This is a genomic window from Streptomyces sp. NPDC016562, assembly GCF_043076955.1.
In the GTDB taxonomy this organism is placed as follows: Bacteria; Actinomycetota; Actinomycetes; order Streptomycetales; family Streptomycetaceae; genus Streptomyces.
In genome coordinates, this window is sequence record NZ_JBIBRZ010000007.1 from 251,175 (window position 1) to 307,398 (window position 56,224).

The 56,224-nt window shown below is 72.6% G+C and carries 54 protein-coding genes (2 of these 54 only partly in view); 32 read left to right on the forward strand and 22 right to left on the reverse strand.

Annotated elements, in window-relative coordinates; genetic code table 11:
- The 4 genes from tpiA to pgi form a co-directional block, all read left to right on the forward strand.
- Positions 1-405, forward strand: the 3' portion of a protein-coding gene (tpiA, locus tag ACF059_RS26620; RefSeq protein WP_392061671.1) for a triose-phosphate isomerase. The gene continues 384 nt to the left of window position 1, outside the view; 405 of the gene's 789 nt are visible here — the last part of the coding sequence; the start codon falls outside the window, past its left edge; its stop codon occupies positions 403-405.
- Between the two features lie 130 nt (positions 406-535).
- Positions 536-766: a preprotein translocase subunit SecG gene (gene secG, locus ACF059_RS26625; protein ID WP_360890673.1), complete on the forward strand. Its 231-nt coding sequence runs from the start codon at positions 536-538 to the stop codon at positions 764-766.
- A gap of 182 nt (positions 767-948) precedes the next feature.
- A complete protein-coding gene (locus tag ACF059_RS26630) occupies positions 949-1,284 on the forward strand; it encodes an RNA polymerase-binding protein RbpA (protein WP_010352468.1) in 336 nt (111 codons plus the stop codon).
- A 151-nt stretch (positions 1,285-1,435) separates the two neighbouring features.
- Positions 1,436-3,091 carry a glucose-6-phosphate isomerase gene (gene pgi / locus ACF059_RS26635; RefSeq protein ID WP_392061929.1) on the forward strand — a complete coding sequence of 552 codons (1,656 nt, stop codon included), beginning with the start codon at positions 1,436-1,438 and terminating at the stop codon, positions 3,089-3,091.
- Between the two features lie 64 nt (positions 3,092-3,155).
- Here the strand turns inward: pgi and pgl are convergent, their stop codons facing one another.
- The 5 genes from pgl to tkt all read right to left on the reverse strand — a co-directional run bounded on the left by pgl (position 3,156) and on the right by tkt (position 9,867).
- Positions 3,156-3,938 (reverse strand): 6-phosphogluconolactonase, encoded by a 783-nt coding sequence (pgl, locus tag ACF059_RS26640; protein ID WP_361941826.1) that lies wholly within the window; start codon positions 3,936-3,938, stop codon positions 3,156-3,158.
- A gap of 100 nt (positions 3,939-4,038) precedes the next feature.
- Entirely contained in the window at positions 4,039-5,097 is a 1,059-nt protein-coding gene (gene opcA, locus ACF059_RS26645; RefSeq protein ID WP_392061674.1) for a glucose-6-phosphate dehydrogenase assembly protein OpcA, read from the reverse strand.
- On the reverse strand, positions 5,094-6,620 hold the full coding sequence (gene zwf / locus ACF059_RS26650; protein WP_366866931.1) for a glucose-6-phosphate dehydrogenase: 1,527 nt from the start codon (positions 6,618-6,620) through the stop codon (positions 5,094-5,096). The genes opcA and zwf overlap by 4 nt, the downstream gene beginning before the upstream one ends.
- 5 nt (positions 6,621-6,625) lie before the next feature.
- Positions 6,626-7,744 carry a transaldolase gene (tal, locus tag ACF059_RS26655; protein WP_392061677.1) on the reverse strand — a complete coding sequence of 373 codons (1,119 nt, stop codon included), beginning with the start codon at positions 7,742-7,744 and terminating at the stop codon, positions 6,626-6,628.
- 35 nt (positions 7,745-7,779) lie between these two features.
- Complete coding sequence (gene tkt / locus ACF059_RS26660; protein ID WP_392061680.1) at positions 7,780-9,867, reverse strand: transketolase; 2,088 nt, start codon at positions 9,865-9,867, stop codon at positions 7,780-7,782.
- 327 nt (positions 9,868-10,194) lie between these two features.
- On the opposite strand from tkt, the gene ACF059_RS26665 reads away from it, so the two are divergent.
- The 3 genes from ACF059_RS26665 (at position 10,195) to ACF059_RS26675 (ending at position 12,730) form a co-directional block, all read left to right on the forward strand.
- On the forward strand, positions 10,195-11,142 hold the full coding sequence (locus ACF059_RS26665; protein ID WP_392061932.1) for a heme o synthase: 948 nt from the start codon (positions 10,195-10,197) through the stop codon (positions 11,140-11,142).
- 15 nt (positions 11,143-11,157) lie between these two features.
- The gene (locus ACF059_RS26670) at positions 11,158-11,535 is read left to right on the forward strand and encodes a hypothetical protein (RefSeq protein WP_392061683.1); all 378 of its coding nucleotides are present in this window, start codon (positions 11,158-11,160) and stop codon (positions 11,533-11,535) included.
- A 106-nt stretch (positions 11,536-11,641) separates the two neighbouring features.
- Positions 11,642-12,730, forward strand: a complete 1,089-nt coding sequence (locus tag ACF059_RS26675; protein WP_392061686.1) for an amidohydrolase family protein — start codon at positions 11,642-11,644, stop codon at positions 12,728-12,730.
- Positions 12,731-12,755: 25 nt separating this feature from the next.
- Here the strand turns inward: ACF059_RS26675 and ACF059_RS26680 are convergent, their stop codons facing one another.
- The 4 genes from ACF059_RS26680 to ACF059_RS26695 all read right to left on the reverse strand — a co-directional run bounded on the left by ACF059_RS26680 (position 12,756) and on the right by ACF059_RS26695 (position 16,699).
- Positions 12,756-13,745 carry a heme A synthase gene (locus ACF059_RS26680; RefSeq protein WP_392061689.1) on the reverse strand — a complete coding sequence of 330 codons (990 nt, stop codon included), beginning with the start codon at positions 13,743-13,745 and terminating at the stop codon, positions 12,756-12,758.
- A 76-nt stretch (positions 13,746-13,821) separates the two neighbouring features.
- A complete protein-coding gene (locus ACF059_RS26685; RefSeq protein WP_392061692.1) occupies positions 13,822-14,940 on the reverse strand; it encodes a hypothetical protein in 1,119 nt (372 codons plus the stop codon).
- 68 nt (positions 14,941-15,008) lie between these two features.
- Positions 15,009-15,776: an ABC transporter permease gene (locus ACF059_RS26690; protein ID WP_392061694.1), complete on the reverse strand. Its 768-nt coding sequence runs from the start codon at positions 15,774-15,776 to the stop codon at positions 15,009-15,011.
- A complete protein-coding gene (locus ACF059_RS26695; protein ID WP_361941851.1) occupies positions 15,773-16,699 on the reverse strand; it encodes an ABC transporter ATP-binding protein in 927 nt (308 codons plus the stop codon). Before ACF059_RS26695 ends, ACF059_RS26690 begins: the two co-directional genes overlap by 4 nt.
- 423 nt (positions 16,700-17,122) lie before the next feature.
- Here ACF059_RS26695 and ACF059_RS26700 point away from each other — a divergent pair, with 423 nt between their 5' ends.
- From ACF059_RS26700 to ACF059_RS26745, 10 genes are all read left to right on the forward strand, one after another.
- Positions 17,123-17,884: a MarR family transcriptional regulator gene (locus tag ACF059_RS26700; protein WP_360890258.1), complete on the forward strand. Its 762-nt coding sequence runs from the start codon at positions 17,123-17,125 to the stop codon at positions 17,882-17,884.
- Complete coding sequence (sufB, locus tag ACF059_RS26705; RefSeq protein WP_360890255.1) at positions 17,881-19,296, forward strand: Fe-S cluster assembly protein SufB; 1,416 nt, start codon at positions 17,881-17,883, stop codon at positions 19,294-19,296. The genes ACF059_RS26700 and sufB overlap by 4 nt, the downstream gene beginning before the upstream one ends.
- Before the next feature lie 69 nt (positions 19,297-19,365).
- The gene (gene sufD / locus ACF059_RS26710) at positions 19,366-20,544 is read left to right on the forward strand and encodes a Fe-S cluster assembly protein SufD (RefSeq protein WP_392061698.1); all 1,179 of its coding nucleotides are present in this window, start codon (positions 19,366-19,368) and stop codon (positions 20,542-20,544) included.
- Positions 20,544-20,861: a bifunctional 3-phenylpropionate/cinnamic acid dioxygenase ferredoxin subunit gene (locus ACF059_RS26715; RefSeq protein ID WP_030027083.1), complete on the forward strand. Its 318-nt coding sequence runs from the start codon at positions 20,544-20,546 to the stop codon at positions 20,859-20,861. The genes sufD and ACF059_RS26715 overlap by 1 nt, the downstream gene beginning before the upstream one ends.
- Before the next feature lie 7 nt (positions 20,862-20,868).
- Complete coding sequence (gene sufC, locus ACF059_RS26720) at positions 20,869-21,636, forward strand: Fe-S cluster assembly ATPase SufC (RefSeq protein ID WP_007263436.1); 768 nt, start codon at positions 20,869-20,871, stop codon at positions 21,634-21,636.
- Entirely contained in the window at positions 21,633-22,889 is a 1,257-nt protein-coding gene (locus ACF059_RS26725) for a cysteine desulfurase (RefSeq protein ID WP_360890248.1), read from the forward strand. The genes sufC and ACF059_RS26725 overlap by 4 nt, the downstream gene beginning before the upstream one ends.
- 22 nt (positions 22,890-22,911) lie before the next feature.
- A complete protein-coding gene (gene sufU, locus ACF059_RS26730; RefSeq protein WP_360890245.1) occupies positions 22,912-23,373 on the forward strand; it encodes a Fe-S cluster assembly sulfur transfer protein SufU in 462 nt (153 codons plus the stop codon).
- Positions 23,370-23,714 carry a metal-sulfur cluster assembly factor gene (locus ACF059_RS26735; RefSeq protein WP_030388904.1) on the forward strand — a complete coding sequence of 115 codons (345 nt, stop codon included), beginning with the start codon at positions 23,370-23,372 and terminating at the stop codon, positions 23,712-23,714. Before sufU ends, ACF059_RS26735 begins: the two co-directional genes overlap by 4 nt.
- Positions 23,715-23,803: 89 nt before the next feature.
- Positions 23,804-24,124, forward strand: a complete 321-nt coding sequence (locus ACF059_RS26740) for a DMT family transporter (RefSeq protein WP_392061703.1) — start codon at positions 23,804-23,806, stop codon at positions 24,122-24,124.
- Positions 24,124-24,675 (forward strand): TetR/AcrR family transcriptional regulator, encoded by a 552-nt coding sequence (locus ACF059_RS26745; protein ID WP_392061705.1) that lies wholly within the window; start codon positions 24,124-24,126, stop codon positions 24,673-24,675. The genes ACF059_RS26740 and ACF059_RS26745 overlap by 1 nt, the downstream gene beginning before the upstream one ends.
- A 42-nt stretch (positions 24,676-24,717) precedes the next feature.
- On the opposite strand, the gene ACF059_RS26750 is transcribed toward ACF059_RS26745, so the two are convergent.
- Positions 24,718-25,602, reverse strand: coding sequence for a winged helix-turn-helix transcriptional regulator (locus tag ACF059_RS26750; RefSeq protein WP_392061708.1), 885 nt, complete (start codon positions 25,600-25,602; stop codon positions 24,718-24,720).
- A 94-nt stretch (positions 25,603-25,696) separates the two neighbouring features.
- Between ACF059_RS26750 and ACF059_RS26755 the strand changes: the two genes are divergently transcribed.
- Entirely contained in the window at positions 25,697-26,968 is a 1,272-nt protein-coding gene (locus ACF059_RS26755) for an MFS transporter (RefSeq protein ID WP_392061935.1), read from the forward strand.
- A gap of 9 nt (positions 26,969-26,977) precedes the next feature.
- Complete coding sequence (gene dapD, locus ACF059_RS26760; RefSeq protein WP_366866946.1) at positions 26,978-27,958, forward strand: 2,3,4,5-tetrahydropyridine-2,6-dicarboxylate N-succinyltransferase; 981 nt, start codon at positions 26,978-26,980, stop codon at positions 27,956-27,958.
- Positions 27,959-28,050: 92 nt separating this feature from the next.
- Here dapD and ACF059_RS26765 read toward each other — a convergent pair whose 3' ends face one another.
- Together ACF059_RS26765 and ACF059_RS26770 are read right to left on the reverse strand one after the other, a co-directional pair.
- Positions 28,051-28,305, reverse strand: a complete 255-nt coding sequence (locus ACF059_RS26765) for a hypothetical protein (RefSeq protein ID WP_392061711.1) — start codon at positions 28,303-28,305, stop codon at positions 28,051-28,053.
- Positions 28,306-28,550: 245 nt separating this feature from the next.
- Positions 28,551-30,392: an endonuclease/exonuclease/phosphatase family protein gene (locus ACF059_RS26770; RefSeq protein WP_392061715.1), complete on the reverse strand. Its 1,842-nt coding sequence runs from the start codon at positions 30,390-30,392 to the stop codon at positions 28,551-28,553.
- Positions 30,393-30,867: 475 nt separating this feature from the next.
- Here ACF059_RS26770 and ACF059_RS26775 point away from each other — a divergent pair, with 475 nt between their 5' ends.
- On the forward strand, positions 30,868-32,385 hold the full coding sequence (locus ACF059_RS26775) for a hypothetical protein (protein WP_392061718.1): 1,518 nt from the start codon (positions 30,868-30,870) through the stop codon (positions 32,383-32,385).
- Between the two features lie 273 nt (positions 32,386-32,658).
- Positions 32,659-34,098 carry an alkaline phosphatase PhoX gene (locus ACF059_RS26780; RefSeq protein ID WP_392061720.1) on the forward strand — a complete coding sequence of 480 codons (1,440 nt, stop codon included), beginning with the start codon at positions 32,659-32,661 and terminating at the stop codon, positions 34,096-34,098.
- A 28-nt stretch (positions 34,099-34,126) separates the two neighbouring features.
- Here the strand turns inward: ACF059_RS26780 and ACF059_RS26785 are convergent, their stop codons facing one another.
- The 4 genes from ACF059_RS26785 to ACF059_RS26800 form a co-directional block, all read right to left on the reverse strand.
- The gene (locus tag ACF059_RS26785; protein WP_392061724.1) at positions 34,127-34,306 is read right to left on the reverse strand and encodes a hypothetical protein; all 180 of its coding nucleotides are present in this window, start codon (positions 34,304-34,306) and stop codon (positions 34,127-34,129) included.
- 101 nt (positions 34,307-34,407) lie between these two features.
- Positions 34,408-35,670: a TerD family protein gene (locus ACF059_RS26790; protein ID WP_392061938.1), complete on the reverse strand. Its 1,263-nt coding sequence runs from the start codon at positions 35,668-35,670 to the stop codon at positions 34,408-34,410.
- A gap of 62 nt (positions 35,671-35,732) precedes the next feature.
- Positions 35,733-35,954 carry a hypothetical protein gene (locus ACF059_RS26795; protein WP_361941892.1) on the reverse strand — a complete coding sequence of 74 codons (222 nt, stop codon included), beginning with the start codon at positions 35,952-35,954 and terminating at the stop codon, positions 35,733-35,735.
- Between the two features lie 102 nt (positions 35,955-36,056).
- Positions 36,057-37,580, reverse strand: a complete 1,524-nt coding sequence (locus tag ACF059_RS26800) for an aldehyde dehydrogenase (NADP(+)) (RefSeq protein WP_392061727.1) — start codon at positions 37,578-37,580, stop codon at positions 36,057-36,059.
- 138 nt (positions 37,581-37,718) lie between these two features.
- Here ACF059_RS26800 and ACF059_RS26805 point away from each other — a divergent pair, with 138 nt between their 5' ends.
- From ACF059_RS26805 to ACF059_RS26850, 10 genes are all read left to right on the forward strand, one after another.
- Positions 37,719-38,501: an IclR family transcriptional regulator gene (locus ACF059_RS26805; protein WP_392061730.1), complete on the forward strand. Its 783-nt coding sequence runs from the start codon at positions 37,719-37,721 to the stop codon at positions 38,499-38,501.
- A 109-nt stretch (positions 38,502-38,610) separates the two neighbouring features.
- Positions 38,611-39,648: a hypothetical protein gene (locus ACF059_RS26810; RefSeq protein WP_392061733.1), complete on the forward strand. Its 1,038-nt coding sequence runs from the start codon at positions 38,611-38,613 to the stop codon at positions 39,646-39,648.
- Complete coding sequence (locus tag ACF059_RS26815; RefSeq protein WP_392061736.1) at positions 39,648-40,934, forward strand: sensor histidine kinase; 1,287 nt, start codon at positions 39,648-39,650, stop codon at positions 40,932-40,934. The genes ACF059_RS26810 and ACF059_RS26815 overlap by 1 nt, the downstream gene beginning before the upstream one ends.
- Complete coding sequence (locus tag ACF059_RS26820) at positions 40,931-41,641, forward strand: response regulator (protein ID WP_392061739.1); 711 nt, start codon at positions 40,931-40,933, stop codon at positions 41,639-41,641. The genes ACF059_RS26815 and ACF059_RS26820 overlap by 4 nt, the downstream gene beginning before the upstream one ends.
- Positions 41,642-41,703: 62 nt before the next feature.
- Positions 41,704-43,152 carry a peptidoglycan D,D-transpeptidase FtsI family protein gene (locus ACF059_RS26825; RefSeq protein WP_392061742.1) on the forward strand — a complete coding sequence of 483 codons (1,449 nt, stop codon included), beginning with the start codon at positions 41,704-41,706 and terminating at the stop codon, positions 43,150-43,152.
- A gap of 64 nt (positions 43,153-43,216) precedes the next feature.
- The gene (locus tag ACF059_RS26830; RefSeq protein ID WP_392061745.1) at positions 43,217-43,747 is read left to right on the forward strand and encodes a GNAT family N-acetyltransferase; all 531 of its coding nucleotides are present in this window, start codon (positions 43,217-43,219) and stop codon (positions 43,745-43,747) included.
- Between the two features lie 64 nt (positions 43,748-43,811).
- On the forward strand, positions 43,812-44,519 hold the full coding sequence (locus tag ACF059_RS26835) for a DsbA family oxidoreductase (protein ID WP_392061748.1): 708 nt from the start codon (positions 43,812-43,814) through the stop codon (positions 44,517-44,519).
- 69 nt (positions 44,520-44,588) lie between these two features.
- Positions 44,589-45,650: an aminotransferase class V-fold PLP-dependent enzyme gene (locus ACF059_RS26840; RefSeq protein WP_392061751.1), complete on the forward strand. Its 1,062-nt coding sequence runs from the start codon at positions 44,589-44,591 to the stop codon at positions 45,648-45,650.
- 93 nt (positions 45,651-45,743) lie between these two features.
- Complete coding sequence (locus tag ACF059_RS26845; protein ID WP_392061754.1) at positions 45,744-46,829, forward strand: amidohydrolase family protein; 1,086 nt, start codon at positions 45,744-45,746, stop codon at positions 46,827-46,829.
- A 284-nt stretch (positions 46,830-47,113) separates the two neighbouring features.
- Positions 47,114-48,037, forward strand: a complete 924-nt coding sequence (locus ACF059_RS26850) for an SCO1860 family LAETG-anchored protein (RefSeq protein ID WP_392061757.1) — start codon at positions 47,114-47,116, stop codon at positions 48,035-48,037.
- Positions 48,038-48,148: 111 nt separating this feature from the next.
- On the opposite strand, the gene ACF059_RS26855 is transcribed toward ACF059_RS26850, so the two are convergent.
- Together ACF059_RS26855 and cobC are read right to left on the reverse strand one after the other, a co-directional pair.
- Positions 48,149-49,366, reverse strand: coding sequence for a CapA family protein (locus ACF059_RS26855; RefSeq protein ID WP_392061760.1), 1,218 nt, complete (start codon positions 49,364-49,366; stop codon positions 48,149-48,151).
- A 110-nt stretch (positions 49,367-49,476) separates the two neighbouring features.
- Complete coding sequence (cobC, locus tag ACF059_RS26860) at positions 49,477-50,901, reverse strand: Rv2231c family pyridoxal phosphate-dependent protein CobC (protein WP_392061763.1); 1,425 nt, start codon at positions 50,899-50,901, stop codon at positions 49,477-49,479.
- Between the two features lie 143 nt (positions 50,902-51,044).
- On the opposite strand from cobC, the gene ACF059_RS26865 reads away from it, so the two are divergent.
- Positions 51,045-51,770: a ZIP family metal transporter gene (locus ACF059_RS26865; protein ID WP_361944276.1), complete on the forward strand. Its 726-nt coding sequence runs from the start codon at positions 51,045-51,047 to the stop codon at positions 51,768-51,770.
- Between the two features lie 11 nt (positions 51,771-51,781).
- Here the strand turns inward: ACF059_RS26865 and ACF059_RS26870 are convergent, their stop codons facing one another.
- The 4 genes from ACF059_RS26870 to ACF059_RS26885 form a co-directional block, all read right to left on the reverse strand.
- Positions 51,782-53,233, reverse strand: a complete 1,452-nt coding sequence (locus tag ACF059_RS26870) for a cobyrinate a,c-diamide synthase (protein WP_392061766.1) — start codon at positions 53,231-53,233, stop codon at positions 51,782-51,784.
- A complete protein-coding gene (cobO, locus tag ACF059_RS26875) occupies positions 53,227-53,826 on the reverse strand; it encodes a cob(I)yrinic acid a,c-diamide adenosyltransferase (protein WP_053678569.1) in 600 nt (199 codons plus the stop codon). The genes ACF059_RS26870 and cobO overlap by 7 nt, the downstream gene beginning before the upstream one ends.
- Complete coding sequence (locus ACF059_RS26880; RefSeq protein WP_392061769.1) at positions 53,826-55,979, reverse strand: putative cobaltochelatase; 2,154 nt, start codon at positions 55,977-55,979, stop codon at positions 53,826-53,828. Before ACF059_RS26880 ends, cobO begins: the two co-directional genes overlap by 1 nt.
- A gap of 208 nt (positions 55,980-56,187) precedes the next feature.
- A protein-coding gene (locus tag ACF059_RS26885; protein WP_392061772.1) for a cobyric acid synthase crosses the window boundary here: on the reverse strand, positions 56,188-56,224 show its 3' portion. The gene runs 1,487 nt beyond the window's last position; the window shows 37 of its 1,524 coding nt (coding positions 1,488-1,524); the start codon falls outside the window, past its right edge; its stop codon occupies positions 56,188-56,190.

Sequence of the window (56,224 nt, forward strand, 5' to 3'; positions counted from 1 at the left end):
CACGGGCTCACCCCGATCCTGTGCGTCGGCGAGGGCCTGGACGTCCGCAAGGCCGGCCAGCAGGTCCCGTACACGCTGAACCAGCTCGACGGCGGCCTCAAGGACATCCCGGCCGAGCAGGTCGAGTCCATCGTCGTCGCGTACGAGCCCGTATGGGCCATCGGGACCGGCGAGGTCGCCACCCCCGAGGACGCCCAGGAGGTCTGCGGGGCGATCCGCGGCCGCCTCGCGGAGCTGTACTCGCAGGAGGTGGCCGACAAGGTCCGCATCCAGTACGGCGGCTCGGTGAAGTCGGGGAACATCGCGGCGATCATGGCCCAGCCGGACGTCGACGGCGCCCTGATCGGCGGCGCGGCGCTGGACGTGGACGAGTTCGTCAAGATCGTCCGCTTCCGCGACCAGTGAGTATGCGGTAGGGCGGATCCGTCGTACCCTTGCGGGGGCCAGAGGCTGGATTACCAGCCGCTGGCCCCCGCGCACATCCAGCAAAGCCGGTTTGCCTGAGAAAGCCAGAAAGTAGGAATCAGCCGTGATTATGGGGTTCTCGATCGCCCTGATCGTCTTCAGCGCCCTGCTGATGCTGCTCGTGCTGATGCACAAGGGCAAGGGCGGCGGCCTTTCCGACATGTTCGGCGGCGGTATGCAGTCGTCGGTCGGCGGCTCCTCCGTGGCGGAGCGGAACCTGGACCGCATCACCGTGGTCGTGGGTCTGCTGTGGTTCGCGTGCATCGTCGCGCTCGGCCTGGCGATGAAGTCGAGCAGCTGACCGTTCTCGCCATTCCGGCAGTCCGGTCGGCACTGCCCGGCCTATCATGTGGGTCGGCGTCCATGGCGTGGAATCAGTAACTCCGCTCACTGGACGTGCGTTGGGCCTTACGTAGACTTGGGCGCTCCGCGGCGGAATTTCCACTCACACTCCGCGGCACCATCACGCAGGGAGTTACGACCGTGGCAAGTGGCAACGCGATCCGTGGTAGCCGGGTCGGAGCGGGGCCGATGGGTGAGGCAGAGCGCGGCGAGTCCGCACCCCGCCTGCGCATCTCCTTCTGGTGCTCGAACGGGCACGAGACGCAGCCGAGCTTCGCCAGCGACGCGCAGGTGCCGGACACCTGGGACTGCCCGCGCTGCGGGTTCCCGGCCGGTCAGGACCGGGACAACCCGCCCGCGCCGCCGCGCACCGAACCGTACAAGACGCACCTGGCGTACGTGCGCGAACGGCGCTCGGACGCCGACGGCGAGGCGATCCTCGCCGAGGCGCTCGCCAAGCTGCGCGGCGAGATCTGACACCGCCCGACATGTGTGACGTGAGGCCCGGCCCCGCAGGAAGCTTCTCCTGCGGGGCCGGGCCTCTTTGTGTGCGTTGCGCCGCTTGTGATCCCTTAAGTTGGAGAACGGCGGGGCACGACAGGACGGAAGAAGTGAGTTGATGTCCGAGATGAATGCGGAGATCCGTACGAAGCTCAACCGGACGCCGGAGTGGCTGGCACTCGGCAAGCACCGGGAGGAGTTCGGGCGGACGCATCTGCGCGAGCTGTTCGAGGAGAACCCGGGCCGCGGCACCGGCTACACCCTGCAGGCGGGCGACCTGCACATCGACTACTCGAAGCACCTCGTGACCGACGAGACGCTGACGCTGCTGCGCGAACTGGCGGCGGCCACGGGCGTGGCCGAGCTGCGCGACGCCATGTTCCGCGGCGAGAAGATCAACACGACCGAGGACCGGGCGGTCCTGCACACCGCCCTGCGCGCCCCGGGGAACGCCGTGATCGAGGTGGACGGCGAGGACGTCGTCCCCGGCGTGCACGCCGTCCTCGACAAGATGGCGGCCTTCTCCGACCGGATCCGGTCGGGGGAGTGGACCGGCTTCACCGGCAAGCCCATCAAGAACGTCGTCAACATCGGCATCGGCGGCTCCGACCTGGGCCCGGCCATGGCGTACGAGGCCCTGCGCGCCTTCACCGACCGCGGCCTGACCGTGCGGTTCGTGTCCAACGTGGACGGCGCGGACCTGCACGAGGCCGTGCGGGACCTCGACGCGGCGGAGACGCTGTTCATCATCGCCTCCAAGACCTTCACCACCATCGAGACCATCACCAACGCCACTTCGGCGCGCGGCTGGCTGCTCGCGGCGCTGGGCGGCGATCAGGAGGCCGTAGCACGGCACTTCGTGGCCCTGTCGACCAACGCCGAGAAGGTCACCGACTTCGGCATCGATCCGGCCAACATGTTCGAGTTCTGGGACTGGGTCGGCGGACGCTACTCCTTCGACTCGGCCATCGGGCTCTCCCTGATGATCGCGATCGGCCCGGACGCCTTCCGGGAGCTGCTCGACGGCTTCCACACCATGGACGAGCACTTCCGCACGGCGCCGGCGCACGAGAACGCCCCGCTGCTGCTCGGCCTGTTGGGGATCTGGTACGGCGCCTTCTTCGACGCGCAGGCGCACGCGGTGCTCCCCTACAGCCACTACCTCTCCCGCTTCACCGCGTACTTGCAGCAGCTGGACATGGAGTCCAACGGCAAGTCCGTGGACCGGGACGGCCATCCGGTCGAATGGCAGACCGGCCCGGTGGTCTGGGGCACGCCCGGCACCAACGGTCAGCACGCCTACTACCAGCTGCTCCACCAGGGCACGAAGCTGATCCCCGCGGACTTCATCGGCTTCGCCCGGCCGGTCGCGGACCTGCCGGAGGCGCCCGCCGCCCAGCACGACCTGCTGATGGCGAACTTCTTCGCGCAGAGCCAGGCGCTGGCCTTCGGCAAGACGCCGCAGGAGGTACGGGACGAGGGCGTCCCGGAGGCGCTGGTCCCGCACAAGACCTTCCAGGGCAACCACCCCACGACCACCATCCTGGCGGGCGAGCTCACGCCGTCGGTGCTGGGCCAGCTCATCGCCCTCTACGAGCACAAGGTGTTCGTCCAGGGCGCGGTGTGGAACATCGACTCCTTCGACCAGTGGGGCGTGGAGCTCGGCAAGGTGCTCGCCAAGCGGATCGAGCCCGCGCTGACGCAGGGCGCGGACGTGCCGGGGCTCGACGCCTCGACGACGGCGCTCGTGGCGACGTACCGGCGCCTGCGCGGCCGGAGCTGAGCCAGGCACCAGGCACGCGAAGGGCCCGCTCTCCTGGGGAGGGCGGGCCCTTCGCGTGGCCGGGTCAGGCGGAGGCGGGGGGATACATCCCGGTGGGGAGCTTGGCCGCCGCCGCCCGGTCCAGGAGCCACAGGGTGCGGGAGCGGCCGTAGGCCGCCGCGGCCGGGGCCTGGACGGCGCCCGCGCCGCCGAGGGCGATGGACACCGCCCCCGCCTTGTCCTCGCCCGCCGCCAGCAGCCAGACCTCACGGGCCGCCCGGATCGCCGGGAGGGTCAGGGAGACCCGGGTGGGCGGGGGCTTGGGGGCGCCGTGGACGCCGACCACCGTGCGCTCGGTCTCCCGGACGGCCGGGTGCTCGGGGAAGAGGGAGGCCACGTGCGTGTCCGGGCCGACGCCCAGCATCAGCACGTCGAAGCGGGGGACCGGGCCGTGGTCCTCCGGGCCGGCCGCCTTCGCCAGCTCGGCCGCGTAGGCGGCCGCCGCCGCGTCCACGTCGGGCCCGTACGGGCCGTCCGAGGCCGGCATGACGTGGACGCGCGCGGGGTCGACCGGGACGGAGTCCAGGAGGGCCTCGCGGGCCTGGGTGTGGTTGCGCTCGGGGTCGTCGGCGGGGACGTAGCGCTCGTCGCCCCACCACAGGTCCAGGCGGGGCCAGTCGATCGCGTCCCGCGCCGGGGCGGCCGCCAGCGCGGCGAGCAGGCCGTTGCCGTTGCGTCCGCCGGTGAGGACCACCGACGCCGATCCGCGGGCCGTCTGCGCGTCCACGATCTTGGTGATGAGCCGGGCCGCGGCGGCCTGCGCCATCAGTTCCTTGTCCCGGTGGACGACGACTTGAGGAGTCGTCATACCCATGTGCTGCCGCCTTCGCTCGGGTGCGGGGCGGGGCCTGCGGGAGGCTGACCCCCCCCGCAGGCCCCGTACTGGTGAGCCGTACTACTGACCCGGCCTACTGGGCCGCGGCCTTCTTCGCCTGCTTGGCCGCCGGCTTCGGGGCCTCGGCCGGAGCCTCGGCCGGGGTGTCGGCCGGGGTGTCGGCCTTGGCACGGGCCTTGGCCGGAGCCGCGGTCTTGGCCGCCGCAGCGGCCCTCAGCTTCGTCACGCCGAACTTCAGCGAGGCCTCGTACGTGTTGTCCGGGTCCAGCCGCCGCAGTTCCTCGGCCAGGAGCTCGGCCGTGTCACGGCGCTTGAGCGCCACCGCACGGTCGGGCTGCCCCGGCATGCACAGCGTGGCCAGCGACCCGTCCGCACGGTCCAGGACGATCGCGCCCTCCGTGGTCTCCATGCGGACGGCGGTGAGACCCGGACCGCCCGACAGGGTCCGCTCGACGGGCACGCCGAGGCGGTCCGCCAGCCACATGGCCAGCAGCTCGCAGCTCGGGTTGTCGTTCTCGCCCTCGACGGTCGCGGAGAGGACCGACAGGTTCTGCTGGTCCAGCGCGGCCGCCAGCATCGAGCGCCACGGCGTGATGCGGGTCCAGGACAGGTCCGTGTCGCCGGGGGCGTAGGCCGCCGCCCGGTTGCCGAGGGCCGTGACCGGGTCCTCGCACGAGTACGTGTCCGTGATCCGGCGCTGCCCCAGCGCACCCAGCGGGTCGCCCGCCAGGTCCGACGGAGCACCTTCCGGCCACCAGACGACCACCGGGGCGTCGGGCAGCAGCAGGGGGAGAACCACCGACTGGGCGTGGTCGACCAGTTCGCCGTGAAGGCGGAGCACGACCGTCTCACCGCTGCCGGAGTCCGCCCCGACGCGGACTTCCGCGTCGAGACGGGCCTCGCGGCGGCTGCGCGGCGAACGGCTGACCCGCTTGATGACGACGACGATCCGCGAGGGGTGTTCGTGGGACGCGTCGTTCGCCGACTTGAGCGCGTCGTACGCGTTCTCCTCGTCGGTCACGATCACCAGCGTGAGGACCATGCCGATGGCCGGCGTGCCGATGTCCCGGCGGGCCTGCACCATCGCGGCATTGATCTTGCTGGAGTTGGTCTCCGTCAGGTCGATCTTCATGGCCGGCGCCAGCTCCGTCCGTCTCGTGCGAGCATCTCGTCCGCCTCGACCGGCCCCCAGGTGCCCGCCGGGTACTGCGCGGGCTTGCCGTGCTTGTCCCAGTACTCCTCGATCGGGTCGAGGATGTTCCAGGACAGTTCGACTTCCTGGTGGCGCGGGAAGAGGTTCGCGTCGCCGAGGAGCACGTCGAGGATGAGCCGCTCGTACGCCTCGGGGCTCGACTCCGTGAAGGACTCGCCGTAGGCGAAGTCCATCGTGACGTCCCGGACCTCCATGGAGGTGCCCGGGACCTTGGAGCCGAAGCGCACCGTCACGCCCTCGTCCGGCTGGACCCGGATGACCAGGGCGTTCTGCCCCAGCTCCTCGGTCGCACCCGACTCGAACGGCAGGTACGGGGCCCGCTTGAAGACCACCGCGATCTCCGTCACCCGGCGGCCCAGGCGCTTGCCCGTCCGCAGGTAGAAGGGGACGCCCGCCCAGCGGCGGTTGTTGATCTCCAGGCGGATGGCCGCGTAGGTGTCGGTCTTCGACTTGGGGTCGATGCCGTCCTCTTCGAGGTACCCGACGACCTTCTCGCCACCCTGCCACGCGGCCGCGTACTGGCCGCGCACGGTGTGCTTGCCCAGGTCCTCCGGCAGCTGCACCGCCGTCAGGACCTTCAGCTTCTCGGCCACCAGCGCCTTGGGGTGGAAGGAGCCGGGCTCCTCCATCGCCGTGAGCGCCAGCAGCTGGAGCAGGTGGTTCTGGATGACGTCACGGGCCGCGCCGATGCCGTCGTAGTAGCCGGCCCGGCCGCCGATGCCGATGTCCTCGGCCATGGTGATCTGCACGTGGTCGACGTACGACCGGTTCCAGATCGGCTCGAACATCGTGTTGGCGAAGCGGAGCGCCAGGATGTTCTGGACGGTCTCCTTGCCGAGGTAGTGGTCGATCCGGAAGACCTCGTCCCGCGGGAAGACCTCGTGGACGACCTTGTTGAGCTCCTCGGCGCTCTTCAGGTCGTGGCCGAAGGGCTTCTCGATGACGGCGCGCCGCCAGGCGCCTTCCTTCTGGGCCAGCCCGTGGTCCTTGAGCTGCTGGACCACCTTGGGGAAGAACTTGGGCGGGACCGACAGGTAGAAGGCGAAGTTGCCGCCCGTGCCCTGCGCCTTGTCGAGCTCGTCGATCGTCGCCTTCAGGGTCTCGAAGGCCGCGTCGTCGTCGAAGTCGCCCTGCACGAACCGGCAGCCCTGCACCAGCTGCTGCCAGACCTCTTCCCGGAACGGCGTGCGCGAGTGCTCCTTGACCGCCTCGTACACCTCCTGGGCGAAGTCCTCGTGCTCCCACTCACGGCGGGCGAAGCCGATCAGCGAGAAGCCCGGCGGGAGCAGGCCGCGGTTGGCCAGGTCGTAGACGGCAGGCATCAGCTTCTTGCGCGACAGGTCACCCGTAACGCCGAAAATGACCAGGCCGGACGGCCCCGCGATGCGCGGGAGCCGCCGGTCCTGTGCGTCACGAAGCGGGTTCGCTCCGTTTACAGACAAGGTGTTCAGGCCTCCGTGGGGGCGAGGCGCTCAAGCTCCGCCTCGGTCGACTTCAGCAGGTCGTTCCAGGACGCCTCGAACTTCTCGACGCCCTCGTCCTCGAGCAGCTGCACCACATCGTCGTACGAGATGCCCAGCTTCGCGACCGCGTCGAGCTCGGCACGCGCCTGCTCGTAGGTGCCGCGCACGGTGTCACCCGTGATCTGCCCGTGGTCGGCGGTGGCCTCCAGGGTGGCCTCCGGCATGGTGTTGACCGTGTTCGGGGCGACCAGGTCGTCCACGTACAGGGTGTCCTTGTACGCCGGGTCCTTGACGCCCGTCGAGGCCCACAGCGCGCGCTGCTTGTTGGCGCCGACGCGCTCCAGGGCGTTCCAGCGGTCCGAGGAGAAGACCTCCTCGTAGGCCTGGTAGGCCAGACGGGCGTTGGCGAGCGCCGCCTTGCCCTTGAGGGAGGTGGCCTCGTCGGTGCCGATCGCGTCCAGGCGCTTGTCGATCTCGCTGTCCACGCGGGAGACGAAGAAGGAGGCGACCGAGTGGATCAGGGAGAGGTCCAGGCCGGCGGCCTTGGCCTTCTCCAGACCCGCCAGGTACGCGTCCATGACCTCGCGGTAGCGCTCCAGCGAGAAGATCAGCGTGACGTTGACGCTGATGCCCTTGCCGATGACCTCGGTGATCGCCGGCAGGCCGGCCTTGGTCGCCGGGATCTTGATGAGCGTGTTCGGGCGGTCCACCAGCCAGGCGAGCTGCTTGGCCTCGGCGACGGTCGCCGTGGTGTCGTGCGCCAGGCGCGGGTCGACCTCGATCGACACGCGGCCGTCCTGGCCGTCGGTGCGGTCGTAGACCGGGCGCAGGATGTCGGCGGCGTCGCGGACGTCCGCCGTCGTGATCATGCGGATGGCCTCTTCCACGGTGACCTTGCGGGCGGCGAGGTCGGTGAGCTGCTGCTCGTAGCCGTCACCGCTGCTGATGGCCTTCTGGAAGATCGACGGGTTGGTCGTGACACCGACCACGTGCGACTGGTCGATGAGCTCGGCGAGGTTGCCGGACGTGATGCGCTTGCGGGACAGGTCGTCCAGCCAGATCGCCACGCCCTCGTCGGAGAGGCGCTTGAGTGCGTCTGTCATGGGAATTGCATCTCCTACTGGTGTAGTGCGGGCGGTCAGCGCGCGGCGGCGGACAGGGAGGCCTTGGCGGCGGCGGTCACGGCCTCGGCGGTGAAGCCGAACTCGCGGAACAGCACCTTCGCGTCGGCGGAGGCGCCGAAGTGCTCCAGCGACACGATCCGGCCGGCGTCGCCGACGTACCGGTGCCAGGTCAGGCCGATGCCGGCCTCGACCGCGACGCGGGCCTTCACCGAGGAGGGCAGGACGCTGTCCTTGTACTCCTGGTCCTGCTCCTCGAACCACTCGACGCACGGCATCGAGACGACCCGGGTGGGGATGCCCTCGGCCTGGAGCTGCTCGCGGGCCTCCACGGCCAGGTGCACCTCGGAGCCGGTGCCGATGAGGACGACCTGGGCGTCGCCGCCCGTCGCCTCGAACATCACGTAACCGCCCTTGGCGGCGTCCTCGTTGCGCTCGTAGGTCGGCACGCCCTGGCGGGTGAGCGCCAGACCGTGCGGGGCGCCCTTGCCGAACACCTTGGTGTGGCGCGCCAGGATCTCGCGCCAGGCGATGGCGGTCTCGTTCGCGTCGGCCGGGCGGACCAGGTTCAGGCCCGGGATGGCGCGCAGCGAGGCGAGGTGCTCGACCGGCTGGTGCGTCGGGCCGTCCTCGCCCAGACCGATGGAGTCGTGCGTCCACACGTACGTCACCGGCAGGTGCATCAGCGCGGACAGGCGGACGGCGTTGCGCATGTAGTCGGAGAACACCAGGAAGGTGCCGCCGTAGATGCGGGTGTGGCCGTGCAGGGCGATGCCGTTCATGGCCGCGGCCATGGCGTGCTCGCGGATGCCGAAGTGGATGGTGCGGCCGTACGGGTCGGCCTCCGGCAGCGGGTTGCCCTTCGGCAGGAACGAGGACGTCTTGTCGATGGTGGTGTTGTTGGAGCCGGCCAGGTCGGCCGAGCCGCCCCACAGCTCCGGGATGACCGCGCCGAGCGCTTCGAGCACCTTGCCGGAGGCGGCACGGGTGGCGACGCCCTTGCCGGCCTCGAAGACCGGCAGGCGGTCCTGCCAGCCCTCGGGCAGCTCGTTCGCGTTGATGCGGTCGAACTCGGCGGCGCGCTCCGGGTTGGCGGTGCGCCAGGCGGAGAACTCCTTGCCCCAGGCGGCCTTGGCCTCGCGGCCGCGGTCGCCGAGGGCGCGGGTGTGCGCGATGACCTCGTCGGAGACCTCGAAGGTCTGCTCCGGATCGAAGCCGAGGACGCGCTTGGTGGCGGCCACCTCGTCGTCGCCGAGCGCGGAGCCGTGCGAGGCCTCGGTGCCCTGGGCGTGCGGGGCGGGCCAGGCGATGATCGAGCGCATCGCGATGAAGGACGGGCGCTCGGTCTCGGCCTTGGCGGCCTGGAGGGCGGCGAACAGGGCCTTCGGGTCGAGGTCGCCGTTCTCCTGCTGCTCGACGCGCTGGACGTGCCAGCCGTACGCCTCGTAGCGCTTCATGGTGTCCTCGGAGACGGCCGTCTCCGTGTCACCCTCGATGGAGATGTGGTTGTCGTCCCACAGCAGCACCAGGTTGCCGAGCTTCTGGTGGCCGGCCAGCGCGGACGCCTCGTGGGAGATGCCCTCCTGGAGGCAGCCGTCGCCCGCGATCGCGTAGACCATGTGGTCGAACGGGGAGGTGCCGGCGGCGGCCTGCGGGTCGAACAGACCGCGCTCGTAGCGGGCGGCCATGGCCATGCCCACCGCGTTGGCCACACCCTGGCCGAGCGGGCCGGTGGTGGTCTCCACGCCGGCCGTGTGGCCGTACTCGGGGTGACCGGGGGTCTTGGAGCCCCAGGTGCGGAACGCCTTCAGGTCGTCCAGCGCGAGCCCGAACCCGCCGAGGTACAGCTGGGTGTAGAGGGTCAGGGACGAGTGCCCCGCGGAGAGCACGAAGCGGTCGCGGCCCACCCACTCGGGGTCCGCCGGGTCGTGCCGCATCACCTTCTGGAAGAGGGTGTACGCGGCGGGGGCCAGGCTCATCGCCGTACCGGGGTGGCCGTTTCCGACCTTCTGGACCGCGTCAGCGGCCAGGATGCGGGCGGTGTCGACGGCCCGCTGGTCCAGTTCGGTCCACTCGAGCTCTGTGGTGGTCGGCTTGGTGCTCACCGTGGGTCAGGGCTCCTCTCCACATGTATGAATCCCGGTGACGAACGGTGCACCGGCGCGATTCCGAGCCTACCCCCGCAACGGCGTGCAGCTATTCGAGTGCAGGCAGTCCGTCATCGCGGCGCCGGCCCGCGTTCACCTCCGCGCGGGTGCCCGCGGCGGGGTGTCCCCCGTATGTATGCACGGTCCGATCGGCCCAACACGAAGCGACCCCCGCGCAGGGCCACGTAAGTGCAACGTCTACAGTGGCGTGGTACGCGCAAGCCTTAACCGGGCCTTCATGTTCTGGGCGGTCCGAGTCGGAGCTTGCTGGATTCTCTCTCAGGGGTGTGCGTGACGGCCGTCGAATCCCGTCCAGCGGCGGTGCTCGGGACGAGCCCCGGTCACCGGCCGTTCGGGACCCGCGTCATGGCTTTCGTGGCATTGACCAAGCCGCGGATCATCGAACTTCTGCTGATCACCACAGTGCCGGTGATGTTCCTTGCCGAGCAGGGCGTTCCGTCGCTGTGGCTGGTCCTCGTGACCTGCTTCGGCGGTTACTTGTCCGCGGGCGGCGCCAACGCGCTGAACATGTACATCGACCGCGACATCGACGCGCTCATGGACCGCACCTCGCAGCGGCCCCTGGTGACCGGCATGGTCAGCCCGCGCGAGTGCCTGGCCTTCGGCCTCACGCTCGCGGTGGTCTCCACCGTGTTCTTCGGCCTGCTGGTCAACTGGCTGTCGGCGGCGCTCTCGCTCGGCGCGCTCCTCTTCTACGTCGTGGTCTACACGATGCTGCTGAAGCGGCGTACCGCGCAGAACATCGTCTGGGGCGGCATCGCGGGCTGCATGCCGGTGCTCATCGGCTGGTCGGCGGTCACGAACGAGGTTTCCTGGGCCGCGGTCATCCTCTTCCTCGTCATCTTCTTCTGGACGCCGCCGCACTACTGGCCGCTGTCGATGAAGGTGAAGGACGACTACGCGCGCGCCGGCGTCCCGATGCTCCCGGTCGTGGCCGGGAACAAGGTCGTGGCGCGCCAGATCGTCCTCTACAGCTGGGTGATGGTCGCGGTCTCGCTGCTGCTCACCCCGATGGGCTACACCGGCTGGTTCTACACCGCGGTGGCGCTGGTGGCGGGCGGCTGGTGGCTGTGGGAGGCGCACACCCTCCACGCACGGGCCAAGGCCGGTGTGACCGGTCCGAAGCTCAAGGAGATGCGACTGTTCCACTGGTCCATCACCTATGTGTCGCTGCTCTTCGTGGCGGTGGCCGTGGATCCCTTCCTCCGCTGATTACTCACCGGTAGCATGCCTTTCATGGCAGACACCGCAGAGACCGCAGACGCAGCGAACGCCGCAGGCGCCTCGGACAAGAAGCAGGACCGTACGGCTGCGAAGCTGGCCAGGCAGATCGGCGCGTTCGCCAAGCAGCACGGCGGCGCCGAGGGCCAGCTCGCCCACATCGGCCAGGCCGGCACCCGGATCGTGCTCGTGGGCACGGACGGCGGCTGGGGCGACCTGGTCGCCCCGACCTTCGCCGTGGCGCAGCTGGCCGCCGAGAAGGCCGGGCTGACCCTCCACGAGGAGTTCGACGGGGAGTTCGCCGCGCGCGTGAAGACCGGCCCGTACGAGTGGACGCGCATGGCCGGCATCCAGCTCGGCGGCCCCGCGAACACGGCGGCCTGACCCTCCCGGTGGGGTCTCGGTCAACAGCCCGAGCAACACCTCACACCCGGCTCACCCGTTAGGACGTGTGGAAGCACCTTCCTCACGTCCGCAACGGGATGCCCGGATGATCGAAACGCCGCCCCTGGTGGACCAGTACTGCAACGGATTCCTCCGTACGGAGCTGGGCCTGGGCACCTTCGAGGCCCAGCTGATCCGCTCGGCCGGCCCGCCCGCCGCGGGCACCACCTTCTTCGACACCCAGAGCGGCTTCGCCGTGCGCCGCTGGTGCCCGCCGCTGCTCGGCCTGGAGCCGCACGCCACGCCCGCCCGCTACCTGGCCCGCCGCCGGGAGCTGGGGGCGGCGGAGTCCGCGCGGCGGCTGCTCAGGGGCTCCGGGGTCGCCGCCTACGTGCTCGACACCGGCGCGGCCGCGGACCTCACCGGGCCCAAGGAGCTGGCGCTCGCCGCCGACGCGGAGGCCTTCGAGGCCGTCCGGCTGGAATCCCTGGCCGAGCAGGTCGCCGACACCTCCGGGACGGTGGCCGCCTTCCTCGCCAATCTCGCCGAGGCCGTCCACCACGCGGCCACCGGAGCGGCCGCCTTCACCTGCGCCGTGGCCTTCGACGGCGCCGCCGCGGCCCCGGAGCCCGCGCCGCCCGGTCCCGGCGAGGTGCGCGGGGCGGCGGGGCGGTGGCTGGCCCGGCGGCCCCGGGGCGGAGCCGTACGGGACCCCGTACTCCTGCGGCACCTGCTGTGGAGCGCGGTGGCGACCGGGCTGCCGCTCCAGCTGCACACGGGCGCGGCGGACCCGGAGCCGCTGACGGAGTTCGTACGGGCGACCGCGCGCCACGGCGTACGGCTGGTCCTGCTCGGCGGGTACCCGTACCACCGGCACACGGCGCAGCTCGCCGCGGCCTTCCCGCACGTCCACGCCGACGTCGGCGCGGCCCTCGGGCAGAGCGGGGCCCGGGCCGCGGCGGTGCTGGGTGAGCTGATGGAGCTCGCACCGTTCGGGAAGCTGATGTTCTCCAGCGGGGGGCGCCACCTGCCCGAGCTGCACGCGGTGGGCGCCCTGGTGTTCCGCGAGGCGCTGGGCCGCTTGCTGTGCGGCTGGGTCGGCGAGGGCTCCTGGTCCTGGCGGGACGCAGAACGGGTCGCGGCGATGGTCGCGGCGGGCAACGCCCGCCGCGTCTACCGGCTCGACGCCCCCTGAGGGGCGTCCCCGCGGCCCCCGCGGCTCAGACCGTGGAGAGCTGCGCGTCGCCCTGGGCCGGGACCTGCGCCTGTTCGGCCGGCCGCTCGCGCAGGCTCAGCGCGACCCGGAGCACGCAGATCCACACCAGGCACGAGCCCAGCATGTGGGTGGCGACGAGGACCTCGGGCACCTGGGTGAAGAACTGCACGTAGCCGATGCCGCCCTGGGCGAGCAGCACGATCAGCAGGTCGCGGGCGCGGGCCCGGGTGTCGGTGGGGGCGTCGACCACGCGCAGCACCAGCCACATCGCGACGGCCAGCGCGCACACCAGCCAGGCGGCGACGGCGTGCACGTGGGCGGTGGTCGTCCAGTCGAACGGCATCCGCGCGATCTCGCTGCTGTCGCCGGCGTGCGGTCCGGAGCCGGTGACCACCGTGCCCGCCGCGACCAGCACGAGGGTGGTGGCGATCAGCGCCCACGACAGCTTGCGGACCGGGCCCGGCACGCGGGGGCGGGGAGCCGTGTCGCCCTCGCCGGTGCGCTGCCAGCTGACGGTCGTCACGGCGATCAGCGCGGTGGCGAGCAGGAAGTGCCCCGCCACGCTGTACGGGTTGAGGCCCGTCATGACGGTGATGCCGCCGAGGACGGCGTTGCCCATCACGATGACGAACTGGAGCCAGCCCAGCTTCGTCAGCGCGTGGCGCCGGGGCTGGGCCGAGCGGGCCGCGAGGATGAACCAGCCGACGGCCGCGCTGAGCACGTACGTCAGCATCCGGTTGCCGAACTCGATGGCGCCGTGGAAGCCCTGGGCCTGCGTCGCGATCAGGCTCTCGTCGGTGCACTTGGGCCAGGTGTCGCAGCCGAGACCTGACCCGGTCAGCCGCACCGCGCCGCCGGTGACGACGATGGCCACGCTCATGACGAGCGCGGCGAGCGCGGCCCGCCGGACGATCCGGGGTGACGGAGTCCAGCGGCTGGCGATGTAAGCGAGGGGGTTCAACACGGCTCCTATCGTAGGCGGAGCCTTGTGCAAAGTTTCACGAGGGGTGGGCGGCGCGGGGTGTCCGCGCCCGGGGCCGGTCTGGGCCGCGTAGCCCGCCGGACGAGGCCTACGCCTCCGCGCCGCTGACGTACCGGAACCTCGCCCCGGCGGGATCGCCCTCCTCGTGCCACCACAGGCGGATCCGCCACGCGGCGCCGGCGCCCGGGCAGTCGGCCGAGGCCGCGAAGGCGCGCAGCACCTCGCCCCCCACCTCCGCGGCCGTCCGGTTCCTCACCTCTGTTCCGCTGTGCCAGGGATGGCCCAGTACGTTCCACAGTCCGTCGGGGCCGCGCACCTCCACGCGCCACACCGCGCGCCAGGGCGTGACCTCCAGCATCGTGCGGACCTGCTCGGCGCCGAGGTGCAGCCGGGCGGCGATCTCGGCCTCCGCCACCCCCTGGATGTGGGCGGCCACCACGGCCCGGGGCAGCAGCCGTTCGGGCAGCAGCCCCCGCGCGCGCAGGCTGACCAGGGAGTCGAAGGCCAGGTAGCGCAGGCGCAGTTCCAGCTGGCGGCCGATGTGGTCGAGGGCCTCCTCGGCCTCCTGGGACTCCTCGGCGGCGGGACCCGCGAGCAGCAGGTCCCGGAAGTCGGACTCCGCGTCCACGGCCCAGGCCACCGCCTCCTCGGCGGACCCGAGCTCGGCGAGGCGGTCCCCGAGGAACACCTTGGCCTGGGCCAGGCCCCGCCGGTTGACCGGATCCCGCTGGTCCAGCCCCGCCCACACCTCGACCGCCGTGCGGGTCAGATCACGGGCGCGCTCCCCGGCCGCCCGTTCCATGACGCTGGGGCCCTCACTGGCGGCGGGCCCCAGCGGGTGCTTCGGCAGCCGGGCCGCGTCGCTCAGCGGCCAGGCCAGCCACACGCCGTGGTTGATCAGCCCGCGGGCGTACCAGCGGGCGAACTCGGGGGAGTGCCGGGCGGCGCGCTCGGAGCTGCGCAGACCCTCCTCGATCGTGGCGAGGGCGCCCGCGCGGTCCCCGGCGGCGAACCGCACGGCGGCCCGGTCGGCGAGGCGCAGCCCGAGCAGCGCACCGCAGCGGGGATCGTCGTCGTCAAGGGCGCGCAGGGCCCCGATCAGCTCGTCGAGGAGCCGCTCGCGCTCCGCCGGCTCCGCGTGCGCCGCCCCCGACCGCACCCTCGCCCACTGCTCGTCCAGCCGAAGTACGGCCTCCCGCTGCACCATGTCCGCCCCCCGGCTTCATGTGTGGAGGCGCCCATCCTCGCGGCAAGGGAGCCGTGAGGGGAAGGATTTCATTCCCAGCGGAAGAACCGTCCGGCCGCGCCCAGACCCAGTACGGCCCAGCCGGCGAGCACGGCCGCGTCGCCCCACGGCAGCGCGGCTCCGTGCTGGAGCACCTCGCGCAGGCCGCCGGACAGGGCGGAGATGGGCAGCAGCTCCAGTACGGAGCGCACCGCGTCGGGGAACTTGTCCAGCGGCACGATCACCCCGCCGCCGACCAGCAGCAGCAGGAACACCAGATTGGCGGCGGCCAGGGTCATCTCGGCCTTGAGCGTGCCGGCCATCAGCAGCCCCAGCCCGGAGAAGGCGGCGGTGCCGAGCAGGATCAGCGCGGCGACCGACAGCGGGTCCCCGTGCGGGGACCAGCCCAGCGCGAAGGCGATCGCGGTCAGCAGGGCGACCTGGAGGACCTCGGTGACCAGCACCGACAGCGTCTTGGCCGCCATCAGCGCCCAGCGCGGCAGCGGGGAGGCCCCGAGCCGCTTGAGGACCCCGTAGCGGCGGTCGAAGCCGGTGGCGATGGCCTGGCCGGTGAAGGCGGTGGACATCACGGCGAGGGCCAGGACGCCGGGCGCGAGGAAGTCCACCGGCTCCCCGGCCCCCGTGTCGACGATGTCGACGGCGGAGAAGAGGGCCAGCAGCAGCGCCGGGATGATCACGGTCAGCAGCAGCTGCTCCCCGTTGCGCAGCAGCATCCGGGTCTCCAGTGCCGTCTGCGCGAGGATCATGCGGGAGACGGGGGCCGCGCCCGGGCGGGGGGTGAACGTGCCGGCGCTCATCGGCGCAGCTCCTTACCGGTCAGTTCGAGGAAGACGTCCTCCAGGGTGTGCCGCTCCACCGAGAGGCTGTCCGGCATCACGCCGTGCTGCGCGCACCAGGAGGCGACGGTGGCCAGCAGCTGCGGGTGGACGTCGCCGGTGACCCGGTAGACGCCCGGGGTGAGCTCGGCGGCCTGGGTGCCGTCGGGCAGCGCCTTCAGGAGCGAGGCGAGGTCGAGGGAGGGCCGGCCGGTGAAGCGCAGGGTGTTCTCGGCGCCGCCCCGGCACAGCTCCTCGGGGCTGCCGTGGACGATGACCCGGCCGGCGTCCACGATGGCGACCTCGTCCGCGAGCTGCTCGGCCTCGTCCATGTGGTGGGTGGTGAGGACGACGGTGACCCCGTCGGCGCGCAGCTCCCGTACGAGGTCCCATGTCGCGCGGCGGGCCTGCGGGTCCAGGCCGGCGGTGGGCTCGTCCAGGAAGACCAGCTCGGGGCGGCCCACCACGGCCATGGCCAGGGCCAGGCGCTGCTGCTGGCCGCCGGAGAGCCGGCGGTAGGGCGTGCGGCCGCAGTCGCCGAGGCCGAGGCGTTCCACGAGGGGGCCGACGTCGAGCGGGTCGGCGTAGAGCTTGGCCATGTGGCGCAGCATCTCGACGGCGCGAGCTCCGGAGTAGACGCCTCCGGACTGGAGCATCACGCCGATCCGGGGGCGCAGCTCCTCCGCCCGGGCGACCGGGTCGAGGCCGAGGACGCGGACGGTGCCGGCGTCGGGGCGGTGGTAGCCCTCGCAGGTCTCCACGGTGGTCGTCTTGCCCGCGCCGTTGGGGCCGAGGACCGCGGTGACGGAGGCCTTGCGGACGATGAGGTCCAGGCCGTCCACCGCCGTCTTGGGGCCGAACCGCTTCACCAGTCCGCGGATCTCCACCGCGGGGTCGTTACTCATGACGGGTGAGTCTACGGAGCCGGGTGAGGGGGCGCGGCTCCCGGTCCGCGGGGGCCGCCGGGCGGCCGCCGGGGCGCGCCGAGGGGCCCGCCGAAGGGTTTCCGGGGGTTTTCCGCACGCCTGGGATCCGGATATCGGGGCGCGCCCGCGGATCTTTTCAGCCGGGTGGTCCAGGCGGGTTCATCCGGTTTCCGTGATCCTCGCAGCGGCCCGGGGCCGGCCGGGCCGGCCCCGCTCCGGGGGGAAGGCGCGCTGGTGGGAGCCGGTCCGGAGCGTCGGGGGAGGGGCTCGGAGCGGTAGCGGAACGCTGCCCTCCGAATAACTCTGCGTCGACAGATTAGGTAACCCTTAGTGATGGAGGACACCAGGGGTGGCGTCCGTCACGGCTTGTCGGCGCTCCGGTAATTACGCAACAATGGCGTTGTGAAATACGGCGAACGGCAGATCGAGACCCCCCAGGGGGAGCTCGCCACCGGGGAGCGGTCAACCCGCAACCGAGTGGCGCGCTCGATCCTGGACCACGGTCCGTCCACCGTCGCCGACCTCGCCCAGCGCCTCGGCCTCACCCAGGCCGCCGTCCGCCGCCACCTCGACACGCTCGTCGCCGACGACGTGGTCGAAGCCCGTGAGCAGCGCGTGTACGGTGCGCGCGGCCGGGGCCGGCCCGCCAAGGTCTTCGCGCTCACCGACTGCGGCCGCGACGCCTTCGACCAGTCCTACGACACGCTCGCCGCGGACGCCCTGCGCTGGATCGCGCAGTCCGTCGGCGGTGGCGAGAAGGGCGAGGCGGCCGTCGCCGCCTTCGCCCGGGCACGGATGGAAGCGCAGGCGCGGACCTACCGGGAGGCCGTCGAGGCGGCCGCCCCCGAAGGCCGCGCGGAGGCCCTGGCCAAGGCGTTGACCGCCGACGGGTACGCTGCTACGGCGAAGAGCGCTCCCGGTCCGCAACGCGGTGAACAGCTCTGTCAGCACCACTGCCCGGTCGCTCACGTGGCCGAGCAGTTCCCGCAGCTCTGCGAGGCGGAGACCGAGGTCTTCTCCCGCCTGCTCGGGACGCATGTGCAGCGCCTCGCCACGATCGCCCACGGCGACGGGGTGTGCACGACCTTCATCCCGCGAAGCGCGAGCACCACACAGACCGACACATCAGTATCTGCAAGTACGGCCGGGAGGAACCCCGCATGACCACGGAGACTGCTCACCCTGAGCTCGATGGCCTGGGCACCTACGAATACGGCTGGGCCGACTCCGACGCGGCCGGCGCCGCTGCCAAGCGGGGTCTGTCCGAAGAGGTCGTCCGCGACATCTCGGCGAAGAAGTCCGAGCCGGAGTGGATGCTGAAGCTCCGCCTCAAGGGCCTGAAGCTGTTCGACAAGAAGCCCATGCCCAACTGGGGTTCCGACCTCTCGGGCATCGACTTCGACAACATCAAGTACTTCGTGCGTTCCACCGAGAAGCAGGCCGCTTCCTGGGAGGACCTGCCGGAGGACATCAAGAACACGTACGACAAGCTCGGCATCCCCGAGGCGGAGAAGCAGCGCCTCGTCGCCGGTGTCGCCGCCCAGTACGAGTCCGAGGTCGTCTACCACCAGATCCGCGAGGACCTGGAGGAGCAGGGCGTCATCTTCCTCGACACGGACACCGCGCTCAAGGAGCACCCGGAGCTCTTCCAGGAGTACTTCGGCACGGTCATCCCGGTCGGCGACAACAAGTTCGCCTCGCTGAACACCGCCGTGTGGTCCGGCGGCTCGTTCATCTACGTCCCCAAGGGCGTCAAGGTCGACATCCCGCTCCAGGCCTACTTCCGCATCAACACGGAGAACATGGGCCAGTTCGAGCGGACGCTGATCATCGTCGACGAGGACGCCTACGTCCACTACGTCGAGGGCTGCACCGCCCCGATCTACTCCTCGGACTCGCTGCACAGCGCCGTCGTCGAGATCATCGTCAAGAAGGGCGGCCGCTGCCGCTACACGACGATCCAGAACTGGTCGAACAACGTCTACAACCTGGTCACCAAGCGCGCCGTGGCGTACGAGGGCGCGACCATGGAGTGGATCGACGGCAACATCGGTTCCAAGGTCACCATGAAGTACCCGGCCGTCTACCTGATGGGCGAGCACGCCAAGGGCGAGACCCTCTCCATCGCCTTCGCGGGCGAGGGCCAGCACCAGGACGCCGGCTCCAAGATGGTCCACATGGCGCCGAACACCTCCTCGAACATCGTCTCCAAGTCGGTGGCCCGGGGCGGCGGCCGCACCTCGTACCGAGGCCTGGTCGAGATCGGCGAGGGCGCCCACGGCTCGAAGTCCAACGTGCTGTGTGACGCGCTCCTGGTCGACACCATCTCCCGCTCGGACACGTACCCCTACGTGGACGTCCGCGAGGACGACGTCTCCATGGGCCACGAGGCCACCGTCTCCAAGGTCTCCGACGACCAGCTCTTCTACCTGATGAGCCGCGGTCTGACGGAGTTCGAGGCGATGGCCATGATCGTGCGCGGCTTCGTCGAGCCCATCGCGCGTGAGTTGCCCATGGAGTACGCCCTGGAGCTGAACCGGCTGATCGAGCTGCAGATGGAGGGCTCGGTCGGTTAGTCCCGGCCGCATCCCGCACATCCTTTGACGCAGGCAGCGCTTTAAAAGAGAGTGAGCAAGACGACAGCCATGGCTGAGGCTCAGAACATTCCGGCGGGTTCGACCACCGCCGGCGCGATCGCGGTGGCCGCCGAGTCCACCGTCGCCACCCGGATGAGTGCCCCCCCGTCCTTCGACGTGGCGGACTTCCCCGTGCCCCACGGCCGCGAGGAGGAGTGGCGCTTCACCCCGCTGGCGCGTCTGCGTGGTCTCCACGACGGCACCGCGGTCGCCAACGGCTCCATGAAGGCCCAGATCGACGCGCCCGAGGGCGTCACGGTCGAGTCGGTGGAGCGCGGCGACGCGCGCCTCGGCAAGGCCGGCACCCCGGTGGACCGGGTCGCCGCGCAGGCGTTCTCGTCCTTCACCAAGGCCACGGTCGTGACCGTGCCCAAGGAGGCGGTCCTGACCGAGCCGGTGCGCGTCTCGCTGCACGGCGAGGGCGGCACCACCTTCGGGCACACGGTCTTCGACGTGCAGGCCTTCGCCGAGGCCGTCATCGTCATCGACCACACCGGTGACGGCGTGCGCGCCGCCAACGTCGACTTCCTCGTCGGCGACGGCGCCAAGCTCACCGTCGTGTCGGTGCAGGACTGGGACGACACCGCCGTCCACGTCTCCCAGCACAACGCCCTGGTCGGCCGCGACGCGACCTTCAAGTCGATCGTGGTCACCTTCGGCGGCGACCTCGTACGCCTGCACCCGCGGGTCAGCTACGCGGGCCCCGGCGGCGAGGCCGAGCTCTTCGGCCTGTACTTCACGGACGCCGGCCAGCACCAGGAGCACCGCCTCCTGGTCACGCACGACGCCCCGCACTGCAAGTCCAACGTGGTCTACAAGGGTGCGCTCCAGGGCCAGGACGCCCACGCGGTCTGGATCGGCGACGTCCTCATCGAGAAGACCGCCGAGGGCACCGACACCTACGAGATGAACCGCAACCTCGTCCTCACGGACGGCGCGCGGGTCGACTCGGTGCCGAACCTGGAGATCGAGACCGGCGAGATCGTCGGCGCCGGTCACGCCTCCGCGACCGGCCGCTTCGACGACGAGCAGCTCTTCTACCTGCAGTCCCGCGGCATCACGGCCGACGACGCCCGCCGCCTGGTCGTGCGCGGCTTCTTCGCCGAGCTCGTGCAGCAGATCGATGTCGACGACATCGAGGAGCGCCTGCTCGCCAAGATCGAGACCGAGCTCCAGGGTTCCGTCTGATGAATTACGTCAAGGCCTGTGCGCTGAGCGAGCTGGAGGAGAACACCCCCAAGCGGGTGGAACTCGACGGCACGCCGGTGTCCATCGTCTCCACCGACGGGGAGGTGTTCGCGATCAACGACATCTGCTCGCACGCGAACGTCTCGCTCTCGGAGGGCGAGGTCGAGGACTGCATGATCGAGTGCTGGCTGCACGGGTCGGCCTTCGACCTGCGCACCGGAAAGCCCTCCGGTCTGCCCGCGACGCGCCCCGTACCCGTATACCCCGTAAAGATCGAAGGGGACGACGTGCTCGTCTCCCTCACCCAGGAGTCCTGAGGTATCCATGGCAACGCTTGAAATCCACGACCTGCACGTCTCCGTCGAGGCCGAGAACGGCGCCCGCGAGATCCTCAAGGGCGTCGACCTCACCGTCAAGCAGGGTGAGACGCACGCCATCATGGGTCCGAACGGCTCCGGCAAGTCCACCCTGGCGTACTCGCTCGCCGGTCACCCGAAGTACACCATCACCGGTGGCACCGTGACCCTCGACGGCGAGGACGTCCTGGAGATGTCCGTCGACGAGCGCGCCCGCGCCGGCGTCTTCCTCGCCATGCAGTACCCGGTCGAGGTCCCCGGCGTCTCGGTCTCCAACTTCCTGCGCACCTCGGCCACCGCCATCCGCGGCGAGGCGCCGAAGCTGCGTACCTGGGTGAAGGAGGTCAAGTCCGCGATGGAGCAGCTCCAGATGGACCCGGCCTTCGCCGAGCGCAACGTCAACGAGGGCTTCTCCGGCGGTGAGAAGAAGCGCCACGAGATCCTGCAGCTGGAGCTTCTGAAGCCGAAGATCGCGATCCTCGACGAGACCGACTCCGGCCTGGACGTCGACGCCCTGCGCCAGGTCTCCGAGGGCGTCAACCGCGTCCGCGCGACCGGCGAGGTCGGCACCCTGCTGATCACGCACTACACGCGGATCCTGCGCTACATCAAGCCCGACTTCGTCCACGTCTTCTCCGAGGGCCGCATCGTCGAGTCCGGCGGCGCCGAGCTCGCCGACAAGCTGGAGGCGGAAGGCTACGAGTCGTACAGCACGAAGGGTGGCGCGACCGCGTGACACAGCTGCCCGGCCTCCTCGACATCGAGGCGATCCGCAAGGACTTCCCCCTGCTGGATCGTGTGGTCCACGACGGGAAGAAGATCGTTTACCTGGACAACGCGGCGACCTCCCAGAAGCCGCGCCAGGTGCTCGACGCGCTGAACGAGTACTACGAGCAGCACAACGCCAACGTCCACCGTGGCGTGCACGTGCTCGCCGAGGAGGCCACGGCGCTGTACGAGGGTGCCCGCGACAAGGTCGCCACCTTCATCAACGCTCCGAGCCGCGACGAGGTGATCTTCACCAAGAACGCCTCGGAGTCGCTCAACCTGGTCGCGAACATGCTCGGCTGGGCGGACGAGCCCTACCGGGTCGACCGCGACACCGAGATCGCCATCACGGAGATGGAGCACCACTCCAACATCGTGCCGTGGCAGCTGCTCGCGCAGCGCACCGGCGCGAAGCTGAAGTGGTTCGGCCTCACCGACGACGGCCGGCTCGACCTGTCCAACATCGAAGAGGTCATCACGGAGAAGACGAAGATCGTCTCCTTCACCCTGGTCTCCAACATCATGGGCACGGTCAACCCGGTCGAGGCGATCGTCCGGCGCGCCCAGGACGTCGGCGCGCTGGTGCTGATCGACGCCTCCCAGGCCGCTCCGCACATGCCGATGGACGTACAGGCGCTCGGCGCCGACTTCGTGGCCTTCACCGGCCACAAGATGTGCGGCCCGACCGGCATCGGCGTCCTGTGGGGCCGACAGGAGCTCCTGGAGGACCTGCCTCCGTTCCTCGGCGGCGGCGAGATGATCGAGACCGTGTCGATGCACGCCTCGACCTACGCCCCGGCGCCCCACAAGTTCGAGGCGGGGACGCCCCCGATCGCCCAGGCCGTAGGCCTCGGAGCGGCCGTGGACTACCTCACCGCGATCGGCATGGACAAGATCGCCGCTCACGAGCACGCGATCACCGAGTACGCGATCAAGCGCCTCGCCGAGGTGCCCGACCTGCGGATCATCGGCCCCACCACGGCCGAGGACCGCGGCGCCGCGATCTCCTTCGTGCTCGGCGACATCCACCCGCACGACGTCGGCCAGGTGCTGGACGAGCAGGGCATCGCGGTCCGTGTGGGACACCACTGCGCGCGCCCGGTCTGCCTGCGCTACGGAATTCCGGCGACCACGCGAGCGTCTTTCTACCTGTACTCCTCTCCGGCCGAAGTCGACGCGTTGGTCGACGGGCTGGAGCACGTACGGAACTTCTTCGGCTGACGGACGAGGCGACGGGGACGCTGTGAAGCTGGATTCGATGTACCAGGAACTGATCCTGGACCACTACAAGCACCCGCACGGGCGTGGCCTGCGCGACGGCGACGCCGAGGTGCACCACGTCAATCCGACGTGCGGCGACGAGATCACGCTGCGCGTGAAGTACGACGGCGAGACGCTCACCGACGTCTCCTACGAGGGCCAGGGCTGCTCCATCAGCCAGGCCAGCGCGTCCGTGCTGAACGAGCTGCTCGTGGGCAAGGAACTGTCCGAGGCGCAGAGGATCCAGGCTGTCTTCCTGGAGATGATGCAGTCCAAGGGCAAGATCGAGCCCGACGAGGCCATGGAGGAGGTGCTGGAGGACGCGGTCGCGTTCGTCGGCGTCTCCAAGTACCCGGCTCGCGTGAAGTGTGCTCTGCTGAGTTGGATGGCGTGGAAGGACGCGACGGCCCAGGCTCTGGGCGACGCGGAGAGGAAGACGGCATGACCGAGAACGCGACGCCCGAGGCGTCGATCAAGCCGGCCACCGAGGAGGAGGTCCGCGAGGCCCTCTACGACGTGGTCGACCCCGAGCTGGGCATCGACGTCGTCAACCTGGGCCTGATCTACGGCATCCACATCGACGACGCCAACATCGCCACCCTCGACATGACGCTGACCTCGGCGGCCTGCCCGCTGACGGACGTCATCGAGGACCAGGCGAAGTCCGCGACGGACGGCATCGTCAACGAACTGCGGATCAACTGGGTCTGGATGCCCCCGTGGGGCCCGGACAAGATCACGGACGACGGCCGCGAGCAGCTCCGCGCGCTCGGCTTCAACGTCTGATCACCGCCTGTACGTGAGGGCTCCCGGCACTTCGTGCCGGGGGCCCTTCGTGCGTACGGGTGTACATATCGATGTGTACAGTCGTACGCATGCCCTACGTCATGCTTGCCGCGGCCATCGCGGCCGAGGTCGCCGGAACCACCGCCATGAAGTACAGCGACGGCTTCACGAAGCTGTGGCCCTCGCTCGGCACCCTGCTGGGGTACGTCATCGCCTTCGGTCTGCTCGCGCAGACGCTGAAGTCGATGTCGATGGGCACGGCGTACGCGATATGGGCCGGCGTCGGCACCGCCTCCATCGCCGCCATCGGCATGGTGTTCATGGGGGAGGCGGCCACCGCCGCGAAGATCGCCGGGGTCGTCCTGGTGATCGGCGGAGTGGTGCTGCTCAACCTCGGCGGGGCCCACTGATGCCCCCGGGCGCACGGCGGTACGACCCACAGCGGCGGCAGCGGATCATCGACGCGGCGATCCGGGTGGTGGGCGCCAAGGGCATCGCGGGGCTGAGCCACCGCAGCGTGGCCGCGGAGGCCGACGTACCGCTGGGGTCGACCACCTACCACTTCACGACGCTGAACGACCTGCTGGTCGCGGCGCTGCGGCAGGCCAACGAGGGCTTCGCCCAGGCGGTGGCGGACTCGCCGGCCCTGGCCGATCCGGACGCCGACCTCGCGGCTGCCCTGGCCGGCCTGCTGGGGGAGTTCCTGGGGGCGGACCGGGGCCGGGCGGAGCTGGAGTACGAGCTCTACCTCGCCGCCCTGCGCCGCCCGGCGCTGCGGCCGGTGGCGGCGCAGTGGTGCGAGACGGTGTCCGCGGCCCTGGCGCCGAGGACCGACCCGGTGACGGCGCGGGCGCTGGTGGCGGTCATGGACGGCATCAGCCTCCAGGTCCTGCTGACGGACGCGCCGTACGACGAGCCGTACGCCCGGGAGGTGCTGGCCCGGGTCCTGCGGTCCGCGTGATCCGGGCCGGGGCCGGGGCTGGGTCCGGGTGAAGAGCGGCTTCTACGGCGCCCCGGCCGCGGCGCGCACGGCGTCCAGGGCCGCCCGCACGCTCGCCTCGACGTCCTGGATCGGGTAGAACACCTCGTGCACCGTGCGGTCGCGGTCCACGACCAGCGTCAGGCGCTTGATCCGGCTCACGCCCGCCGCGCGGAACGTCGGCAGGCGCAGGGCCGTCACCAGGTCCAGCCCCGCGTCCGACAGGAGCGGGAAGCGCAGCCGCTCCTGCTCCGCGAACTCGCGCTGTTCGTCGGGCCGCTGGGTCGACACCCCGTGCACGGTGGCGCCGGCGGCGGTGAACTCCGCCAGTTGGTCCCGGTAGGTGCACGACTCGAACGTGCAGCCCCTGGCGCCCGGGATCCCGGCCCAGTCGGGCGGGTAGGACTCAGCCCGGGCGTACGCGCCCGGGAAGCAGTACAGGACCGTGAACGAGGTGTCCGCCACCGGGTCGCGGAGCTCGCCGAAACGGTCGGGCAGCAGCAGCTCCGGCAGCCGGGTGCCGCGCAGCGCGTGGACCCGTACCGCTTCCTTCGAGGACTCCTCGGTGGTCGCCGTCATCTCTCCCTCTCCCAGGACCCAGGTGTCACCCCAGTCCTGGAGGGCCACCAGGACCGGCAGCAGGCCCCGCCCGCGCGGGGTCAGCCGGTACTCGTGCCGCACCGGACGTTCCTGGTACGGCTCGCGCGTCAGCACCCCGGCCTCCACCAGCAGCTTCAGCCGCTCCGCCAGGACCTTGCGGGACATCCCCAGCTCGCGCTGGAGCTCGTCGAAGCGGTACAGGCCGCGGGCGGTGTCGCGGACGATCAGCAGCGTCCACCAGTCGCCGACGACTTCGAGGGCCTGGGCGATGGAGCAGTCCGCATCGCCGAGGTGCGTGCGCTGGGCCATGGGAGCTCCTTATGTCCGTTGACCCAAGGCTGTCATGCTGACATAGTCAGTTCCCAAAAGGAACTGACTCGCTGAACTGCTGGATACGGGGGACATCGGTGTGCTGCAGGGGTTCAAGGACGTACCGAGGGTCGTGTGGCTGCTGGCTGCGGGGGTGTTCGTCAACGCCGTCGTCAGCTGCACCTTCGTCTTCGTCTTCGTCTACCTGACCGGGCCGCGCGGCCTCGGCACCGCCCAGGCCGGGCTGATCGTCGGCATCGGCGGCGTCGGCCTCGTGGCGGGGAACTTCACCGGCGGCTGGTACGGGGACCGCTTCGGCCACCGCAGGGTGCTGCTCACCGCCTCCGCGCTCGGCGGGGCCGTGCTCGTCACCCTGCCGGCGCTGTCCACCGGCCTCCTGACCCTCGCCCTGCCCCTCGCCCAGTACGCCGCAGGGGTGGTCCGCGCGGCCCAGTCCGCGCTGGTCGCCGTCACCGTGCCGGAGGGATCACGACGGCAGGCCTTCGCCGTCACCCGCTGCCTGTCCAACGGCGGCTTCACCATCGGCACGCCGCTCGGAGCCCTGGTCGCGACCGCGCTCTCGTACGACTGGCTCTTCGTCGCGGAGGGGATCGGCACCCTCTTCTTCGCCCTGTGGACCGCCCGGGCCGTTCCCGCCGCGGCCGCACCCCTCACCCGCCGCCCTACGGGCGCGCGAGGTGCCCCCACCCCCGCGGCCCCGGACGGGGGTCTGGGCCGCGGGGGGCTGTGGCGGGAGCTGCGCGCGCGGCCGGCCGTGCTCGCCCTGCTCGGCGCGATCGTGGTCGCCGACGTCGTCTACCGCCAGCACTACACGACCTTCCCCGTCTTCCTCGCCGATCACGGCCTGGACACCCGGGCCTACGGCTACCTCATCGCCGTCAACGGCGGCGTCATCCTGCTCCTGGAGATCCCCGCCGCCCTCGCCCTGCGCAAGCGCTCCCCCCTGCACATCGTCGGCACCGGACTGGTCCTGGTCGGCGGCGGCTACGCGATGCTGGCGCTCGGCGCCGGCCTGGCCCCGGCCATCGCCATGATGCTGCTCCTGACCCTCGGCGAGATCCTCTACAAGACCACCGCCACCGCCTACGTCGCCGACGAGTCGCCCGCGCACATGGTGGGCCGCTTCCAGAGCCTGTACGCGGGGGTCTCCGTCAGCGGCGTGGTCCTCGCCGCTCCGCTCGGCGGGGCGCTGTACGCCGTGGCCCCCGACCTGCTGTGGCCGCTGTGCGCGGTGCTCGGCGCCGGCGCCGGCGCGGCCGTGCTGGTCGCGGGCGCGCGGGTGGCCCGGCGACCCGCGCGACCGGCACATGAGACCGGTTCGCCCGCGGCGGCCGTCGCCGGTTAGGTTTCTGGCATGACTGCTACGCGTACCACCGGCGCCGTCGCCGCCGGACTTGCCACCTTCACCGCCGACGGCACCGTCCTCGACACCTGGTTCCCCGCCCCCGAGCTGGTCGCCGAGCCCGGCCCGGCCGGCACCGAGCGCCTCACGGCCGAGCAGGCCGTGGAGCTCCTCGGCGCCGCCGCGGCCAAGGCGATCCGCCAGGACGCGGTCCGCGGCGTCGAGGTCGTAGCCGTCCGCACGGTCATCGCCTCCCTGGAGGACAAGCCGCTGGACGCGCACGACGCGTACCTGCGCCTGCACCTGCTCAGCCACCGCCTGGTCAAGCCGCACGGGCAGAACCTCGACGGGGTCTTCGGCCTGCTGACCAACGTCGCCTGGACCTCGCTGGGCCCGGTCGCGGTCGACCAGGTCGAGACCGTCCGCCTCAACGCGCGCGCCGAGGGCCTGCACCTCCAGGTCACCTCGATCGACAAGTTCCCGCGCATGACGGACTACGTCGCCCCCAAGGGCGTGCGCATCGCCGACGCGGACCGCGTCCGCCTCGGCGCGCACCTCGCCGAGGGCACCACCGTCATGCACGAGGGCTTCGTCAACTTCAACGCCGGCACGCTGGGCACCTCCATGGTCGAGGGCCGCATCTCCGCGGGCGTCGTGGTCGGCGACGGCTCCGACATCGGCGGCGGCGCCTCCACCATGGGCACCCTCTCGGGCGGCGGCAAGCAGATCATTTCGATCGGCGAGCGCACCCTGATCGGCGCCGAGGCGGGCATCGGCATCGCGCTCGGCGACGAGTGCGTGGTCGAGGCCGGGCTGTACGTGACCGCGGGCACCCGCGTGACCCTCCCGGACGGCCAGATCGTCAAGGCCCTGGAGCTCTCCGGCGCCGACAACATCCTCTTCCGCCGCAACTCGGTCACCGGCGCCGTCGAGGCCCGCCCGTACAAGGCGGCCTGGGGCGGCCTGAACGAGATCCTGCACAGCCACAACTGACCCTCACGGGCCGCTGTGCACGATGCCCCTCATCCCGCCGGGGATGAGGGGCATCGTGCGTACCTATGCGTGACCGTCCGTGTGACCGTCCGTCAGTGTCCCGGGAGGGTGCGGATCAGGCCCGCGAAGGCCTGCCGTTCCGCCTCGGTCAGCTCCACCGACTCCATTGGGTGCGCGGCCGCGGTCCGCTGGGCCGGGATCACCGGCAGGCTCACGGCGGTCTCCGGCTCGGGCCGGTGCGGTCGAGTGCCCCACCGCGTACGACCGAGGCCGGCGGCCCACACGAGCGCGGCGCCGAACAGCACGGCGAGGCCGATGCCGTGGGGAAGGGAGATGGAGGGGAACACGCGGATCCTCCAGGGGTGCGGGCGGTACGGACCGGTACGGGATCGCAGGCGCCAGAGCAGCGTGGGAGACACTCAAACACCACATCCGGCCGATTCGGCCAAGATGTGTCGAGCGTCACGCCAGGGCCGAAAGTCCCCATCTCGCCCGAGAAGGCCGCCCTACGGCTCCAGCCGCAGCGTGAAGCCCTCGGAGTGTGGCAGAAGGCCCGGCCGGGACGGCGGCCGGGCCTTCTGCGGTCCGGGGGTTACGGGCGGAAGCGCAGCACCTGCGGGTCGTGGTCGCTGTTCTGGTCCGCGAACTCGGCGTTGATGTGCACGCTGTCGTAGGTGAACTTCTTGATCGCCGGGCTGGTCAGGATCTGGTCCAGCACCTGGGCGTTGCCCTGGAAGACGTACGAGTAGCGCTCCGACTTCGGCAGGGACTTGACCGCCGGGTACAGCGCCCCGCCGTCCGCCAGCGCGTCGGTCGTCGCCGAGAACTCGAAGTCGTTGATGTCACCGAGGACCAGGACGTTCGCGTTCTTCTCGGCTGCCAGGACCTCCTTCACGAAGCCGTTCACGGCCTGCGCCTGCAGCAGTCGCTTCTCCTCCGACTTGCGCAGCGGCGGCTGGTGGTGGGACGTCAGGGACTCGTCGCCGCCCTTGGAGCCGAAGTGGTTGGCGATCACGAAGACGGTCTTGCCGCGGAAGACGAACTCGCCAGCCAGCGGCTTGCGGCTGTCCGCCCACGCCGGGTTCGCGGGGTCGATCCGGCCGGGGGAGTGGGTCAGGGCGGCCTTGCCGTTCTCCTTGACCACGCCGGTCGCCGTCACCGCGTCGCCCGGGGCGCGCTCGGTGAAGGAGACCCGCGCCGGGTTGAAGAGGAACACCTGGCGGATGTTGCCGCCGGGCTCGCCGCCGTCCTTCTTGTCCTCCGGGTTGACGGTCCGCCACTGGTAGGCCGGGCCGCCCGCCGCCGCGATCGCCGCGGTGAACTTCGTCAGCGTCTGTTCGGCCGAGACCGTGCCGTCGTTCTTGGCGCCGTTGTCGTCCTGGATCTCCTCCAGGGCGAGGATGTCGGGCGAGGCCAGGTTCTCGACGACCGCCTTCGCCAGCGCGTCGAACTTCTCCTGCGGGTCGGTCGGGTCGAGGTTCTCGACGTTGTACGTGGCCACCGCGAGCTCGTGCTCGCCCTGCGGCTTGGTCTTCTCGGGGGCGAGGGTGCCCGCCGTGACCGTGCCGAGCGTGCGGGCCACCAGCGTGTAGCCGCCGAACTGGTTGAAGTCCAGGGGGCCCTCGGTGACGCCGGTCAGCTTGTCGCCGACGTTGGCCACCGGGAAGGGCTGCTGCGCGAGGGGCGCGAGCTGCTGGATCTGGAGGCGGCCGGTGTTCTGGGACTCGTAGGAGCCGTAGACGGTGCCACCGCGCTTGGCGGCGTTCTCCCAGCCCTTGACCGTGACCCACAGCTCCGCGTGCGGGTCGGTGGCGCCGACCACGCGCGAGGTGCCGATCGCCACGCTCATGCCTTCGAGGGACTCGTAGAAGTCCAGGGCGTAGCGCGAGGGGTCCAGGGCGAGGCCGTTGATGCTGCCTCCGGCGGCCGGGTCGCCGGCCGGGGCGTACTCGGCGGGAACCGTGTACTCGTTGATCGCGGCGGCCGCGGGCAGCGCGTTGCCGGAGGAGACCACGGTCACCGTCGGCTTGGAGACCTGGGTCACCGACTGGTTGCCGGAGTTCACGCCGCCGGGGATGTACTCGCCCACCGTGCCGGACACCTTGACCGCGTCGCCCACGGCGACGGTCGGGACCGAGTTGGTGAAGACGAACACGCCCTCGCTGGTGGCCGCGTCGTCGTCCGCGTCCGGGTCCTGGATCCAGAAGCCGCGCGAGCCGTAGGTGCGCACGCCCGTCACGATGCCGGCGACGTCGGCGACCTGCTTGCCGTTGAGGGGGGATATCCGGGTGGTGCCCTGAATGTCGTGGATGCGTATCGGATCGGCGGACACGGCGCCTTCGGCCGCGTCGGCGGAGCCCGCGAGCAGGCCGGTGGCCAGCGCGGAGGCGACGAGGGCCGCGACGGCGGCGGAACGGGGATGCGAGGAGCGCATGGGCAGGAACTCCGGTGTGGGAGAGGGGAACGGAGGGTGCGGCAGCGAGATCTGCGGGAGGCGTGCCGCCCCCCAATACATCTACGCGCGTCAATTTCCTGGGTCGTCAGCAAAGTTGTCAAGCCCTCCAGGCAAGACGGCAGCTGACTGTGGGATGAACCAAAGGTGATGGCCCGCCAGGCGCGCCCGAAATGCGTCTACGCTGGGTCGCCGTACGGCGCCGGGTCTGTCGTCTTCGCCACATCCGCCGCCCCCGGCTTGTCCCGCCATGTCTTCCATGTCGGCGATATCCGGGCGGCGGTGACGGACCGGCCGGGTCGGTCACGCACCCGCCCCGCTCCACCTGTTCCACCCGCGTCATCCGCTCCATGTGTTTCATCACGCTTCCCGGCTTCCCGGCTTCCCGGCTTCCCCGCTTCCCCGCTCACCCGCTCCGTCCCGACCGACCCACCGCGCCGCCAAGGAGAACCGCCCCATGTCCGCTGAGTCGCACCCCACGCTGCCGCCGGTACGGCTGCACTCCGATGCGGAGCTGGCCCGCGACGCCCTCGGCGCCCCGCTGTTCGCACGGGCCGTACGGCTCGCCCGCTGGGCCGGACCCGCCACCCGCGTCGGGGTCGGCGGTGAACTCGTAGCCGACCAGCTGCCCGAGGCGGCCGCGGTGCTCGGGCTCGACGCCGGCGACCCCGACTCCGCGATGCGCGCGAGCCAGGCCTGGCGGGTGGCCCTGGACACGGGCCTGGTCGACGCGACCGAGCCGGAGGAGGACGACGGGGCGGGCGCCGGGCGGGCCGGCGCGGACGGGGGCGAGGAGCGCTTCGGCACGGCCGCGCCCGGCGAGGACCTGGCGCTGGTGACGTCCGGCGCGCCCGGGGACGTACTGGACCTCTGGCTGGCCGCCCTGGACACGGTGCTCGCCGACGCGGCGGTACCCGACCTCGACGAGCTCGTCGACGCGCTGGACGGGGGCGGCGAGATCGACTTCGACCGGCTGGACTGGAACCCGGGCCGCGAGGCGGACTTCCTCGACGGAGTCCTCGCCAACCTCTACCTGCTCACCGTCTCGGAGGGCGGGGCGGCGCAGCGGCCGGTTCCGCTGCCGGTGCTCGCCGCGTCGATGGTCGCGCCCCACGACATGGGCGAGCCGACCGACGCCGTGCTGGAACAGGTCTCGGACGCGATGATGCGCCTCGACGACCAGTTCCGGCAGCTGGAGCCGATCGGGCTGGTCGAGTACCGGCCAGTGGACCAGGAGCTGATGGCGGAGGCGGGCGACGAGGACCCCGCCCGAGGTGCGGGGACGGGCGCGGGCGGCGCGGGGGACGACGAGGACGTGTCCCGCTACGGCATGGTCCGCCTGACCCCGCTCGGCCTGTACGGGGTCCGCGCCCGGATGCTGGAAGCCGGTGTCGAGGCCCCCGCCGTCGGTGAGCTGGCCGACAAGGGCGCGGACGCACTGCTCGACGCGGTCTCCTCCTACTCGGAGAACGCCGCCCAGGCCGAGATCGAACAGTGGCTGGCCGGCCGCGACCTGCCCGCCGCCGTCGCCGAACTGCTCGCCGCCGCGCGCGGGGACGACGAGGGCGGTCCGCTGCGCCGGCTGCGCTGCCAGCAGGCCCTGGCACCCGCCGGGCCGGAGGCCGAGCCGGCGGTCCGGGCGGTGCTGGACGACCCGGAGCTCGGCGGGCTCGCCCGGGTGTGGCTGGCGGAGCGCGGGGCGGCCGGCGTACCGGCGCCCGATCCGGCGATGGTGTTCTGGCTGACGGTCGACACGATCGCGGCGCAGCTCGCGGCCGACGGCGAGACGGAGGAGCTCGCGCTCCTGATGGAGACCCTGACCGCCCATCACGCGGGCTTCTTCGAGCGGGTGTGGCGAGTGGAACACCCCTCGACGCCGTACGTCCTGGAGGCGATGGGCCGGCTGCACCCCGACAGGAAGGCGGCGAAGGAGGCCCGCAGGGCCGCGTTCAAGGCGCGCTCGCGGCAGGCCTGAGGGGGACGGGCGGGCTCAGGGGGACCGGCCCGCGGGGGACGGGTCGGGCTCGGTGGACCGGCCAGGCCCGGCCGTCCGGGCTCAGCGGACCGGCCGGCCTCCCGGCCGTCGACAATGCGCCTTTCCTGGGGCCGGAGTTGGCCATTCCGCCCGGTGGCAAGGGGCCGCCCGCCCTTCGCGGGTAGTTCAGCCGCCGTTCACGTGCGGGCGACAGCGTGTGCGCCGACGACCGCACGACAGGCGCACCACCACCTCCCGACCCCTGGAGCCCCGATGCCGCTCAGCCGCAGAGACTTCACCGCCCGTACCGTCCTCGCCGGGGCGGGAGTGGCGCTCACCGGGACGGTCGGCGCCCTCGCCACCGCGCCGGGGGCGCTCGCGGCCGACGACGGCACGCGCCGCGACGAGCACGGGCGGCCCTGCGAGCCCGGCTACGGCCCGCTCGTCCCCGACCCGGCGGGGATCCTCGCCCTCCCCGCCGGATTCACGTACCGCGTGATCACCCACAGCGGGGTCACCACACTGGAGTCCGGCGAGATCACCCCGTCCAACCATGACGGCACCGCCGCCTTCGCGGGCCACCGCGGGGTCACCCTCCTCGTCAACAACCACGAGCTCAAGGGCAAGCGACAGAACTGGAAGTACCCCGTCCCCCTCACCGAGGGCCTCGTCTACGACCCGGCTGCGGCCGGCGGCTGCACGGTCGTCGAGGTCCGGCGCGGCGGCGAGGTCGCCGAATGGGTGGGCATCGCCGGTACGTCGACCAACTGCGCGGGCGGCGCCACCCCGTGGGACACCTGGCTGACCTGCGAGGAGAACTCGGACCTCGCCGGCAAGAACGGCATGACCAAGGACCACGGCTACGTCTTCGAGGTCGACCCGCACGACCGCCGCGCCAACCGCGACCCGCGGCCCGTCAAGGCCTTCGGACGCTACGACCACGAGGCCGTGGTCATCGACCCGCACCACGGACACGCCTACCTGACCGAGGACGCCTCCGGCCCCAACGGCCTGTTCTACCGCTGGACCCCGCCCAGCGGCTTCCGGCACGGGCGCGGCAAGCTCCGTACCCTCGCCGACGACGCCGGCGTGCTCCAGGCCGCCAAGTGCATCGACAGCTCGGGCCGTCTCGTCGACGACTTCTCGCGCGCGACGGCCATCGGCACCGTCTACGGGGTCGACTGGGTGGACGTACCGGACCGCGACGCCCGCACCGTGCCGGTGCGCAAGCAGTTCGCCGACGGCACGGTGACGCGCGGGCGCAAGCTGGAGGGCATGTGGTGGGCGGATGGCGGCGCCTACTTCGTCTCCTCCTTCGCCCGCGCGGAAAGCCCGGGGACGGCGCACGACGGCCAGGTCTGGTTCTACGACCCCAAGCGGCGCACGGTCCGGCTGACGGTGCTCATCGGGGTCAACCCGGACCCGTCGGTGGAGGGCGGCTACGACGGGCCCGACAACATCACGGTGTCCCCGTACGGCGGCCTGGTCCTCGCGGAGGACGGCACCGGGCTGCAGCACCTGTTCGGCGCGACGGACTCGGGCCGCACCTACCCGCTGGCGCGCAACGAGCTGAACATCGGTACGGCCGAGGAACCGGAGTACTCCGAATTCACCGGGGTCTGCTTCTCCCCGGACGGCCGCACGCTGTACGTCAACATCCAGGACCCGGGCATCATGCTCGCCGTGACGGGGCCCTGGCGGCGCGCGCACTGACGCCGGCCCGGGCGCGCGGGGCGACGGCCTACTGGGCCGCGGAAACCTCCGCGCGCGAGGCCTCGGCCCACTCGGCGAGCAGGAACTCGTACGCCTCGGAGGGCCAGGCCTCGCCGTCCACCCGGGTTTCGACAAGGTGCCGGATCGCCTCGTTCGCCTCGGTGGCGGACGGGCGGGCGGGCCCTGCGGGTGTACGCGACTCCTTCATGCTTCAAGGCTACGGGCGGGCACTGACAGCCACCGACGGATAACGCGTGGCATCCATCACCCACGACGGACGCCGGTGGCCCGAGGTGCCCGCCCACCTGCTCAGAGTGCCTGGGCGGCCGGCTTGACCATGCCCCGCACTGTGCGCGACTTCACAAACTCGCCCATGGCCGTCATCTCCCACTCCCCGGAGAACTGCTTGATGAGCTTGGCCATCATGACGCCCGTCTGCGGCTCGGCGCCGGTGAGGTCGAAGCGGACCAGCTCCTCCCCGGTCGCCGCGTCGATCAGGCGGCAGTAGGCCTTGGCCACCTCGGTGAACTTCTGACCGGAGAAGGAGTTGACCGTGAACACCAGTCCGGTCGCCTCCGCGGGCAGCCGGCCGAGGTCCACGACGATCACCTCGTCGTCGCCCGCGCCCTCCCCGGTGAGGTTGTCACCCGAGTGCTTGACGGAGCCGTTCAGGATGGACAGCTTGCCGAAGTAGCAGCTGTCGATGTGGTTGCGCTGCGGGCCGTACGCGATCACCGAGGCGTCGAGGTCGATGTCCCGGCCGCCGAACGCGGGCTCCCAGCCCAGGCCCATCTTGACCTGGCTCAGCAGCGGGCGGCCGCCCTTGACGAGGGAGACGGTCTGGTTCTTCTGGAGGCTGACCCGGCCCTTGTCCAGATTGATCTTTCCGGCGCCGGGCGCGGGCGCGGGAGCCGAAGGCGCGGCGGGCGCGGGCGCGACGGGGGCGGGCGCCGGGGCCGCCGGGGTGGGCGTCGTGGCGCCGCCCAGCCAGGGGGAGGCCGGGTAGGAGACCGGCGGCGCGGGCGGGGCCGGGGGAACGGGCGGGGCCATGGGGGTGGGCGCGGCCGCCGGAGCCGGCTCCTCGTCCACGGAGACGCCGAAGTCGGTGGCGATACCGGCGAGGCCGTTCGCGTACCCCTGGCCGACCGCTCGCACCTTCCACACGCCGCCGCGCTGGTAGATCTCGACGACGACGAGCGCGGTCTCCGGGCCCAGCCGCGGCGGGGTGAAGGTGGCGATCACCGCGCCGCCGTCGGCGTTGCGCACGGTGGCGGTGGGCTCGATGCCCTGGAAGCTCTGCCCGGCGGCGTCGGGGCTGGCGGTGACCACGATCCGCTCGATGCCCGGCGGCAGCCCGGCGGTGTCCACGGTGATGGAGTCCGGCGACGCACCCCCGCCGGACCGGTAGGCGACGCCCGGCCCGGAGGGCTGGTTGAAGAAGATGAAGTCGGCGTCGGAGCGCACCTTGCCGTCCGCCGTCAGGAGCAGGGCCGATACGTCGAGGCGCACCGGCGCGGCCACGTCCACCGTCACACGGACGGCATGGAGCGGCAGGTTCGATCCGGGGGTCATAGCGGTCATGCCCGGAGAACGACCGGAGGGGCTTTGCCGTTCCCTTACCCTCCCGCGAGATTTCAGCGCCGGTTGCGGGGGTGGTCGCGCGCCGTGCGCTCGTTGCCGAACTTGTACGCGCCGGTCCAGCGGGCCATCACGAGCTGCGCGTCGCCGGACTCCACCTCGGCCAGGAACTTCTCGGCCCGGCCGCCCCGCAAGGTGGCCGCGGCCCGCCCCCGGTGGGTGATGGCGACGTACTGGTCGCCGACTTTCTCGTACGTGAATCCGTGCGGCCTCGGCATGGGCCGCAGCCTGCCCGGCGGGGGCCGGGCGGGCTACGGATTTTCGGTGGCGTCCCCTGGGCCGGCCGGTCAGCGGCGTCCGGCGGGCCGGCCCGACCTGCCTCAGCCGCCCGTCACCCGGCGCGGCAGCCCCAGCGGGTTGGCCTCGCGCAGCTCCGCCGGGAGGAGCGCGTCCGGCACCGACTGGTACGCCACCGGCCGCAGCCAGCGCTCGATGGCGGTCCCGCCCACCGAGGTGGAGTGCGAGGTCGCCGCGGGGTACGGGCCGCCGTGGTGCTGGGCCGGGGCCACCGCGACCCCGGTCGGCCAGCCGTTGACCACGATCCGGCCCGCCAGCTGCGTGACCTGCCCGATCAGCTCGCCGGCCGGGCCCGGCGCGCCGTCCGCCTCGGCGGCCGACAGCTGGAGGGTGGCGCTCAGGTTCCCGGACAGCCGGCCGAGCACCGCGCCCGCCTCGCCCTGGTCGGCGTACCGCACGACGACGGTGACCGGGCCGAAGCACTCCTCCAGGAGGACCTCGTACGCGCTGCCCGTGAGGAGGTCACCGGCGCGCACCGTCAGGTAGCCCGCGCCGACGGTGTGCTCCCCGCCGGAGCCGGGGGTGACGGGTGCCTCGACCCCGGGCAGCGAGGCCCGCTCGCGCACCCCGGAGATGAAGTTCTCCCGCATCCGGTGGTCGAGCAGCACCCCCGGCTCGGTCTCCCCGAGCGCCTTGGTGAGCTCGACGGTGAGCCGGTCGCCGTCCGGGCCCTCGGGCACCAGTACCAGGCCGGGCTTCACGCAGAACTGGCCCACGCCGAGGGTGACCGCGCCCGCGAGCCCGCTGCCGATCTCCTCGGCGCGCTCGGCGGCCGCGGCCGGGGTGACCACGACGGGGTTGAGGGAGCCCAGTTCGCCGTGGAAGGGGATCGGTACGGGCCGGGCGGCCGCCGCGTCGAACAGCGCCCGCCCGCCCCGGATGGAACCGGTGAACCCGGCGGCCGCCACCAGCGGGTGGCGGATCAGCTCCAGGCCGGCGTCGAAACCGTGGACCACGCTCACCACATCGGCCGGGAGCCCCGTGGCGAGCGCCGCGCGGCGCAGCAGGGAGGCGCACAGCTCGGAGGTGGCGGGGTGGTCGGGGTGCGCCTTGACGACCACCGGGCAGCCGGCGGCCAGCGCGCTGGCGGTGTCGCCGCCGGGGACGGAGAAGGCGAGCGGGAAGTTGGAGGCGGCGTAGACCGCGACCACGCCGAGCGGGACCTTGTAGCGGCGCAGCTCGGGCCGCGGCGGGGTGAGGGAGGGGTCGGCGCGGTCGATCCGGATGTCGAGGTAGGCGCCGTCGTCCACGGCGTCGGCGAAGGCGCGCAGCTGGCCGGTGGTGCGCGCCAGTTCCCCGGTGAGCCGGCCCGGGCCGAGCGCGGTCTCGGCGTCGGCGGCCTCGATGACGTGGGCGGCGGACTCGTCGAGCAGGGCGGCGGCGGCGCGCAGGAAGGCGGCGCGGGTGGGGGCGTCGGCGAGCGGGCCACGGGTGGCGTGGGCGGCCCGTACGGCTTCGTCCACCTCCCGGGATGTGGCTTCCACCGCAACCTGCTCGCGCTGCTTCCCGGTGCGGGGGTCCACACTCCAGACTGGTGTCGTTGTCATGGCCCGCTGCCTCCTGGATCGTTCAGTATTCTGAACGCGGTTCCGGTGGATGAATGATCACATCTGCTGCGGACTCTATTTCCGCGTCCTGCGCGTGACAAGGGGCGGCCAAGAGGCGACCAGAGGGGAAGCAGGCCTATGACGACGGCCGAGCCGGAGATCCCGGCCCAGGCGGCGCCGGTCAAGTCGGCGGTGCGGACCGTCCTGTTGCTGGAGCACTTCGCGGCGCGGCCGGGGCTCCACAGCCTGGCCGACATCCAGCACGACCTTGCGCTGCCCAAGTCCAGCCTCTACATGCTGCTGCGGACCCTGGTGAACCTGGGCTGGGTGGAGACCGACGCGACGGGCACGCGGTACGGCATCGGCGTACGGGCGCTGCTCGTCGGCAGCTCGTACATCGACGGCGACGAGGTGGTGGCCGCCGCCCGGCCCACGCTGGACCGGCTCTCCGACGACACGACGGAGACCATCCACCTGGCCCGGATGGACGGGACGAGCGTGGTGTACCTCGCCACCCGGCAGTCCCAGCACTACCTGCGGCCCTTCACCCGCGTCGGGCGGCGGCTGCCCGTGCACTCGACGGCGCTCGGCAAGGCGCTGCTCGCCACGCACACGGACGCGGAGGTGCGGGGGCTGCTGCCGCGGCGGCTGGAGGCGGTCACCGAGCACACCGTCACCGACCGGGAGCAGCTCATCGAGGAGCTGGCGCTGGTGCGGGAGCAGGGGTACGCCGTGGACCGGGAGGAGAACACGCTCGGACTGTGCTGCTTCGGGGTGGCCGTGCCGTACCGGACTCCGGCGCGGGACGCGGTGAGCTGCTCGGTGCCGGTGGCCCGGCTGACGGCGGGGCACGAACTGGTCATCAAGGCGGCGCTGTTCGAGGCGCGGGACCGGCTGGCGGTGGTGACGCGGCGTATGTGAGCGCGGGGGAGGGTGTATCGGGGGAGGGCGCGGTGCCTCCCCCGTGCGGGGGAGGCGGTTCACCTTCATGGGGGAGGTGACGGGGCGGCGGACACGGGACCGTTGAGTCATGACCACACCAGTAGTTCCCTCGACGAACGCGGCGCGACCGACAGAGGCGCCGCAGGCGCAGGCCCCCGGGCCGTGGACCGTACGGAACGCCCTGCGGGTGGCCGCCCTGGCCGCCACCGTGCCGTACCTCGCCCTCAAGACCGCCTGGCTGGCGGGGAGCCGGATCGGGATACCGGACGGCAGCGTGCTGCTGGATCCCGAGCCGTTCCTCATAGCGGCGAACGCCGTCACGGTGGCCATGGACGCCTGCGTGATCCTGCTCGTCCTGGTGCTCACCCGGCCCTGGGGCATGCGCGTGCCGGCCTGGCTGCTGGTCGTCCCGGTGTTCGTCGCCACGGGACTGCTGACGCCGATCTTCCTCGGGTTCTCCGGTCAACTGCTCGTGCGGCTGCTCGGCTTCGGGGCGGACCCCGCGAAGACGGCGCTGCGGGAGCCGTTCCTGGACCCCTGGGTGTTCAACGTCGTCTACACCGGCTTCATGGTCCAAGGACTCGCCCTGGCCGGGCTGTTCGTGCCCTATGCGCGGGAGCGCTGGGGCCGGCGGTGGCAGGGCGTGCTGGGGCCGGGGGTCGCCCGGGCCGGATCCCGGGCCGGCTCCCGCAGACTGCCGTCGCCCACGGGGGTGGCGGCGGCAGCCGCGGCGGCGGCCGGCCTGGCCGTCGCGGCCCTGCACGCCTACTGGGCCTTCGGCGGTACGGCGGGGATGGACGCCGAGGCGGTGGCCGCCCGTTCGACGGAGACGGCCGTGGTCACCGTGGTCCACGGGATCTGCGCGCTCGCTGCCGGAGCGGGGGCGCTCCTGCTGGCCCGAGGCGGGGCGCTGCGGGCGTGGTGGCCGCTCGGCCTCGCCTGGACCGGCGCGGGGGCGACCCTGACCTGGGGGGCGTGGATGCTGGTCGCCACCCTGGGACCGGAGCTGGACGGCGGCGAAGGGCCGTCCGGGACGGCCCAGTTGATCTACGCTGGCCAGATGATCACCGGATCCCTCGCGGCCGCGGTCCTCGCCCGCTTCCTCATATCCCGTCGCGAAGGGTGATGCGCGAGGGGGTGCGCAGACTGCTGGGGGCCCGGGCCCGGCTGCGCTGGATCCATCTGATCCTCGGCGGGGCCCTGCTGATGCCGTACTTCCTCCTCGCCCAGGTGGGGGTCGGCACGGCGGCCGGCGGGGTCAACGCCCTCAGCTCCTTCCCGCTCACCCTCGCCGCCTACGCGGCCGCCCTCCCGCTGGCCGCGGCCACCGCGGTGTACGGGCTGGTCCGGCCGCTGTCGGTGACCGCCGTCCGGGCCATGTGCGCGGTGCCGGGGGAGGGGCTGGCCGAAGGACCGGCGCGGTCCTGGGCCGCCCGGGGCCGGACCTCGGCCTGGTGGACCCTCCACCTGGGGGTCGGCGCGCTGGTCAGCGGGATGACCCTGGCGGTCCCGCCCATGGCGGTGGCGCTGATCGCGCTGCCGTTCGTGAGCGGACTGCGGGACTTCGAGCTGGGCCTGGGCTGGTTCTCCACGCGGGCCGATCCGTACCTCGCACCCCTGCTCGGGATGGGCCTGCTGGCCGCGCTCGCGCTCTGCGCGGCGGGGGCCGGGGCGCTGCTGGCCCGGCTGGCGCCCGTACTGCTCGGGCCGACGGCGGCGGACCGGTTGGCCGCGGCCGAGGAGCGGGCCGCCGACCTGGCCGTGCGCAACCGGCTGGCCCGGGAACTGCACGACGCGGTCGGGCACGCGTTGAGCGCCGTCACCCTGCAGGCGGTCGCCGCCCAGCGGGTGCTGGAGCGCGACCCCGGCTTCGTACGGGAGGCGCTGGCCGCGATCGAGGACACCGCCCGGCGGACGGTGGGCGAGCTGGACTCCGTACTGGGCCTGCTGCGGGACGGGGACCCGGCCCGGCCGGACGCCGCGCCCGCGCCGACCCTCGCCGCCGACCTCGACGGGCTGCTGGCCCGCACCCGGGCCGCCGGCGCCCCCGTCACCGCACACCAGGACCCCGGGCCGCCCGGCGACTGGGCCCGGCTTCCGGCGATCGCCTCACGCGAGGCCTACCGGATCGTCCAGGAGGGCCTGAGCAACGCGCTGCGCCACGGCGCCGGCCCGGTGGACCTGCGGATCCGCGTACAGCCCGGCCACGACACCGCACCCCGACACCTGGAGATCACCATGACCAATGCGCCGGCCGCGCCCGAGGACCGGGAGCCCCGCACCACCGGCGGCCGTGGACTGCGCGGCTGCGCCGAGCGGGCCGCCCTGCTCGGCGGCAGCGTCGAGGCGGGCCCGCACGGGGACCGCTGGCGGCTGCGGGCCGTCCTCCCGCTCGGCGGAGGCGACCGATGACCGACCGTGTCCTCCCCGGCCGGGCGCCCTGCGCCTGGGCCCCCTCCGGCCGCCCGCCGCTGCGCATCGTGCTCTGCGACGACGAGCGGATGGTCCGCACCGCGCTGCGGGTCATCCTGGAGGCCGAAGCCGATCTGGAGGTCGTCGGCGAGGCGGCCACCGGGGCCGAGGCGGTCCCGCTGGTCCGCTCGCTGGCCCCCGACGTGGTGCTGATGGACGTCCGCATGCCCGAGATCGACGGCATCCGGGCCACCGAGCAGATCCTCGCCACGATGAGCGCGCCGCCCCGCATCGTGGTCGTCACCACCTTCGAGAACGACGCCTACGTCTACGACGCGCTGCGCGCGGGGGCCGCCGGCTTCCTCCTCAAGCGGGCCGACCCCGACGAGCTGATCGGTGCGGTCCGGCTCGTCGCGCGCGGCGACTCGCTGCTCTTCCCGGCCGCGGTCCGCTCCCTCGCCGCCGCCCACACGGGCGCCCCGCCCGTCACCGCGCCCTGGGTGGCCCGGCTGACCGACCGCGAGGCCGACGTACTGCGCCTGATGGCCGCCGGACTGTCGAACCACGAGGTGAGCGAACGCCTCGGGGTCGGACCCCAGACGGTCAAGACCCACGTCGCGGCGGTCCTCGCCAAGACCGGCTCCCGCGACCGCACCCAGGCCGTCATCGCGGCGTACGAGGGGGGCTTCCTCATGAAGAAACAGTGAGAACCCGGCCACAACCGGGGCAGAGCGGAACGGCCGGGGCCGCTGGGACGTCCTTCCAGGGGATGAACAAGACGATCAGGCGTGCGTCCGTCTTCTGTCTTCTCCTGGTGCTGGCCCTGCTGGTCCGCGTCACCTGGGTGCAGGCATACCAAGGCCAGGCGCTCGCAGACGACAAGCACAACCGCCGCAATCTCATCGGGCAGTACGAGAACCCGCTGGGCGACATCATCGTGGGCGGGGAGGCGATCACCGGCTCGGTGAAGACGGGCGGCAAGGACTTCGCCTACAAGCGGACGTACGTCGACGGCCCCCTCTACGCGCCGATCACCGGGTACAGCTCCCAGGCCTACGGCACGACCATGCTGGAGGGCATCTACAAGAACGTCCTCAACGGCTCCGACAGCCGGCTCAAGACCGTGATGGACCTGCTCACCAACAAGCGGGCCGACCCCGGCGACGTCCTGACGACCATCGACAAGAACGTCCAGAAGGCCGCCTACGACGCGCTCCAGGGCAAGCAGGGCGCCGCCGTGGCCCTCGATCCGGTGACCGGCGAGATCCTCGCGGTGGTCAACAACCCGTCCTTCGACCCGGGCACGATCGCCGGCGCCAACGACGAGCAGGCCTGGACCGAGCTCTCCGCCGACCAGGGCAAGGCGATGGAGAACGTGGCCCTGCGCAAGCCCCAGGCCCCCGGTTCCACCTTCAAGCTCGTCACCCTCGCCGCCGCGATCGAGAACGGCCTCGTCACCGACATCGACCAGCAGACCGGCATCCCCGATCCCTACACGATCCCCGGCACCCGCACCCTGCTGCCCAGCGAGGCCGGCTCCGCGGCCTGCAACAACGTTTCCCCGCGCACCGCACTGCGGCTGTCCTGCAACAACGTCTTCGCCGAGCTCGCGTCCAAGCTCGGCCAGGACAAGATGCGCGCGACGGCGGAGAAGCTCGGTTTCAACGTCCAGATGGACACCCCGGTCCGCACCAACCCGCCGAGCAAGTACCCGTCGAAGAAGATGTCGGTCGACCAGGTCGCCCAGACGGGTATCGGCCAGTTCGACGTGCAGGCCACCCCGCTCCAGATGGCGATGGTGACGGCCGCGATCGAGAACGGCGGCAAGCTCGTCGCGCCGCACATGGTCTCCGAGGTCACCGACGCCGGCGGCAACGTGCTGGAGAGCTTCAAGAACCCGAAGTCCCAGCAGGTCATGAGCGAGAAGACCGCCTCGATGATCCGCGACGCCATGCGCACGGTCGCCACCGAGGGCGGCGGCAAGCCGGCCCAGGTGGCGGGCGCCGAGGTGGGCGGCAAGACCGGTACCGCCCAGCGCGGTGTCAACAACAGCCTCGCGCCGCTGGCCTGGTTCACCTCGTACGGGAAGCTGAACGGCAAGCAGATCGCCGTCGCCGTGGTGATCGAGAACTCCGACACCGACCGCTCCGAGATCGGCGGCGGCAGGCTGGCGGCCCCCATCGCCCAGAAGATGATGGAGGCGTGGCTGAAGAAGTAGCCACGCGGGAGACGCAGTCGGCGCGCCGGGAACCGTTCACGGGTCTCGGCGCGTTTTCCCTCCCGTGATCAGAACCGCGCAGCCGGCCGACCTCGAAGCCATCGCCGCCCTGCACACCAGGGCCCGCGCCACCTACTACCAGGGCCACATCCCCGAGCAGGCCTACTTGGGTGACGCCGAACTCGCGCGCACCCGCGAGGGCTGGACCTCGGCCGTCGCCCGCGACGCCGCCGACGGCGGCGTCCTGTGCGCCGAGCAGGACGGCGAGGTCACCGGGGTCGCCGCCTACCGGATCGCGGACGGCGAGACCACGCTGACCCAGCTCCACGTCGATCCGGTCCACTGGCGCCGCGGCACCGGGGCCGCCCTGCACGCCGCCTGCCTGGACGCCTGGCGCCGCGCCGGGATCCGCCGGGTCCGCCTGGAGGTCTACGAACACAACCTCCGCGCCCAGGCCTTCTACGCGACCCACGGCTGGCGCCCGGACCCGTCCGCTCCGCAGACGGGCTCCCACCGCACGCTCTGGCTGCAGGTCGAGCCCCTGTCGGCGCCGTCCGCACCGTCCGCGCCGTCCTCCGCGCCGTCCGGGGAATGAGACGCGCAGGCGAAAGGTTGAACGGGCAAACAGTTCCGCCCTGAGCCTGGAGAGAAGAAAGATCATGCGCGTCGAGATCTGGAGCGACATCGCCTGCCCGTGGTGCTACATCGGCAAGGCCCGTTTCGCCAAGGGGCTGGCCGGGTTCGCGCACCGCGACGAGGTGGAGGTCGTCTTCCGGTCCTTCGAGCTCGACCCTCACGGGGCCAAGGGAGTCACCTCGCCCGTAGAGGAGATGATCGCGCGGAAGTACGGCCGCACCCTCGACGAGGCGCGCGCCATGGAGGAGCACGTCGCCGCCACGGCCCACGCCGAGGGGCTGGAGTACCGGACCGCCGGCCGCGACCACGGCAACACCTTCGACATCCACCGCCTGCTGCACCTGGCCGCCGCCCGCGGCCGCCAGGAGGAGCTGCTCGACCTCACCTTCCGGGCCCACTTCGGCGAGGAGCGCTCGGTCTTCGACCGCGAGGTGCTGGCCGGGCTCGCCGTCGAGGCGGGGCTCGACGAGGACGAGGCCCGCGCGGTCCTCGCCGACGACTCCGCCTACGCCGGCCACGTCCGGGCCGATGAGCGCGAGGCCGCCGAGCTCGGCGCGAACGCCGTGCCGTTCTTCGTCCTCGACCGCCGCTACGGGATCTCCGGCGGGCAGCCGGCCGAGGTGTTCACCCGGGCCCTGGAGCAGGCCTGGGCCGGGCGCGAGGTCGAGGAGCCGTCCGCCGGGGCCGAGGCGTGCGAGCCCGACGGGGCGTGCGCGGTCCCGCAGGTATAAGGATGGGTTGGAGTCGGCCCAGTAAATCAGGCAATGGACTTTGAGTCGCTCCTGGCGCAGAGTTGAGGCATGGATCTTCCGATCGCCGAAGCGACCCGTGCCGATTTCGCCCACTCCACCACCTACCTCAACACCGCCACCTGCGGGATCCTCCCGCGTTCCGCCGTCGCGGCCGTACGGGAACTGGCCGAGGCGGCGGGGGCCGCGGTTCCCGCCGGATCCGGTGACTTCGACCGCGTGAACCGGGTCCGCGCCGCCTTCGCCCGCCTGGTGGGGGTCGACGTCGAGTCGGTGGCCCTCGGCTCCGCCGTGGCCACCCACGTCGGCCTGATCGCGGCCTCGCTGCCGCCCGGCGCCGAAGTCCTGTGCGCGGAGGGCGACTTCGCCTCCGTGATCAACCCCTTCGTGGTCCGCGGGGACCTCAAGGTGCGCTTCGCGCCGCTGGAGGGCGTCGCCGAGGCCGTCGGCCCGGACACCGCCCTGGTCTCCCTGAGCGCCGTCCAGTCCGCGGACGGCCGGACGGCCGACCTGCCCGCGGTGCGCGCGGCGACGACGGCGCACGGGGCCCGGATGCTCGTGGACGCGACCCAGGCGGCGGGCTGGCTCCCGTTCGACGCGTCGCCGTACGAGTACACGGTCACCGCTGGCTACAAGTGGCTGCTCGGCGCCCGCGGGGTCTCGTACCTGACCGTCTCGCCGGAGGCCCTGGACACCGTGACCCCGCTGCACGCCGGATGGGTGGCGGCGCAGTCCATGTGGGACGCCACCTACGGCCCGATGCCCGAACTGGCCCATGGTGCCAGGCGCTTCGACGAGTCCCCGGCCTTCCTCGCCTATCACGCGGCCGAGCCCTCGCTGGCCCTCCTGGATCGGATCGGCGTCGAGGCGATCCACGCCCACGACACCGCCCTGGCCGCCCGCTACCGTGCCGGGCTCGCCCGCCTCGGTTACGAGCCCGTGCCCGGGGAGGCCGCCATCGTCTCGGTGCCGGGCCTGGCCGACCGGCAGCCCGCCCTGCAGGCGGCCGGTGTCCACACCTCCGCCCGGGCGGGCGCCCTGCGGGCCTCGTTCCACCTCTACACCACCGAGGCGGACGTGGACCGGCTGCTGGACGCCCTCTCCGCGTCCTGACGTGCCAAGGGTGCGGGGTCGGGAGGCGGGGCCCGGTGGCCCCGCCCCCGGGGTCCCGGCCGTGCCCGCGGAGTGCGCACGTACAGTGCCGCCATGAGCGATGTGCTGCACGTGAAGGGGCGGGTGCTGGTCGGCCCCGACGAGGTCCGCGACGAGCTCTGGGTGGTGGGCGGGAGGATCTCCTACGAGCGTCCGCCCGGCGCCCGCGAGGTCACCACGGTGACGGGCTGGACCCTGCCCGGACTGGTCGACGCCCACTGCCACGTGGGCCTGGACTCCCACGGCCCGGTCGACGCCGAGACCGCCGAGCGTCAGGCCCTCACCGACCGCGACGCCGGGACCCTCCTCATCCGCGACGCCGGATCACCCTCCGACACCCGCTGGATCGACGACCGCGAGGACCTGCCGAAGATCATCCGGGCCGGCCGGCACATCGCGCGCACCCGTCGCTACATCCGCAACTACGCGCACGAGATCGAGCCCGCCGACCTCGTCGAGTACGTCGGCCGCGAGGCGCGCCGCGGCGACGGCTGGGTGAAGCTCGTCGGCGACTGGATCGACCGGGAGGTGGGGGACCTCGCGGCCTGCTGGCCCCGCGCGGAGGTCGAGGCGGCCATCGCCGAGGCCCACCGGCTGGGCGCCCGCGTCACCGCGCACTGCTTCGCCGAGGACTCGCTGCGCGACCTGGTCGAGGCGGGCATCGACTGCATCGAACACGCCACGGGGCTCACCGAGGAGACCATCCCGCTGTTCGCGGAGCGCGGGGTCGCGATCGTCCCGACCCTCGTGAACATCGCGACCTTCCCGAAGATGGCGGCGGGCGGCGAGGCGAAGTTCCCGCAGTGGTCGGCGCACATGCGGCGGCTCCACGAGCGGCGCTACGCCACCGTGCGGGCCGCCTACGACGCGGGCATCGAGGTCTACGTGGGCACCGACGCGGGCGGTTCCCTGCCGCACGGCCTGGTCGCCGCCGAGGTCGCGGAGCTGGTGAAGGCCGGCATCCCGCCGCTGGAGGCGCTCTCCGCGACGACCTGGGGCGCGCGCGCCTGGCTCGGCAGGCCCGGTCTGACCGAGGGGGCGCCGGCGGACCTCGTGGTCTACGCCGCCGACCCGCGGGCCGACGTACGGGCGCTGGCCCAGCCGCTGCGCGTCGTGGTGAACGGCAAGGTCAGGGCCTGAGCGGCACGCCGGTACCGGTGTTGACGGGGCGTGACGTCCGGGCCTTCCCGGTCGTTGGAGAGGCCCGCGCGGGCGGCCCGGCTGGGGCAGGAGGGAACTCCCGTTCCTCGTGAGGCGAAGAGAATCGAATATGTGCATGGAAACCACCCATTGGGGTGAACTCACCTCAGGTGGCTGCCCGTTCACTCTCAGTGCGTAAGGATTCCGGGGTCGAGGCCGTCGGCGCGCGCAATGTCCCCCATTGGCGGCGCGACGGCACCCATCTCCCCGGGGGTTCCACCACCTTGAACAGCAACACCTTCCGCATGCCCGCGGCCGTCCTCCTCGCCACGGGGGCGGTAGCCCTGCTCACCGCTCCGCCCGCCTTCGCCACGGGAGGCGGCGGAGCCGGAGGCGAGGGCAAGGCCGGCGCCGTCGTCCTGCGCACCGGCCTGGACGTGGGCCTGCTCAACAAGACCGTGCACGTCCCGCTGAAGGCCACCCTCAACGAGGTCAGCGCCCCGGCCACGGCCGAGAAGACCGCCCTGACCGTCACCCTGGACGGCGTCGAGGGCAACCAGCCGGTCAGCGTCCTGCGCGCCGACGTGGCCACCTCCAAGGCGACCGCGGACAAGACCCGCGCGCAGGCGGAGGCGAACCTCGCCAAGGCCAGGGTCCACGTGCCAGGGCTGCCGTTACTGTCCCTCGTCGAGGTGGAGAAGGTCACCTCCAAGGCCGTCTGCGAGGCGGGCAAGAAGCCGGTGGCCAGCGCGAACGTCCTCGGGTCGGTGACGGCGCTCGGCAAGAAGGTCACCCTGTCCACGGGCGGCCCCACCAAGATCGAGGTGCCCGGGGTGGGCCTGGTCAGCCTGGAGCTGTCCGGCACGCAGACCACCTCCACCACGGCCGCCGCGGCCGCGCTGCGACTCAAGGTGTCGGTGAACCCGCTGAACCTGAACGTGGCGCAGGTCGAGGGCGAGATCGTGCTCGCCGAGGCGCACTGCGAGTCCCCGGCCGGCCCGGCACCGAGCCCGTCCGCCCCGTCGGCCACGCCGGACGTCAAGCCCCAGACGGGATCCACCGCGGGCGGCTCGGCCCTGACCACGAACGCCAACCTCGCCGAGACCGGCGGCGGTTCCATGACCCCCTACGTCGCGGGCGGGGCGCTGGTCCTGCTCGGCATCGGAGGGGGCGCGCTCGTCGTGACCCGGCGCGGCAGGAGTTCGTAGCCCGGCCCGAGGCGCCGGCCGCCACCCGCTGGAGCACCGGGAGGGGAGTGCTCGGCGGGTGGCGTGCCGGAGGGCGCCCGCCGACGGGGCGGCGCTTGAGCGGGCGGCGTCTCAGCGGGTGGCGTGCTCCAGCCCCTGACCGCCCGCGCCCCGTGACATCACGGCCTCGGTGACCTGCCGGTCGATCCGCGCGTACTCGGTGCGCTTGGCGGCCGGGAGGGAGTCGTCGGAGGCCGCGCAGGAGGCGCAGACCACGCGGAACGGCGGCCCCATGTCGGAGAACTGCGTGAGGTACTCCGCCTTCACCACCTCCCAGCGCCCGGGATGCGCCGCCGCCGGGGCGAAGGTGAAGCGGGGGATCGAGGACTGGTTGCCGCGCAGCTTGTCGGCCGGAGTGAAACTGGCGACCTGGTCGCCCATGCCGAAGACCACCCAGGTGCCGTTGATCTTCTCGTAGGGCTGCGGCACGTGATTGTGCGTGCCGATGATCAGATCGATGTCGGGAAGGCCGTCGGCCGCGCGGGAGGCGGTCAGCGCCTGGGACAGCGCGCGTTGCTGCTCGTCGGGGGCCGTCTGCCACTCGGTGCCCCAGTGGACGCTGAGCACCACCACGTTGGCGCCGCCGGCCCGGGCGGCGCGGGCGTCGGCGATGATCCGGTCCGCGTCGATCAGGTTGACGGCCCACGGCTTGTCCGCGGGCAGTGGAATGCCGTTCGTGCCGTACGTGTACGAGAGTTGGGCGACCTTGGCACCGCCCGCCGCCATCAGGGCCGGGGTCCTGGCCTCCTGCGCGCTGCGCGCAGAGCCTGCGTGCGGGATGCCGACCCGGTCGAGGTGGTCCAACGTACGGGCGAGGCCCTCGTAGCCGTCGTCCAGCGTGTGGTTCGACGCGGTGGAACAGCCGTCGTAGCCGGCGTCCTTGAGCGCGTCCGCCAGCTGGTGCGGGGCCTTGAAGAGGGGATATCCCGTGTAGGGGCCGCCGGGGCGTCCGTACGGTATCTCGTGGTGGCACAGCGCCAGGTCGGCGGCGGAGACCAGGGGTGCGACCCCCGCGAGTATCTTCCGGAAGTCGTACTCCCCGGCCGCGCCCGCGTCGTCCGCCGACCGCTGGACGATCGAGGGGTACGGGATGATGTCACCGGTGGCCACCAGGGTGAACGGCTGCCCGGCGGGCACCGGCGGCGGCGTGCTGCGGGCGCCGAGCCGCTGCTGCGAGGCGGCGGGCCGCCGTTCCCCGTCACCCTCGATCAGCCGCGGGACGACGAGCACCCCGGCGCCCACCACGAGCAAGGCGGCGACGGCCGCGCCCCTGCGTGCGGATGCCTTCATCGACGCCCCCTGCTGCCCCACGGCCGACACGGTGCCTGTGTACCCGCCTGAGCCGCCATGCTAGGCGCACGGCCCCGTACGCGCCTTCCGGCACAGGGGCCCGGACGGCGTCACCGCGCGGCGAGCGCAAGGGCGTGGTCCATGGCCTGGAGCAGCCGGCCCGTCGTCGCCCGGTCGCGGACCGCCAGCCGGAGCCAGGAGGGGTCCAGCCCGGGGAAGGTGTCACCGCGCCGGACGGCGAAGCCGAGGGCGCGCAGCCGGGTGCGGACCTCCGCGCCGCCCGCCACCCGGATCAGGACGAACGGCCCCTGCGCGACCCCCACGGTCGAGATCTCCTCGAACTCCGCGAGCCCCGCCAGCAGGTGCGCCCGGTCCACCGCGATCTGCCGGGCCGCCTCCTCCGCCTCGGCCAGCGCCGCCGGAGCCACACAGGCCTCGGCCGCCACCAGCGCCGGGGTCGACACCGGCCACAGCGGCTGCGCGGCCGCCAGCTTCGCTATGACCTCGGGCTCGGCGAGTACGTAGCCGATCCGCAGCCCCGCGAGCCCCCAGGTCTTCGTCAGGCTCCGCAGCACCACCAGCCCGGGCACGTCCATCCGTCCGGCCAGGGCCTCCCGCTCGCCGGGGACGGCGTCCATGAAGGCCTCGTCGACCACCAGCAGCCGGCCGGGGCGGGCCAGCGCGGCCAGCGTCGCCGCCGGGTGCAGGACCGACGTCGGGTTGGTCGGGTTGCCGATCACGACCAGGTCCGCGTCCTCGGGGACGGCCGCCGGGTCCAGCCGGAACCCGTCCGCCGCCCGCAGCACCACCCGCTCCACCCGGTGCCCCGCGTCGCGCAGGGCCGCCTCCGGCTCGGTGAACTGCGGGTGCACCACGACCGGCCGTACGGCGCCCAGGGCCCGCGCGATCAGCACGAAGGCCTCCGCCGCCCCGGCCGTCAGCAGGACCCGCTCGACCGGCAGCCCGTGCCGGGCCGCCACCGCCGCGCGGGCGGGCCGCCCGTCGGGGTACGCCGAGAGATCGCCGAGGGAGGCGGCGATCCGCTCCTTGAGCCAGGCCGGGGGCGTGTTCGCCCGCACGTTGACCGCGAGGTCCACCAGCGCGGAGCCCGCGTCGATCACCTCCGCGTCCCCGTGATGGCGCAGGTCGTGGGCGTGCGTGGTCGCCACCGCGCAGGTCGCCGCCATCGACCGACGCTTGGGTACGAGGAGTTCCCCGCCCCCGGCGAGCGCCGCGGCCTCGGCCACCGAGGGCGTCCCGGCCGCGGTGCGGGCCGCGTCCGAGGGGTGCGGCACCGGTACGGCGGCGAGTTGCTCGGCGGGGTAGCCGAGGAGGGGTACGCCGAAACGTTCCGCCGCGCCCGCGATCCCCGCCTCGCCCACCTTCGACTCCACCGTGGCCAGCGCCGTCACCGCCGCCGTGGCCAGCCCGGCCCCCCGCAGCGTCTCCTCGACCAGGGCGCAGACCTCCGCGACGGAAACCCCCGCGCGGGCGCCGACCCCGACCACCAGCTGCTGCGTCACGTGCTCGCCCACCGCGGATCCTCCTCCGTAGTCACCGTCACCGTCATCGCGGCCGTCCACTGGTCGGCCGTCCGCCGGTCGGTAGTCAACACTGTGCCGCCCGCCACCCGCGCGCGGACGTGCGCGCGGGGCGGGGAGTCGGTATTCAGGGGCACATGGCCGTGATCGTGGCGTTGGGCGCCTTCCTGATGACCCTGGCGGGCGGATGGACGGCGCAACGCGTCACCGACCGCCGCCACCTCGTGCTGGGCCTCGCCGGCGGGCTGATGCTCGGCGTCGTCGGCCTCGACCTGCTCCCGGAGGCCCTGCACGCGGCGGGGGACGACGTCCTCGGCGTCCCACTTGCCCTGCTGCTCTTCGTCACCGGATTCCTCGTCGCGCACGTCGTCGAACGGCTCCTCGCCGTACGCCAGGCCGCGCACGGCGCCGAGAACGGCGGACGCGTCCCGCAGGTCGGGCTCACCGCCGCCGCGGCCATGGTCGGCCACAGCCTCGCCGACGGCGTGGCCCTGGGCGCGGCCTTCCAGGTCGGCGGGGGGATGGGGGTGGCCGTGGCGCTGGCCGTCGTCACCCACGACTTCGCCGACGGGTTCAACACGTACACGCTCACCAGTCTCTACGGCAATGCCCGCCGCAAGGCCCTGATGATGCTCTTCGCGGACGCCGTCGCCCCCGTCGTGGGGGCCGCGTCCACGCTGCTGTTCACCCTTCCGGAGGAACCCCTCGGCGCGTACCTGGGGTTCTTCGGCGGGGTCCTGCTGTACCTGGCGGCCGCCGAGATCCTGCCGGAGGCCCATCACCGCCACCCCGCCCTGTCCACGCTGATGTGCACGGTGGGCGGGGTGGCCGGCATCTGGCTGGTGGTCGGCCTGGCCGACTGATCTCGGCGGCTTCACGGGCGTACGGCCGCCGCCGCCTCGACGAACCGCAGGGCGACGGACGGCTCGGCCGCCCAGTGCGTGTGCAGGTAGCTGGCGTGCACACCCCCCCGTACGAAGCCCTCCACCCGGCGTTCCGGGTGCGTGAACCCCCACGCGGGCGCGGCCCCGGCGCCCGGCTCGATCACCGTCCGGTGGAACTCGTGCCCGCGCAGCCGGGTCCCGGCGGGCGCGAGCGCGCTGTCGGACACCGCCACGGCCTCGCGGTAGCCCAGCGTGAGGCGCTCCGACATCCGGGCGTCGGCGTCCAGCACCCCGCACATGGGCTTCCCGTCGAGGGAGCGGGCCAGGTAGAGCAGCCCGGCGCACTCGGCGGCCACCGGGCCGCCGGCCGCGGCGAAGGCGGCCACCGCCGCGCGCAGCGGCTCGTTGGCGGACAGCTCGGGCGCGTAGACCTCGGGGAAGCCGCCGCCGATCACCAGACCGGCGGCCCCCTCGGGCAGCGCCTCGTCCCGCAGCGGGTCGAACGTGACGACGTCGGCCCCGGCGGCCGTGAGCAGCTCCGCGTGCTCGGCGTACGAGAACGTGAACGCGGCCCCGCCCGCGACCGCCACCACCGGCCGGCCACCGGGCGCCGCGCCCCCGGGCCCCGGCGCCGCTACCGCCGATGCGGCAGGAGGCCGCCCGGGAGCGGAGAGCGCGGCCGAGCCCCGCGTACCCGTCAGGGCGCCCACCGGGGACCACGGCTCGCAGTCCAGGGCCGGGGCCGTACGCGCCAAGGCCATCAGCGCGTCCAGGTCGCAGCCCTCGCGGACCTGCGCGGCCAACGCGGCCACCGCGGCCAGCGCGTCACCGCGCCGCTCGGCCACCGGGACCAGGCCCAGGTGCCGCGAGGGCGTGGCCACCTGCGGGGCCCGCCGCAGGACGCCCAGGACCGGCATCCCGGCCTCCTCCAGGGCCTCGCGCAGCATCACCTCGTGCCGGTCGGAGCCGACCTTGTTCAGGATCACGCCCCCCAGCCGCACCTGCGGGTCGAAGGAGGCGAAGCCGTGCACCAGCGCCGCCACCGACCGCGACTGCGAGGAGGCGTCGACCACCAGCACCACCGGCGCCCGCAGCAGCTTCGCCACCTGCGCCGTCGACGCCAGCTCGCCCCGGCCCGCGGCCCCGTCGTACAGGCCCATCACCCCCTCGACCACGGCGAGGTCGCAGCCGGCCGCCCCGTGCGCGAACAGCGGAGCGACCAGCTCCGGCCCGCACATGAAGGCGTCCAGGTTGCGCCCCGGCCGGCCGGTGGCCAGCGCGTGGTAGCCGGGGTCGATGTAGTCGGGCCCGGCCTTGTGCGGGGACACGGCGAGGCCGCGCTCCGCGAAGGCCGCCATCAGGCCCGTGGCCACGGTGGTCTTGCCGCTGCCGGACGACGGCGCGGCGACGACCAGCCGGGGAACGTTGGACGAGGTCACCACTCGATGCCCTTCTGGCCCTTCTGGCCGGCGTCCATCGGGTGCTTGACCTTGGTCATCTCGGTCACGAGGTCCGCGAACTCCACCAGCTTCTCCGGCGCGTTGCGACCCGTGATCACCACGTGCTGCGTCCCGGGACGGTTGCGGAGCACCTCGATGACCTCGTCGACGTCGATCCAGCCCCAGTGCATCGGGTACGCGAACTCGTCGAGCACGTACAGCCGGTGCGTCTCGGCCGCCAGATCGCGCTTGACCTGCTCCCAGCCCTCCTTCGCGGCCTGCTCGTTGTCGAGCTGCGCGTCCCGCTGGACCCAGGACCAGCCCTCGCCCATCTTGTGCCAGACGACGGAGCCGCCCTCGCCGGAGGCACCGAGCACCTTGAGCGCGTTCTCCTCGCCGACCTTCCACTTCGCCGACTTGACGAACTGGAACACCCCGATCGGCCAGCCCTGGTTCCAGGCGCGCAGCGCCAGCCCGAAGGCGGCCGTCGACTTGCCCTTGCCGGGGCCGGTGTGGACGAAGACGAGCGGGCGGTTGCGGCGCTGGCGCGTCGTGAGTCCGTCGTCCGGAACGACGGACGGCTGTCCCTGAGGCATTACGCGGCCCTCCTGTTGGTGTGGGATACGGCGGTCGGTCCCGATGCGGGGGACGCCGCGGCGGTACGTACGTTCTTCACGAGTCCGGCCAGCGAGTCGGCCCGCAGCCCGTCGAGCGTGACGGCGGGCCCGCCGAGGTCGCCGGCCAGCACCCCGGCCAGCCCCAGCCGGACCGGCCCGGATTCGCAGTCCACGACCACGGACGCGACGCCCTGCGCGGCCAGCAGCCGGGCGCTGCGCCCGGAGAGCTCGCGCGGGTCGCCGCCCGCGGCCCCGGCCGAGGTGGCCCGGCCGTCGGTGACGACCACGAGCAGCGGGCGGCGGCTCGGGTCCCGCAGCCGCTCGATCCGCAGCACCTCGTGGGCCTTCAGCAGTCCGGCGGCCAGCGGGGTGCGGCCGCCCGTGGGCAGCTGCTCCAGCCGGGCCGCGGCGGCGTCCACCGAGGACGTCGGCGGCAGCGCCAGCTCGGCCGTGGACCCCCGGAAGGTGATCAGGCCGACCTTGTCGCGGCGCTGGTAGGCGTCCAGGAGCAGCGACAGGACGGCGCCCTTGACCGCGCTCATGCGCTGCCGCGCGGCCATGGACCCGGAGGCGTCGACGACGAAGAGCACGAGGTTGCCCTCGCGGCCCTCCCGGGTGGCCTGGCGCAGGTCGTCCTTGCGGATCACCAGACCGCGCCCGCTGCGGCCGCGCGCCTTCTGGTGCGGGGCCGCCGCGTGCACGGTGGCCGCCAGGTGCAGCTTCGTGAGCTGGCCGCGGGGGCGCTGGGCGCCGGTGGTGCGGCCGTGGGCGGTGCGGGCGCGCGAACGGCGCCCGGCCGCGCCCTCGCCGAGGCCCGGGACGCTCAGCATCTTGGTGCGGAAGGGCGCGGCGGCCCGTACGGCGGCCTGCTCGGGCCCGTCGGCTCCTTGGGCCGGGGCGGAGGGCCGGGTGGTCTCCGGGGCGTCCGCGGGGGCCTCAGGGGTCTCGGGGGCCTCCGGGCCCTGGGGCGCCTCGGCGCCCTCCGACGGCCCGTTGCCCTGCGGGGGCACCCCGCCACCGCCGTCGGGGCCACCGTCACCGGGTCCGTCGCCGTCGTCGTCCGGGCCCTCGGGCTCGGCGTCCGTCTCCGGATCCGTCTCCGGATCGGGTTCCGGCTCGTCGTCGGGGAACTGGTCCAGGATCTCGTCCAGTTTGTCCTCGTCGAGCCCGGGGGCGTCGAAGGGATTGCGGCGCCGCCGGTGGGGGAGCGCGAGCAGCGCGGCCTGCCGCACGTCCTCCTTGCGCACCTCGGTCCGTCCGGCCCAGGCGGCCAGCGCGGTGGCGGTCCGCGCCATCACGATGTCGGCCCGCATGCCGTCGACCTCGAAGGCGGCGCAGGTCGCGGCGATCCGCAGCAGCGCGGTGTCCCCGAGCGCGACCTTCGGCAGCAGCGCCCGCGCGGCCACCACCCGGGCGCGGACCTCGCTCTCGTCACCGGCCCAGCGGGCCGCGAAGCCCGCGGGATCGTCGTCGTAGGCGAGCCGGCGGCGCACCACCTCCACCCGCTGGGCGGGCTCGCGGGAGGCGGAGACCTCGACCGTGAGACCGAAGCGGTCGAGCAACTGCGGTCGCAGCTCGCCCTCCTCCGGGTTCATCGTGCCGACGAGGAGGAAGCGGGCGGCGTGGCGGACGGAGACGCCCTCGCGCTCGACGTACGAGGCGCCCATCGCGGCGGCGTCCAGCAGCAGGTCGATCAGGTGGTCGTGGAGCAGGTTGACCTCGTCCACGTACAGGATCCCGCGGTGGGCGTCGGCGAGCAGCCCGGGCTCGAAGGCCTTCACGCCTTCCGCCAGGGCCCGTTCGATGTCGAGGGCGCCGACCAGGCGGTCCTCGGAGGCGCCGACGGGCAGCTCCACCATGCGCGCGGGACGGGCGGCGCCGGGGCCCGCCTCGTGCGGGCCGTCGGGGCAGGCCGGGTCGGGCGCGGTCGGCGCGCAGCTGAACCGGCAGCCCGGTACGACGTCCACCTGCGGCAGCAGCGCGGAGAGCGCGCGCACGGCGGTGGACTTGGCGGTCCCCTTCTCGCCGCGCACGAGCACCCCACCGACCGCTGGGCTCACGGCGTTGAGCAGGAGCGCGAGCCGCAGGTCGGTCTGGCCGACCACTGCGGTGAACGGGTAGGGCGTGCTCATTCTGTGGCCCCTCCTTCATGTGTACGGGTATGGGTGTGCGGGCGGGCGGGGCGATCCGGAGCGTGCGTGCGTGGGGCTCCCCGCTCGGCGGGGCCGGAGTGCGCGGAGCGCCGTGTGGTGACCCGCACCAGCGGGACGGGGTCTGGGGCGGAGCCTCCGATGCGGGAAGGGGCGGGGTGGGGGACGGCCGCCCGCAGGGCCCGGCGCCTCACGGGGCACCCGGCGGCAGGAACGGCAGACCCGTC

Excerpts from the sequence above, each read along its gene's own strand:
- secG (WP_360890673.1), top strand. The coding sequence starts at position 536 with ATGGGGTTCTCGATCGCCCTGATCGTCTTCAGCGCCCTGCTGATGCTG.
- pgi (WP_392061929.1), top strand. The coding sequence starts at position 1,436 with ATGAATGCGGAGATCCGTACGAAGCTCAACCGGACGCCGGAGTGGCTG.
- pgl (WP_361941826.1), bottom strand. The coding sequence starts at position 3,938 with ATGACGACTCCTCAAGTCGTCGTCCACCGGGACAAGGAACTGATGGCG.
- opcA (WP_392061674.1), bottom strand. The coding sequence starts at position 5,097 with ATGAAGATCGACCTGACGGAGACCAACTCCAGCAAGATCAATGCCGCG.
- tal (WP_392061677.1), bottom strand. The coding sequence starts at position 7,744 with ATGACAGACGCACTCAAGCGCCTCTCCGACGAGGGCGTGGCGATCTGG.
- ACF059_RS26670 (WP_392061683.1), top strand. The coding sequence starts at position 11,158 with ATGCCTTTCATGGCAGACACCGCAGAGACCGCAGACGCAGCGAACGCC.
- ACF059_RS26675 (WP_392061686.1), top strand. The coding sequence starts at position 11,642 with ATGATCGAAACGCCGCCCCTGGTGGACCAGTACTGCAACGGATTCCTC.
- ACF059_RS26685 (WP_392061692.1), bottom strand. The coding sequence starts at position 14,940 with ATGGTGCAGCGGGAGGCCGTACTTCGGCTGGACGAGCAGTGGGCGAGG.
- ACF059_RS26690 (WP_392061694.1), bottom strand. The coding sequence starts at position 15,776 with ATGAGCGCCGGCACGTTCACCCCCCGCCCGGGCGCGGCCCCCGTCTCC.
- ACF059_RS26695 (WP_361941851.1), bottom strand. The coding sequence starts at position 16,699 with ATGAGTAACGACCCCGCGGTGGAGATCCGCGGACTGGTGAAGCGGTTC.
- sufB (WP_360890255.1), top strand. The coding sequence starts at position 17,881 with ATGACCACGGAGACTGCTCACCCTGAGCTCGATGGCCTGGGCACCTAC.
- sufD (WP_392061698.1), top strand. The coding sequence starts at position 19,366 with ATGGCTGAGGCTCAGAACATTCCGGCGGGTTCGACCACCGCCGGCGCG.
- ACF059_RS26715 (WP_030027083.1), top strand. The coding sequence starts at position 20,544 with ATGAATTACGTCAAGGCCTGTGCGCTGAGCGAGCTGGAGGAGAACACC.
- sufC (WP_007263436.1), top strand. The coding sequence starts at position 20,869 with ATGGCAACGCTTGAAATCCACGACCTGCACGTCTCCGTCGAGGCCGAG.
- ACF059_RS26735 (WP_030388904.1), top strand. The coding sequence starts at position 23,370 with ATGACCGAGAACGCGACGCCCGAGGCGTCGATCAAGCCGGCCACCGAG.
- ACF059_RS26740 (WP_392061703.1), top strand. The coding sequence starts at position 23,804 with ATGCCCTACGTCATGCTTGCCGCGGCCATCGCGGCCGAGGTCGCCGGA.
- ACF059_RS26745 (WP_392061705.1), top strand. The coding sequence starts at position 24,124 with ATGCCCCCGGGCGCACGGCGGTACGACCCACAGCGGCGGCAGCGGATC.
- ACF059_RS26750 (WP_392061708.1), bottom strand. The coding sequence starts at position 25,602 with ATGGCCCAGCGCACGCACCTCGGCGATGCGGACTGCTCCATCGCCCAG.
- dapD (WP_366866946.1), top strand. The coding sequence starts at position 26,978 with ATGACTGCTACGCGTACCACCGGCGCCGTCGCCGCCGGACTTGCCACC.
- ACF059_RS26770 (WP_392061715.1), bottom strand. The coding sequence starts at position 30,392 with ATGCGCTCCTCGCATCCCCGTTCCGCCGCCGTCGCGGCCCTCGTCGCC.
- ACF059_RS26775 (WP_392061718.1), top strand. The coding sequence starts at position 30,868 with ATGTCCGCTGAGTCGCACCCCACGCTGCCGCCGGTACGGCTGCACTCC.
- ACF059_RS26780 (WP_392061720.1), top strand. The coding sequence starts at position 32,659 with ATGCCGCTCAGCCGCAGAGACTTCACCGCCCGTACCGTCCTCGCCGGG.
- ACF059_RS26785 (WP_392061724.1), bottom strand. The coding sequence starts at position 34,306 with ATGAAGGAGTCGCGTACACCCGCAGGGCCCGCCCGCCCGTCCGCCACC.
- ACF059_RS26790 (WP_392061938.1), bottom strand. The coding sequence starts at position 35,670 with ATGACCCCCGGATCGAACCTGCCGCTCCATGCCGTCCGTGTGACGGTG.
- ACF059_RS26795 (WP_361941892.1), bottom strand. The coding sequence starts at position 35,954 with ATGCCGAGGCCGCACGGATTCACGTACGAGAAAGTCGGCGACCAGTAC.
- ACF059_RS26800 (WP_392061727.1), bottom strand. The coding sequence starts at position 37,580 with ATGACAACGACACCAGTCTGGAGTGTGGACCCCCGCACCGGGAAGCAG.
- ACF059_RS26805 (WP_392061730.1), top strand. The coding sequence starts at position 37,719 with ATGACGACGGCCGAGCCGGAGATCCCGGCCCAGGCGGCGCCGGTCAAG.
- ACF059_RS26810 (WP_392061733.1), top strand. The coding sequence starts at position 38,611 with ATGACCACACCAGTAGTTCCCTCGACGAACGCGGCGCGACCGACAGAG.
- ACF059_RS26815 (WP_392061736.1), top strand. The coding sequence starts at position 39,648 with ATGCGCGAGGGGGTGCGCAGACTGCTGGGGGCCCGGGCCCGGCTGCGC.
- ACF059_RS26820 (WP_392061739.1), top strand. The coding sequence starts at position 40,931 with ATGACCGACCGTGTCCTCCCCGGCCGGGCGCCCTGCGCCTGGGCCCCC.
- ACF059_RS26825 (WP_392061742.1), top strand. The coding sequence starts at position 41,704 with ATGAACAAGACGATCAGGCGTGCGTCCGTCTTCTGTCTTCTCCTGGTG.
- ACF059_RS26835 (WP_392061748.1), top strand. The coding sequence starts at position 43,812 with ATGCGCGTCGAGATCTGGAGCGACATCGCCTGCCCGTGGTGCTACATC.
- ACF059_RS26840 (WP_392061751.1), top strand. The coding sequence starts at position 44,589 with ATGGATCTTCCGATCGCCGAAGCGACCCGTGCCGATTTCGCCCACTCC.
- ACF059_RS26845 (WP_392061754.1), top strand. The coding sequence starts at position 45,744 with ATGAGCGATGTGCTGCACGTGAAGGGGCGGGTGCTGGTCGGCCCCGAC.
- ACF059_RS26855 (WP_392061760.1), bottom strand. The coding sequence starts at position 49,366 with ATGAAGGCATCCGCACGCAGGGGCGCGGCCGTCGCCGCCTTGCTCGTG.
- ACF059_RS26865 (WP_361944276.1), top strand. The coding sequence starts at position 51,045 with ATGGCCGTGATCGTGGCGTTGGGCGCCTTCCTGATGACCCTGGCGGGC.
- cobO (WP_053678569.1), bottom strand. The coding sequence starts at position 53,826 with ATGCCTCAGGGACAGCCGTCCGTCGTTCCGGACGACGGACTCACGACG.
- ACF059_RS26880 (WP_392061769.1), bottom strand. The coding sequence starts at position 55,979 with ATGAGCACGCCCTACCCGTTCACCGCAGTGGTCGGCCAGACCGACCTG.